Consider the following 56829-nt stretch of genomic DNA (forward strand, 5'->3'; position numbering starts at 1 on the left):
GCGGTAGCCGGGAAGTTTTGATCCCCGCAGGAACCGTCTATCGGCGTGATGAAGGCGTGGAACACAATGTAATCAACGGCGGAGACAAGTCCATGTCATTCGTCGAAACCGAATTGAAGTAGGAGGGCGAGGCATGGCAGCTCCGGGCGAAAACCTGAGGATCAACCCTGACCGTCTGTGGGACAGTCTGATGGAAATGGCCAAGATCGGTCCCGGTGTCGCAGGTGGCAACAACCGGCAGACGCTGACCGACGAGGACTCCGAAGGCCGCAAGCTCTTTCAGAAATGGTGCGAAGACGCCGGCATGACCATGGCGGTTGACACCATGGGCAATATGTTCATGACACGACCGGGCACAGACCCCGATGCCCTGCCCGTCTATGTCGGCTCACACCTAGACACCCAGCCGACCGGCGGCAAGTACGATGGTGTTCTGGGTGTGCTCGGTGGTCTGGAACTCGTGCGCACGATGAACGACCTCGGCCTCAAGACCAAACATCCGATCGTGGTCACCAACTGGACCAACGAGGAAGGCACGCGTTATGCACCGGCAATGCTGGCTTCTGGCGTGTTCGCAGGTGTTCACACCCAGGACTGGGCCTATGACCGCGAAGACCACGACGGCAAGAAATTCGGCGACGAGTTGAAGCGCATCGGTTGGGTCGGCGATGAGGAAGTCGGCGCGCGCAAGGACAAGATGCACGCCATGTTCGAACTCCACATCGAGCAAGGGCCCATTCTGGAAGCGGAAGGAAAGGACATCGGCGTTGTCACCCATGGCCAGGGTCTTTCCTGGACACAGGTCACCGTCACCGGCAAGGACAGCCATACCGGTTCCACGCCGATGCCGATGCGCAAGAATGCCGGTCTCGGCATGGCACGGATCCTGGAACTCGTCGACGAAATCGCCTGGTCCCATGCGCCCCACGCTGTCGGGGCTGCCGGTCATATCGATGTCTATCCGAATTCGCGCAATGTCATCCCTGGCAAGACGGTTTTCACGATTGATTTCCGCTCACCCGATATTGCGGTGATCCGGGACATGGAAGACCGGCTGAAACTCGGAGCGCAGAAGATCTGCGACGACATGGGGCTTGAGGTCGAGTTCGAAAAGGTCGGCGGCTTCGACCCTGTCGAGTTCGATCAGGGCTGCGTTGATGCCGTTAGAAGCGCTGCCGAGCGCCTCGGCTACAGCCACCGCAATATCATCTCAGGGGCGGGCCACGATGCCTGCTGGATCAACAAGGTCGCCCCCACCGCGATGATCATGTGTCCCTGCGTTGATGGGCTCTCTCACAACGAGGCAGAGGAAATCACGCGCGATTGGGCCAAAGCCGGCGCGGATGTGCTCTTCCACGCGGTGGTCGAAACGGCGGAAATCGTGGAGTAGTGACGATTGCATTGGTCCCGGATCAGGTCCGGGACGGCGTTGCAAAGACATTTGAATGCTGTCGAGGCAGGCACGACAGATAGAAGAATTGCCGTCCCGGCGCTGAGCCGGGACCTGGTTGGCAGACCATAGGATTGTCCCGGCCTTGAGTTGGGGGCAGAGACTTAGACGGAAAACCGGCGAACAAAGGGGAACGACGATGGCAAGCAAAGTGATCAAGGGCGGCACGGTTGTCACTGCTGACCTGTCCTACGAAGCCGATGTGAAGATCGAAGATGGCAAGATCGTCGAGATCGGGCCGAATCTTTCGGGCGACGAAACGCTGGATGCGACCGGTTGCCTGATCATGCCCGGCGGCATTGATCCGCATACGCACCTGGAGATGCCCTTCATGGGCACCTACTCCTCCGACAACTTCGACAGTGGCACCCGCGCCGCCCTTGCTGGCGGGACCACCATGGTTGTCGACTTTGCCCTGCCCTCGCCCGGCCAAGGCCTGCTTGAAGCCCTGCAGATGTGGGACAACAAGTCGACAATGGCCCATTGCGATTATTCCTTCCACATGGCGATCACCTGGTGGGGGGAAGAGGTCTTCAACGACATGCAGACGGTCGTCCAGCAAAAGGGCATCAACACTTTCAAGCATTTCATGGCCTACAAGGGTGCGCTGATGGTGAATGACGACGAGATGTTCGCCTCCTTCCAGCGCTGCGCGGAACTTGGTGCCCTGCCCCTCGTTCACGCCGAAAACGGCGACGTGGTCGCAACGCTGCAGCAGAAGCTGCTGGCCGAGGGCCACAATGGTCCGGAAGGCCATGCCCATTCCCGGCCGCCGGAAGTCGAAGGTGAAGCCACCAACCGCGCCATCATGATCGCTGACATGGCGGGTGTGCCGGTCTATATCGTGCACACCTCTTCCGAACAGGCACACGAAGCCATTCGCCGGGCGCGGCAGAACGGCATCAGGGCTTACGGCGAACCGCTTATTCAGCACCTCACACTGGATGACAGCGAGTATTACCACCATGACTGGGACCACTCGGCGCGCCGCGTGATGTCCCCGCCTTTCCGGGACAAGAAGCACCAGGACTCGCTCTGGGCCGGCCTTGCAGCAGGTTCTTTGCAGGTAGTTGCCACAGACCATTGCGCCTTCACGACCGAGCAAAAACGCACAGGCGTCGGCGATTTCACCAAGATCCCGAACGGCACCGGCGGCCTGGAAGACCGCATGCCGATGCTGTGGACCTATGGCGTCAACACCGGCCGTTTAACACCGAACGAGTTCGTGGCGGTTACTTCAACCAATATTGCAAAAATCCTCAATATCTACCCGAAAAAAGGTGCAGTTTTTGTCGGAGCCGACGCGGATCTGGTGGTCTGGGACCCGGAAAAGGAAAAGACCATCTCGGCAAACAATCAGCAGTCGGCGATCGACTACAACGTCTTTGAAGGCAAGAAGGTCAAGGGCCTTCCGCGCTATACGCTTACCCGCGGCCGGGTCGCCGTGGAAGATGGAACGGTCAACCACAAGCAGGGCCATGGCGAATTTGTTTCTCGCGAACCCTTCCACGCCGTCAACAAGGCGCTCAGCACCTGGAAAGAGTTGACCGCCCCGCGCAAGGTGGAACGCACCGGCATTCCGGCAAGCGGTGTTTGAAGGAAGAACATAAAGTTTGGTGTACACAACAATGATGCCGGGCAGAGCGTTGTTCCCTCTCCCTGTGGGAGAGGGTTAGGGTGAGGGAGCGAACGGGAATGAGGACGCACAGTTTTGTCCCCTCACCCGGACCTGCGGCCCGACCTCTCCCCCAGGGAGAGGTAGCGTTCGGATAGGTCTGTGCTTGAACACTCGGTGCGTTGCCCTGCGGCATATAGGAATAAGTTTGTGTGTTCGCTGAACCTTGGTGATGTGTGTGTGAATACAATCAACGGAAAAGAGAATGTTGACTGCCGCTGAGATCGAAGACGGACTGGACGATGCAATGAATGAACAGGGCAAGCGCGTCATCGACATCGAAAACCTGTCGTTGACCTTCCAGACCAATGACGGCCCGGTGCACGCGCTCTCGGACATCGATCTCAAGATTGATGAAGGCGACTTCGTTTCCTTCATCGGTCCGTCCGGTTGTGGCAAGACTACCCTTCTTCGCGTCATTGCTGACCTTGAGCAGCCGACGGCAGGATCGATTACCGTCAATGATGTCTCTCCGCAAGAAGCGCGACTCAACCGCGCCTATGGCTACGTCTTTCAGGCGGCTGCGCTCTATCCCTGGCGCACCATTGCGAAAAACGTCGCTCTGCCGCTTGAGATCATGGGACTTTCGAAGTCTGAACAGCAGGAGCGGATTGCCCGCAACATGGACCTGGTGAATCTCACCGGCTTCGAAAAGAAGTTTCCCTGGCAGTTGTCCGGCGGCATGCAGCAACGCGCTTCGATCGCACGCGCACTCGCGGTTGAGCCGGACCTCCTACTGATGGACGAACCCTTCGGCGCTCTCGACGAGATCGTCCGTGACCACCTGAACGAACAGCTCCTCCAGCTTTGGGCCAAGACCAACAAGACGGTGGCCTTCGTCACCCACTCCATTCCCGAAGCCGTGTTCCTGTCGACCAAGATCGTTGTGCTCTGCCCGCGCCCGGGCCGCATCTACGATGTCATCGAAAGCGATTTGCCACGCGACCGGAACCTCGACATCCGCGAAACACCCGAGTTCCTGAAGATCGCGCACCGCGTTCGGGACGGCCTTAGAGCGGGTCATTCCTATGAGGATTGAAAAGGTTGAAACAATCGAGCAGACCGGAGAACCGGAGAGCCCGGTGGACGAAAATAAGGAAACCGTGTTCACGCTACGCCCGCGGATCGGCCCCCTCTATTATTTGGGTCTGGCCGTGATTTGCTCCGGCGTTTTCGCATATTCCTATTTTGATCCGGCAAGACAGACCGGCCTGATCGTATTCCTGCTTCCACTTGTCGTTCTTTATCTGCTGGTCATGATGTTTTGGTCGGCGGTGTCTCGAACAGAAATCAGCCTGGACCAGAAATTGACGAAGAAAAGCATCGTTGTCTCCTTCGTAACGAGTATCGAGCGCTGGAACTGGTCTGAAATCAGGGACTTGCGCAAGACTCACTTTGCCAACCCGGAAAAATGCCGGGTGGTGTTCAAGTACAAAAACAGCATTCGCACACTTGCAAGCAAGATGAGAGACGCTGAAGCCACACAGCTTGTCGACGCGCTTTCCGAGCGGCTGGAGGAGCCCAGAGCAGCATGACAGACACAGCCCTCGCTCCTCCCAAAAGTTTCAGCCCCTTTACGGGTCTCATGTCCGGGACTGTCGGACCCGTCATCGTCGTCGTTTGTGTGATCATCGCCATCTGGTACGTTGCGGCCGTCGCCTTGAATGCAGCCTTTCAGCAGGACACCTATGAGCGTGCCGGGCGAGACGACGTTCCGTTCACCGAATTCGTCGCTGACACGCTCGCACAGGAACGGCCGAAACTGCCGGCGCCGCACCAGGTGGCGGTCGAACTTTGGAACACGACCGTTGAAAAGAAGATTACCTCCAAACGCTCGCTCATTCACCACTCCACGATCACGCTTTCCTCAACCCTGCTCGGCTTTTTCATCGGCACGTCGCTCGGCATTCTGCTTGCCATCGGAATTGTCCACTCAGGCGTTCTTGAAAAGTCGCTGATGCCTTGGGTGATTTCGTCCCAGACGATCCCGATCCTTGCGATTGCACCCATGATCATTGTCGTCCTTGGCAACATCGGGGTCACCGGCCTGTTGCCGAAGGCACTCATCTCCACCTATCTCTCCTTCTTTCCGGTCACCGTCGGCATGGTGAAGGGCCTTCGCTCACCGGAGGTGATCCATATGGATCTGATGCACACCTATTCGGCGACACGCATCCAGACCTTCTGGAAATTACGTCTGCCCTATGCCGTGCCTTATCTGTTCACCTCCATGAAAATCGGCATGGCGGCCTCTCTCGTCGGCGCGATCATCGGCGAACTGCCGACGGGTGCAGTGGCCGGTCTCGGAGCCAGGCTGCTGGCCGGGTCCTATTACGGCCAAACCATCCAGATCTGGTCTGCGTTGTTCATGGCCGCGTTCCTCGCCGGATCTCTCGTTGCCCTGATTGGCCTGATGGAAAAACTGACCCTGAAACGCATGGGATTGTCGAGATGACTGAAGCCGGCACCCGAAAGCGCTTCGACATGGCCACGGCCCTCGCCTGGTTCGTCGTTGCCATGGTCGTGTTCGGCCTGTTCAGCCCGATCTTCGATCCTGACTACCGGGTCATGGACCTGCCGCGTCTTGCCATCTGTCTGGTCATCCTGGCCATTGCCGGTGTGCGCTACGAACTTGGTTTCATGCGCAACAGAGTGGGAGATCTTGCACTCGGGATCGTGGCAGCCCTGGCCTCCTGGCTCCTGATCGTGACCGCCCAGCTACATGTGGGCAACGCCTCGATTGGCTTTTGGGCACTGACGGCAGCGACCTGGGCCGCAGCGTGGCTCTTCGTCGAACGTTTGGCGTCCTGGGAAATCCGCTCTCCGTTTTGGCGGCGCGTCACCAACCTCGCCATTCCGGCAGTTTTTGGCGCAACACTGCTGGTCTTGTGGGAACTGATAGTGACTGGCGGCGGAGAGCCCGGGATGGGTATTTCCAATGCGCTGTTGCCTTCGCCGTCTGAAATCTGGCTGAGACTGACGTCATCGGGCGAGATCCTCTGGAAGGACTTTCAGCAAACATTTCTGAAATCAGTGCTGATTGGCTACGCCATTGGATGCGGCAGCGCTTTTGTGGCTGCTATTCTCGTTGACCGGATCCCGTTCCTGCGCCGGGGACTGCTGCCGATCGGCAATCTGGTTTCCGCGCTGCCCATCATCGGCGTCGCGCCCATCATGGTGATGTGGTTCGGTTTCGATTGGCCGTCCAAGGCGGCCGTCGTCGTCATCATGACCTTCTTTCCGATGCTGGTGAACACCGTATCGGGGCTGGCGGCCTCCGATGCGATGCAGCGGGATCTGATGCGCACCTATGCGTCCAGCTACTGGCAAACCCTTTTCAAGCTGCGCCTGCCGATGGCAATGCCCTTCATCTTCAATGCCCTGAAGATCAACTCCACGCTTGCGCTGATTGGCGCCATCGTCGCCGAATTCTTCGGCTCCCCGATTTCTGGCATGGGATTCAGGATCTCGACGGCCGTCGGGAGCATGGATCTGGACCTTGTCTGGGCGGAAATCGCGGTCGCCGCCCTGGCCGGGATGCTGTTTTACGGTCTGATCGCACTGCTTGAGCGTGCCGTGACCTTCTGGCACCCATCTGTTCGGGGTTAAATTGCCTCTCCACTTGTCCTCCCGGATATGCCAAAAGGCATAGTCCGGGATCCAGTTTCGCTCAGCAGGTTTGAGTGGATGAGCTTTGCGAAGATTTACTGGGTTTTTGCCGGAGTTCATGCCCGCGCAAACGGGTGAGCGAATGACAAGCAAATCAGGACAAATCCTCCATGATACCAAGCCGTGACATCGCCCGCCTCGTCGAAATCATGGCCGAGTTGAGGACCCCTGTTACCGGGTGCCCCTGGGACCTGGAACAGACCTTTGCAACGATCGCGCCCTACACGTTGGAAGAGGCTTATGAAGTCGCCGACGCGATTTCAAAAAACGACATGCTTGAACTGCGTGAGGAGCTCGGTGATCTGCTGTTGCAGGTTGTCTACCACGCGCGCATGGCCGAAGAAGACGATCATTTCGACTTCGGAGATGTGGTTGAAGGCGTCACCAAAAAAATGATCCGCCGCCACCCGCATGTCTTTGGCGACGAACATGGCGATAAACCGGAACTGGTCAAAGGTATCTGGGAGCGGATCAAGGAGGAGGAGAAAGCCGAAAAACGAGCGGAAAGAGAAGCGTTGGGTCTGGCCGAAAAAGATCGCGGTTTCCTGGACGATGTTCCGACCGCCTTCCCTGCCCTTCAGGAAGCCGACAAGCTGCAACGCCGGGCATCCAAAGTCGGTTTCGACTGGAATGATGCGCGCCTCGTGCTCGACAAGATCCGCGAGGAAACAGAGGAACTCGACGAAGAACTCTCAAAAACAACGCCCGACAAGGACAGGATATCCGACGAACTCGGCGATACCCTGTTTGCGCTGGCCAATCTCGCACGACATCTCGACATCGATCCCGAAGAAGCCTTGAGGCGAACAAACCGGAAATTCCGGCGCCGCTTTGCCGCGATTGAGGACCATGCAAAGAGCGCCGACACAACTTTGCGAGATATGTCCCTGGACGAGATGGAGGCGGCATGGCAACGGGCAAAAGATCACAGTTGAGAGTTGACAGCCTGCGACAGGCTTGCGTTGAATTCGAACGGGTGAGCGAGAGAACCGACGACATCGCATGACAGAACAGCCCTCGGCGCTTGAAAGACGCAATTTTCCTGTACTGACTGGTCAAAGCACGCTGGCATCGGCTGCCTGGATGATGGCCAGCCCATCCGTTGTGCTGACTTTTCTGGCAGTTGCCCTGGACATGCCGATCTTTCTCGTTGGCGCACTTGTCTCTATCCGCCAGACCGCCAGCTCGCTCACGGACATCTTTTTCTTCGACGCAATCGCAAAGATAAAGAACCGAAAGCGTGCTTTGTCGGTGGCAGATCTCATCCTTGCTCTCTGCTTCGGTGCGACAGTCATCGCCGTTCTCTTCGGCGACAAACTGCAGATCATGATCGTCTTCATCGTCTGTGTTTTTGTGATGGGCGCGGTGGACGAGATGCAGCAACTGCTCGAAACTGACTTTATCAGCGACAACTTAACGTCTCAGTCGAGACGAACGTTCAAATATGCGCAAATGGCCCTTGGCGGCTTGGTCGCGGTCGCCCTGACCTGGATCGCGCACGAGCTGACACTCGAATTGCCGCCGATGCACAGGCATTCGATTGTTGTCGCTATCGGCATCACCTGTTTTGCTCTGTCCGCGTTCGCTATTTTGGCCGTGCGGGATCTCACCCCGGCTGACGCCAAGAAAGAACACTCAATCCGGTCTCCGCTTAAGGCGCTATCCAACTATTTTGAAAACACAGCCAGCATGATGCGCCAGGGATGGTTCCGGAAATTCATTGCCTTGCGGATGATTTTCGCCTGCGTCACGCTTGCGGTTCCGTTCTTTTCTTTGATTTCGGCGGAAGCGCACCACGACTCAAACCGGGGACTGACGGCACTGATAATCTCGTATGCGATGGGCTACATCGTCGCCGGTCCTTTATGGGGCGCTTTGAACAAGATTTCGCATCGCCTTGTCATGGTATTGAGCGCCTTGTTGGTCGTCGCTGCAGGCTCGGTGCTCGCGACAATGCACATTCTCGATCTTGACCACGATGTGAGACTTCATGCAGCAGCTCTCTTTACGGTCACGGTCGCCGTGCGCGGCATCGTCGCGGTGATAAGTCTCTACTTCATGGATATCGCGCCAAAGGATCAGCGGGTGAACGGTATCGCGGTGGCCCGGTCCTTCGTTCGGATAACCATGATCGGACTGTCTGCAACGTTAGCCGCGGTCGCACACCTGCACGAAACCGTGTGGGCGATCATTTTCATTACCTTGCTAAGCATGCTTGCAGCAGCCGTCAGTTTCCGCCTCACGCGCAAGGACCGGGAAAGTGAATTGGGCTCAGCCCAAACGTCCTAGGCGCTTTAGAAAGACCGCGGAGGTGGTTTGGAACGATGACAAGGAAGCGAGGAAATCAGTCTTCAGTTGTTGTGCGCTGATCATCGTCTTCGGCGGAAACGACAAAGCTTGAAAATGTTTCTCGGAAGGGTCCGCGCTGCTTGTCGGAAACACGCACATCGGCCGTGACGACGTCTTCCGTGTCGGAACGCTCAAGCACTTCGGACATCTGGTATAACTTTGCCAGAAGCGCGCCGTCGGTGACCGGCAAGCTCACGGTCAGAATGTCGTCGTTCTGCGCAATGAAAGCATCGATCCTCGCTGCCAGGTGATCGATGCCCGCTCCCGTCAGCGCTGAAAGTGCCACTGGTCCCTCTTCGGCAGCCTCTTCGAGCAGCTTGTTCCGGTAGGCTTCATCGAGACAGTCGATCTTGTTCCAGACTTCAATGACCGGCGCGCCTGTTTGGGCGTCGACGCCAAGGTCTGTCAGCGTTTTTTTCACGTCTTCTGCCTGGGCTTCCGTGTCCGGATGCGAAATATCGCGCACATGCAGGATAAGATCGGCTTCCAGCACCTCTTCCAGCGTCGCCCGGAAGGCGGCTACCAGATGAGTTGGCAAATCAGAGATGAATCCCACCGTGTCCGACAGGATCACCTCCTTGCCGTGCGGAAGCGTGACCTTGCGCAGCGTCGGATCAAGGGTCGCAAACAAAAGATCCTTGGCGAAAACGTCAGATTCCGTAAGCCGGTTGAAAAGCGTCGATTTGCCGGCATTGGTGTAGCCGACAAGCGCGACCACGGGCTGCGGGATTTTTTTGCGTTTTTTCCGGTGCAGGTCCCGCGTCCGGCGGACACTTTCAAGCTGCCTTTGCAGTGCGATGATACGGTCCTGGATCTGGCGCCTGTCGGCCTCGATCTGGGTTTCGCCCGGACCACCCATGAAGCCGGCGCCACCACGCTGACGCTCCAGGTGGGTCCAGGAACGCACAAGGCGGCTCTTCTGCCAGGTCAGATGGGCAAGGTCCACCTGAAGCCGGCCTTCTTTCGTCCGTGCCCTGTCGCCGAAAATCTCAAGGATAAGCCCGGTTCGGTCGATCACCTTTGTCTTCAGGCGGCGCTCAAGGTTTCTCTGCTGAACCGGGGACAAAGGATGATCAATGACCATCAGATCAAGATCTTCACTGACGACAATGCCGGCAAGCTCGGACACCTTGCCGTCGCCAAAGAGCGTTCCCGGCTTCGGATTGTTGATCCGGACGATGCCGGAATGAATGATTTGAAGATTGATGGCAGCGCTCAGGCCGATGGCTTCATCAAGGCGCGCTTCGGGACTCCGATTTCCGCGCAGCTCCTGCTGGCTGGTCTCGCCACGCAAGTTCAACACCGGCTCGATAATCATCGCGCGAAAGGGCTGGGGCAGACGATCCACCCCAGTTTCTTTTATTCTAAGCGATTTTTGCCCCGGTTCTTCGTCACCGTTTGATTTCGAAAAATCGTCCGCGCGAGACTTAGGTTTCAATCAGCCAGCCTTTTCAGCGTTTTCCTCTGCCTGATCAAACAATTGAACAGGGCCATTTGGCATAATTGTGGAAATCGCGTGCTTATAGACAAGCTGAGAATGTCCGTCGCGCCGCAATAGGACGCAAAAATTGTCGAACCAGGTCACGACGCCCTGCAATTTCACACCGTTGATGAGGAAAATTGTCAGAGGAGTTTTTTGTTTGCGAACGTGATTAAGGAATGTGTCTTGGAGATTTTGTGCGCGCTCAGCCATCAGTGTTTTTATCCTGTTTTTCCCCGGATGCGGCCGAGCATCCGGCGTATCGGCAGCTTACTGTCAAAATCTGTGCAATTTCAAACGATAAGGTTTGACGTACTGCCCGTTTTTTGCCCACCAAAAGAGCTGTCTGCCTCAACTCTTTTATGTAATCATTTTTCTGGCCAGACAAGGCCAAACGAATCATGCCGTCTGCAAATCAGTAGCAGTATGGAACAATTCGCGCAATCGGGTTGCAACTGAACCCGGATGACCGTTGCCTATTATCCTGCCGTCCACACGCGTCACCGGCATTACAAGTGTTGACGCCGCCGTGACAAATGCTTCCTTGGCTTCAAAAGCCTCGTCCAGACTAAACGGCCTTTCTTCAAAGGTCAGCCCTTCTTTTAGTACAAGATCGAGCACGACTGCGCGGGTAATCCCGCGAAGGATGCCGCTTTCAGCCGGGCGCGTGACCAGAACGCCGTCCTTGGTGACGATCCAGGCGTTCGTGGAGCCCCCTTCTGTCACGTTGCCATCCGCGTCCAGATACCAGGCTTCCTTGCCACCATTTTCCTTGGCGTGCTGTTTCGCCAGAACATTGGGTAGTAGCGCCACAGTCTTGATATCGACCCGTGGCCAGCGGTTCTCCGGATAGCTGACAACGGCAATTCCCGTTTCCGCCTGTGCTTTCGCTGCAGCCGGACTGGTGGACTTCGCAGTCACCACGATCGACGGCGCAACGTCTTCAGACGGAAAGAAATGGTCTCTTTTTGCAACGCCCCTTGTCACCTGAATATAGACAAGGCCATCGCGAACCCTGTTACGACGGATGACCTGCCTCAGCACGAACTCAACGGCGCTGCGCGCCATCGGCCAATCGATCTGCAGCTCATTCAGCGACCGGTTCAGCCTGTCCAAGTGCCGCGGCATGTCGACAATCTTGCCATGCCAGACTTCGCACACCTCATAAACGCCGTCCGCAAACTGATACCCACGGTCTTCGACATGGACCGCAGCATCGGCGTGCCGCACATATTGGCCGTTTACATAGGCAATCCGGCTCATGGAACCTCCACACAATTACAAATCCACCCTGCCAGGGCACCTCAGCAGTTTTGACTGCCCGGTCAATCGAATGCAAGGACAGAAAAGTGACAAACTGACCTAAAAGAAGTCAAGGCTGACGCGGAACATCTGCTCAACCTGCCGCACGCGATTGGCGACGGCGAAAATGACGATCCGATCCTGGGCCTGGATCTGCAGTTCACCATTCGGTGTCAGAACTTCGCCGCCGCGGAACACCGCTCCGACCCGGATTCCGGACGGAAGATCAATCACTCGGAGCGGTTTTCCGACCAGAGGCGAAGTGTCGAGCGCTTCGGCTTCGACAATCTCCGCAGCACCGTTCTGAAGCGAGTGAACGCCTCTGATCCGCCCACGACGCACATGCTGCAGGATCCTTGAGATCGTCACGGCGCGCGGGTTGATAAAGGCGTCGATCCCGAGCGCGTTTGCAAAAGCAGGGTAGCTCGGATTGTTCAGGAGCGACAATGAGCGCCGGCAACCGAGTTTCTTCGCCATCACGGACGAGAGAATATTCACCTCATCCTCGTTTGTCAGGGCAACCATTGTATCGGCATCGCCCGCATCTGCTTCGTTCAGGATGATCTGGTCAAGCGCGCTGCCGTGAAGAATGACGGAGCGCTTCAGTTCATCCGCAACGGACATTGCCCGCTCACGAGAGGCTTCAATCAGCTTGATCTTGGTTCCGCTCTGCCGCTGCTCCAGCGCCTTGGCGACGTAAAGCCCGATATTGCCGCCGCCGGCGATCACGACCTTGGCGGCTTCCGGCTCTTCGTGACCGAAAATACTCAAGGTTCTGCGGACCTGATCGCGACGCGCCACGACATAAGCAAGGTCGCCGGTCAAAATGGAATCGCTGCTCTTGGGCACAAAAAGCGTATTGTTGCGGTAAAGACCGACCACGACCGCGCCGAGATCGGGAAACAGTTCGGTCAGCTGGCGCAACGGCGTATCAACGACCGGACAATCCTCTTCGCACATGATGCCGACAACAACGACATGATCATCCGCAAAGCGGACCGTTTCCACTGCGCCCGGCAAGGCGAGCCTGCGCAAAACCATCTCGCCGACCTCTATCTCCGGAGAAATGATCACGTCGATCGGCATGTTGTCGCGGGAAAACAGGTTCCGCCAACGGCCCTGAAGGTAGGATTGTGCGCGGATACGCGCGACCTTTGTCGGTACATTGAACAGGGAATGGGCCACCTGGCACGCGACCATGTTCACTTCGTCATAGAGCGTGACAGCGACAATCATGTCGGCTTCTTCTGCGCCCGCCTGAGCCAGAATGTCCGGATGCGCGCCATGACCGACAAAGCCGCGCACGTCGAGCTGGTCGCCGATCACATCGATCAGTTTGGGCGAGGAATCGATAACAGAAACATCATTCTGCTCCGCAGCGAGGCGTTCAGCGATGCCGTATCCAACCTGACCGGCGCCGCAAATGACGATTTTCATGGGAAGACCCCTTTCCCGCTACGCAAATTCCTGACCGGGTTTCACCGCTCTCAGGTCATGCCCAGAGTTTTCAGTTTGCGGTGAAGCGCGGATCGTTCCATACCCACAAATTCGGCGGTTCGCGAGATGTTACCGTCAAATCTTTTGATTTGCGCCTGAAGATACTCCCGCTCGAATATCTCGCGCGCCTCCCTCAAGGGGACGGACATCAGATGTTCTCCGGTCCCGGACGTTGGCAGGCTCGGAAGCGTTTCGCCGATTTCAGCCGGTAGAAGATCTGCCGTTATCGTGCTGTCCGGCTCACCCCGGCTCAAGATCATCAGCCGTTCGACATTGTTGCGTAGCTGGCGCACGTTTCCCGGCCAGTCGTGGGTTTGGAGCACCGCCATGGCATCGTCACCGATCGGCCGAAGGGGAATACCGGACGCCCCGGAAATCTGCTCCATGAAATGATGGACAAGAACCGGAATGTCTTCCCGGCGCTCGGCCAGCCCGGGAACGCGGAGCGGAACCACGCTCAGCCGGTGATAGAGATCCTGCCGGAACAGACCTGATGCGATGTGTTCCTCCAGGTTCTTGGACGTGGAGGACAGGATTCTGATATCGACCTGAACCTTCTGTGTGCCACCGACACGGGCGAAACTCTGCTCCACGAGAACCCGCAAGATCTTGCCCTGGGTCTCCGCCGGCATGTCGGCGACCTCATCGAGATAGAGCGTTCCGCCATGCGCTTCTTCAAGCGCGCCGATCTTGCGCAAGTTTCCGTGCTCGTCCTCGATCCCGAACAGTTCTTCTTCCATGCGCGACGGCGTGATGGTCGCGGCATTGAGGACGACAAACGGGCTCTTGGCGCGCGGCGACTGGTCATGGATCATGCGTGCGGCACGTTCCTTCCCCGCGCCAGACGGGCCGATGATCAGGATGCGGCTGTTGGTTCCCGCGATCTTCTGGATCGTCTGGCGAAGGTTGTGAGCCGGTGACGATTCTCCGATGATGTCGCTCGTTTCACCGCTTCGCTGTTTGAGATCCCTGATTTCGCGCTTAAGGCTCGACGCTTCCAGCGCTCGTTCGACGATGTGGATCAGCCTGTCTGCCTTGAACGGCTTTTCGATATAGTCGTAAGCCCCGCGCTTGATGGCGGATACTGCGGTCTCGATATTGCCGTGACCCGATATGATCACGACTGGAAGGTCGGGATCTGTCTCCTTGATAATGTCCAGCAGCGCCAGTCCATCCAGCCGGCTGCCCTGCAGCCAGATGTCGAGGATGACAAGAGACGGTTTGCGCTCCTTGACGGCCGCAAGCGCACTGTCGGAATCGTGCGCGGTCCTTGTCCCATAACCGTCGTCATCGAGAATACCCGCGATCATCTCACGGATATCGGTTTCGTCATCTACGACCAGAATATCATGCGCCATGTGCTGCCACTGCTTGATCTTGCTCTTCGCTCTCCGGCTCGATCTCAGCATCAGCTGCCAAGGTCAGACGCACCAGAGTGCCGGTTTCATCAGGGGTTGTTTTGGGCGCGTCGAGCAATTCGACGCCACCGCCGTGGTCTTCCAGAATTTTTCGGACGATCGCGAGGCCAAGGCCGGTGCCTTTTTCGCGCGTGGTCATGTAGGGCTCGAGCAACCGGCTACGGTTTTCTTCCGGCAAGCCGATGCCGTTGTCGATGACGTCGACAACAACACGTCCGCCAGTCTCGGCGCTCGCCCCGCGTAGTTGCACCGACACTTTGCCTTTCGGCACATCGTCCCCTTCCCTGGCGCTGACGGCCTCCGTGGCATTCTTGACCACGTTGGTCAGGGCCTGCCCGATCAGGCGCGGGTCAAAGATCGCCTGAACGGGCTCATCGGGAACATCCACGTTAACGGAGATGTCGGGGTTTGCGACCGATTGCATGAAGGCAGCATCCCGAACCGCCTCACGCAGGTCGCCGGAGATCTTTTTCGGCTTTCGCATCCGCGCAAAGGACGAGAATTCATCAACCATCTGGCCGATGTCGCCCACCTGACGCACGATCGTGTCGATACACTGATCGAACACCTGACGGTCTTCCTCGATCCGCTTGCCGTACCGCCGGCGTATCCTCTCCGCAGACAACTGGATCGGTGTGAGCGGGTTCTTGATTTCATGTGCAATCCGTCGCGCGACATCTGCCCAGGCTGAATTGCGCTGCGCCGACACAAGATCGGTGATGTCGTCGAGCGTGACGACGAAACCATGTTCGCGGCGAGTCGACTGCTCACTTGTGATGCGCACGTTGACGGTCCGCAGGCGTCCGCCCCGCGTAATCTCGATCTGGGTTTCGGGCAGCTTTTCGGCATCATTGGCGAGAACGGTGTCGATGCATTTGGCCAGCTCAGGAACCACTTCAGTCAATGACTTGTTCAGGATCTGAACTTCATCAAGCTGGAGCAGTTCCAAAGCCGACCGATTGATCAGCATGATCGAAGCCTCGTCATCGACACCAATGACGCCGGTCGAGACACCGGACAGCACCGCTTCATTAAACCGGCGACGGCGATCAATTTGTTCGTTCGCGGCCAGCAGTGCATCGCGTTGTCCAAGAAGCTGTCCGGTCATCTTGTTGAAGGTCAGGCCAAGATTGGTCAGGTCACCCGCTGATTTCTCAGTCTGGACTTTGACCGCCAGGTTGCCTTTCGAGACCTCATCAGCAGCCGAAATGAGAGCCCTGATAGGAGACACCAGTCTGTTTGCAAACCCGAAACCGATCCAGATAGCGGACAGCAACAGGATGAGGGCCACACCCAGATAGACGAGTGCGAAGGCGATTTGGACACCGAAGCGGCTGTTTTCCATCTGCTGATACTGCGAAGCGCCCGTTTCAGCCAGCCGAAGGTATTCAACCACCCTCGGGTCGATCGCGCGGACCGCATAAAGATAAAAATTGTCATAGGCGGAAAGCTTCATGACACCGCCGACAAGGTTTGAACTGCCGGGCGCAATGAGGATTGGATCGCCTGACTGGGCCTTGAAGAAACTGTCTGCCGGAGGGAGCGGAATGTTGGAATTCGGATCGAGTACGACCCGCGTGACGACGTCACCCTTCTCGTCCAGGATCATGGCCGCCAGAATGCCGCGCAAGGAGACCTGGGTGGCGAAGAACTGATCAAATCGCGTGGGTTCGAAATCATAGATCGCCTTGGCACGGTCGATGTCGTTGGTCATGGCGATGAGGTCGCCACGCAAAACGCGCGCATGTTCCTGAAGATAGGCCTGCGCCACCGTCAGGGCATTGTCGATGATCTGCCGCGTCCGGTCCTCGAACCAGCGGTCAAGCCCGCGATCGAGCGTGACAGCGGCAAGAATCGCCATCATGACCGCCGGCACGGCTGCCACGAGACTGAAGAGCGCGACCACACGCACATGGAGCCTCGCCGCTGCGCGTCCGCGCCGCCGTGCTTGCCAGAGCTTCAAGATCTCGACGGAGATAACGCCAAGCAACACGGCAGCGAGTGCACCGTTGATTGTCATCGCAATCAGGATCACGTCCCGGGTGGGGTCAATCGACGTCAGCCCCATGAGGATCACGAACGTGACCGCAATGGAGATCAGGGCGACCACCATCACGGCAAGCCCGGCGCGACGCCAAAGCTTGCCCGATGAACTGGATTGCGCGACAGATTGCTGAACTGTTTCCAGTGTCATGCAGCCTCTGAAATTCCTTACGCCGCTATATACCTGCGGCTCCCATGAAAATTTGCTGCAAACTTATCACACAATGTTGCGAAATTGCGACATACTTGCCTTCTCACGAAAATTTTGCGGTGGACGCACCAACGCAAGATAGCAAATATCTGAATTAACTGAATATTTCGGCAAAACCAATAGCGCTGCTAACGCTGCAACTTCTATGTCCGTTTCAGAGTGTGGACACGCCTGTCGTGCAAGTACTTCAGCCTGCGGAACCTAAGTTCAGAAACGGAGGCTCAAATCAGGCGGCCGACCGCCGATTATTCCTACCAAACGGCCTGGTCACCTGGTTGAGCGCATCACCTGAATGTCCAGATCCCTGATTTTCTTCCGCAAGGTGTTGCGGTTGACGCCAAGCAACTCGGCCGCCTTGATCTGATTGCCGCGCGTTGCTGCGAGCGCTGCGCTGATCAGTGGATACTCCACTTCACGCAATATGCGGTGATAGAGACCAGGTGGCGGCAGAGCCTCGCCATAGGTGTCGAAATAGCCGGTCAGGTACTTTTCGACTGAACCGCCGAGATTGATGTTCTCCGCGCTTTCTTCAACAGGCGAAGAAACAGTCGGCTGACTGAGCTCCTGATCGAGAAGGCTCTCACTGATGACGTCCTGCGGATAAAGAGCCGCCAGTCGGCGGACAAGGTTTTCCAACTCCCGGACGTTGCCGGGCCACCGGTACCGACGCAGCATGTTGAGCGCGTTCTGATCAATCTGTTTCGACTGCAGGCCTTCTTTTTCAACCAGCGAAAAGAAGTGCCTGACGAGATCAGGAATGTCCTCGACCCGCTCACGCAACGGCGGCAACCGGATCGGAACCACATTCAGCCGGAAGTAAAGATCTTCCCGGAACAGGCCCTGGTTGATCAGGTGGCGCAGATCTTTGTTGGTTGCCGCGACGATGCGAACATCTGTCTTGATCGGAGTTCGACCGCCAACGGTGGTGTATTCGCCCTGCTGCAGAACCCGCAAGAGGCGCGTTTGAGCTTCCATGGGCATATCGCCGATCTCGTCGAGGAACAGCGTTCCTCCGTCGGCCTGCTCGAACCGGCCTGAACTGCGGTTCTGCGCGCCGGTAAAGGCGCCCTTTTCATGGCCGAACAATTCGGCTTCGATCAGGTCGCGCGGAATGGCGGCCATGTTGATGGCAACAAACGGTCCATTGCGGCGTTTTCCGTAGTCGTGCAGTGCGCGTGCAACCAGTTCCTTGCCGGTCCCGGATTCGCCATTGATCATGACGGTGAGATCGGTCTGCATCAGCCGGGCCAGGATCCGGTAGATTTCCTGCATGGCAGGAGAGCGTCCGACAAGCGGCATCCCCTCGCCTGCATCCTCCAAATCGAGCGCAGGACGCCTTTTCGGCTCTTCCAGCGCCCGCTGGACGATGTTTGTCAGTTCCTTGAGGTCGAATGGTTTCGGCAGGTATTCGTAGGCGCCCTTTTCAGATGCCTTGATGGCGGTCATGAACGTGTTTTGCGCACTCATGACCAGAACCGGCAATTCGGGCCGCATCTTTTTCATCCGCGGCAGGACGTCAAAGATATTCTCGTCCGGCATGACAACATCTGTAATCACCAGATCGCCGTCACCTGACGATACCCAACGCCACAGCGTCGAAGCGTTCGATGTCAGCCGGACCGTATAGCCGGCCCTGGAAAGAGCCTGATTGAGAACAGTGCGAATGGCAGCGTCATCATCTGCAACAAGGATCGTACCCGTCGGCATAACTAGTCTGTTCCCTGGTTTGTCACATCGGCCTCCGAGGTCCCGTCGCCGGAATACGCTGGCATGAGAATGCGGAAAATGGTTCTGTCGCGCTGGCTGTCGCACTCGATCACGCCGCCATGATCGCCAATGATCTTGGCAACCAAGGCCAGTCCGAGGCCGGATCCGTTTGTCTTGGTTGTGATGAAGGGTTCGAACAGATGCGGAAGCAGGTCCTCCGGCACGCCGGGGCCGTTGTCCTGCACACAAAATTCAAGCGGAAGGCTGACCCGCTCAACAGTCCCTGGAACTGACAGGCGCACACCCGGTCGGAAGGCCGTCGTGATCCGGATCTCACCATCCGGATCGTCACCAATGGCCTCGCTCGCATTCTTGACCAAATTCAGGAACACCTGAATGAGCTGGTCCTTGTTGGCATAAACCGGCGGCAGCGAGGGGTCGTAGATTTCGACAATTCTCTTGTCGCGCGCAAAACCGTTGTCGGAAAGGCTTTTCACCCGGTCCAGAACGACGTGGATGTTGACTGGTTCACGTTCAATCGGTCTTTCGTCCGAAAATACTTCCATCCGGTCGACCAGTTTAACGATACGGTCGGTTTCATCCATGATCAGCCGTGTTAAAGACCGGTCATCGTCTTCCACTGACTGTTCGAGAAGCTGTGCCGCGCCTCTGATGCCCGAGAGCGGGTTCTTGATCTCGTGTGCCAGCATGGCGGCAAGGCTCGTGACCGTTCTGGCCGCGCCACGCGATGTCAGTTGCCGGTCGATTTTTTCAGCCATCGTGCGTTCTTGAAACATCAGCACAACGGCGCCCGGCCGATCGACCACCGGAGCCGCATTGATGTCGACCATCTTGGGCGCTCCGATCCGGGGCGATCCGATATCGACCTTGTATTCGTTGACAGGTGCCGCGCGCTCGCGCACCTGGTCGATCAGTGTCAGCAGCGGACTGCCGAAAGGCACAAAATCGCTTATCGGATGACGCCGCAGCACCGACGCGCTGGACCGCATGAAAATTTCCGCAGCCATGTTTGCCGATTCAATGACACCGTCTGGAGCCACCAGCAGAACCGGATGGGGAAGTGTATCGAGGATGGTAGGACCGTCGCTGGCCAGCACCGCCTCACGGCCTGAGGCATTCATCTGATTGCTCACGCAGCCGCCTGTTCGTTGGGGGTTGAAAACCACTCGCTCACGATGCGAAGCACTTCCGAAGGCTGATTGGAGGTCATCAGGGTCTGCCGGATAGGTCCGGGGATGTGAACGACATCGCCGGTCATGGCTTCATCCAGGTACCAGCCGAGATGCTTTCGTGCGATGCGCACTCCTGGCAATTGACCGTAATGAGCGAGGATCGCTTCATAGTGCTCTGCAACCAGATCCACCAGGTCATGTCCGGACGGTGAAGCGAGGTGTTCACCGGTCGCCAGAAAATGTCCAATATGCCCCGGAAGCCAGGGCCGGCCATAGGCGCCCCGACCGATCATCACGGCGTCAGCTCCGGAAGCCGCAAGCATCCGGACAGCGTCTTCAGCGGATTTGCAGTCACCGTTTGCAATCAGCGGGACGGTAATTGCTTCTTTCACCCGCCGGATCGCGTCCCAGTCGGCTCGGCCTTTATAGAATTGGCAGCGCGTGCGGCCATGCACCGTAATCAGCTTGACCCCGGCTTCTTCAGCCCGGCGCGCAAGGTCCGGTGCATTCAGGGAGTTTTCATCCCAACCGAGCCTCATCTTGAGGGTTACGGGAACATCAACGGCTTCAACGGTCGCTTCAATGAGAGTGAGTGCATGGTCCAGATCTCGCATCAGAGCGGAACCCGAGTAACCAGACGTCACCTTCTTGGCCGGACAGCCCATGTTTATGTCAATGACATCGGCTCCGAGCCCTGCGATAACCTTCGCCGCCTCGCCCATCCAGCAAGCCTCGCGCCCGGCAAGCTGCACCACGTGCAGACCCGCCTCTTGTGCTTCGGCGCGCATTTGGGTCTCGGCATCTCCTTTGACAAAGGACTCGCTTGCCACCATTTCACTGACGACCATGCCGGCACCGTAACGGGCTGCAAGCCGTCGAAAGGGCAAGTCCGAAACGCCGGACATGGGAGCAAGGACGGCGCGGTTCGGTAAAATGTGAGGTCCAATGGAAAGGACATTCTCTTGTTCTGGCACCAGGCTCTCTTTTCTGCTCATTACCTGTGCAAATTTTGATTTGCCTATATTGTAGACAAATTCCGCAATGCAACAAGTCTAAATTTGCGAATTACGCTGGTTCTTCGTTAAAGACGATCAGTTATTTAAGCCTGATCGACCCCAAAAGGAGACCGTTCATGGAAAAAACGGCTGCCGCCCTCATAGTTGCGGCAGGGCGTGGTACACGTCTGGCAGATCCAGGCGCTGCACAACCAAAACAGTACCGGCTTGTCGCCGGACGTCCGGTTCTGTCTCATACACTGGCCGCTCTTGCGAATCATCCTCGTGTTTCAAAAATCATCACCGTGATCCATCCGGATGACACCCTGCTTTATCAAGAGGCAGTCGAGGCGACAGGTCTTGCGGCTTCGGCCAAACTCGCGCAACCGGTCTTTGGCGGCAAAACACGGCAGCAATCTGTCTATGAAGGATTGAAAGCGTTGTCTGGTTCTGGCTGTGAAGATGTTCTCATCCATGATGCAGCCCGCCCTTTTGTCAGTGAGAAAGTTCTCGATGAGCTTCTGGCAGCGCTTGATGGAGGCGCCGAGGGTGCGCTTGCCGCCGTCCCGGTGGCCGACACTCTCAAAAAGGCAGTTTCAGACGGCTCTCCGCTCGAGACGATTGACCGGACTGGCGTATGGGCAGCACAAACACCACAAGCCTTCCCACTTGATCGGATACTGTCTGCGCACGAACGCGCGGCCAAAGAGAACCGATCGGCCTTTACCGATGACACGTCGCTGGCAGAATGGGCAGGTCTGACCATCGAGCTGTGCGAAGGTGACCCGGTCAACTTCAAGATAACAACCGCAGCAGACCTAAAACGCGCTGAAATTCAGGCAGGACAAGGCGAAGCGAGCAACATGATCCCGAACTCTCACCCTTTGTCCCTGTTGCCCGACGTCAGAACGGGCATCGGTTATGATGTGCACGCTTTTGAAGACGGCGATGCCGTCATTCTGGGCGGCGTGAAAATTCCGCACTCCAGGAGCCTGAAGGGACATTCCGACGCTGACGTTGTGTTGCATGCGATCACTGATGCAACGCTTGGCGCCATCGGTGACGGTGACATCGGACATCACTTTCCGCCAAGTGATCCGGAGTGGAAAGGAGCGTCGTCTGACAGGTTCCAGCAGCACGCGGTCCTTCGCCTGTCCGAGCTTGGAGGCAAGATTGCGCATATCGACGTCTCGATCGTTTGCGAGGCACCGAAGATCGGACCGCACCGGGAGAGGATTCGCGAAAGCGTGGCCCGGATCTGCGGTCTTCCTAAATCACGTGTTTCCATCAAGGCGACGACTTCGGAAAAACTTGGGTTTACGGGACGAAAAGAAGGCATCGCCGCGATTGCAAATGTTACCGTACGCCTGCCATTCGACGAAAACGAGTAATGCCGGAATGTCCGAAAAGCCGCTTAACGACCTGAACGATCTTGCACCGCTTGCAACCTCCGTCCTCGATGCCATGAAAGCCGACGGCAAAATGATTGCCACGGCTGAATCCTGCACGGGCGGGCTGATCTGCGGCGTCCTAACAGAAATCGCCGGGTCGTCTGCAGTGGTCGATCGGGGCTTTGTCACCTATTCCAACGAGGCCAAGACTGATCTGCTCGGAGTGCCCGCCGGTCTGATTGCCAATGTTGGTGCCGTCAGCAAGGAAGTTGCGATCGCAATGGCCGAGGGAGCCTTGGCACGGTCGCGCGCTGACGTAACTGTTTCTGTCACTGGAATTGCGGGTCCTGGCGGCGGTACGGACGAAAAGCCCGTCGGGACGGTTCACATTGCAGTCGCGGCCAGGGAAAGGCCCACGCAGCACCTTCATTGTTGGTTTGCAGACAAAGGGCGACAGTCAATTCGCCTTCAGACAGTCCAAACTGCATTAATGTCTGTTTTAAATTCTCTTGAATCTGAAAGCACTTATTAACGCTCGCGCCCATTGTTGCTGGGCTTTTGGACCGGTCGAAAATATAGTTCCCGTCAGGTGACCTAAACGGAACTTTCTTTGATCGCATGAAAACGTTTGCCTCAATTTTCTGCGCCGTTATGTGTGCAGGCAGCGCCGCGCTTGCCGCTTCTCTGCCGCAGCCCGGTGACGTTTATCTGATTTCACGAGATCACAACGGGCGGTTTTTGGGCAGCCACAAACTGTTCAGGGACAGGTCGCCTGACATGAAACAGGTGACCTATTGCGCGCAAGCCTATTTCGTTCGAGGAAGCACAATCGCCTGGACGCAAATTGAGGCTGAACGAGGCAACGTGATCCATGTTGAATTCAACTTCGGACGTGGATGGCGGCCGATATGCGCAAGCCCCGAAAAGCAGGTAACGCTTGCCGATATCGGTATCACGCTAAGTCCGCGGGAATTCCTGGACAGCCTTGAGGATGGAGAACAACCCCAAAGCCGCCTCGCCTTTATCGGTTCCCTGTTTCGCTCAAGTGCGCAAGATACCGACGGTCAATGAACCGACAATTGATTGCAGGAAGCCTTCACAGACCGAGCGAAGGAGACATTGATTTGGGTGCGATTGGGAGACCATAGACTTTTAATAAAACGCCGCGACCGCTCTCAATCTGTTCTACAAGAACTGCTTTTAATTTCACGCTACAAAAATCAAAACAAGCCTAGCTGGACAATGCAAAACGCGGACAAATCCGCGGTCAGGGATACACGTTATGTGGTTTCAAAAGTTTCTTTTGACAGCCGGCTTTCTTGTCCTGTCGAGCGCAAGCGCCGTCGGGCAGCCCGAAGATCTCAAGCTTGGCGATACTTACATCATTTCAAGGGATCACAACCGCGTCTTTCGCGGGTCGCACCGGATCTATGTCAGAAAGGCGGATGGTCTTGTTGAGGTAAAATACTGCAACCGTTCCTACTGGGTGCGGTATGCCACCGTTGCGTGGACTCAACTCGAGGTCGAGCAGGATTATGCGGTGCGTGTCGAATTCAACTGGGGCAAGGGCTGGCGCCCTATTTGTGATCATCCGGAACAACAGGTAACGCTCCGCGATCTGGGCATTTCAGAAGATCCGCGGGTCGTCATACAAAATGACGGTCCGACCATTGACAAGATTAACCGGTTCGCCGCCATACGAGACTCCTTTCGCCAGAAGAAAAGGGAAGGGCCAGCAAGGTCGTTTCATGACGAGTGAAACCAAACGAATAAAGCGATCGACATAGGTTCGATTTTGGGGTCGCCAACTCATCGCAATTTGAAGCACTCGGGTAACCAAGCGGTAAGCAAAAAGACGTATCATTCAGCCAAGTTGGGGTGAAATTAAGCTCGCAGAAGGACTTCGGGCATGAAGCACTCTTTGGCACGTTTGGCAATTGTCGTCTTGGGAACCACCTGTCTGACCGGTACAGCTTTCGGTCAGGGCGACTACTATATTCGTTCGCAACACTCCAACGGCGCATTTACCGGATTTCATGAAATTCTGACCAGGCCGAAGGCAGGCTACCACCAGGCCCGCTATTGCGACCGGACCTTCTGGGTCTCATCAACGACGGTTATCTGGACAGAAGAGCAGAACGCGGCCGGACGCACGCTTATCCTGGAAGAAAATGTCGGTTCGGGGCGCAGGATTGTCTGCTCAGACAACTCGTCATTCGCAACGCTTGATGATCTCGGTCTTTCCGAGCGGGAAGTTGCCAGGATCAGAGCAGCGAACGAACCTCTCGATATGAAATCGAGCCGCCTTCGCACCATTCGTGACGCCTTCAAAAGCTTTAAGTAGCAGCGACAATTCTCGAAGGCTCAGGTGCGGTAGACCTCGTCTGCGCGTGCCTCGAACGCACTTGAGAACTTCCGGAAGGCCTTGTCGAACATCACGCCCATCAACGACCCGAGTGTTCGGCTCTTGAACTCGTAGGATATGAAAAACCCGACATCGCAGCTGCCTTCGCCTGCATCTTCGAAGGTCCACTTGTTTTCCAGGTGCTTGAATGGCCCGTCCAGATACTCCACCAGGATCGTCTGCTCTTTCGGCCGCAGTTCAACGCGGCTGGTAAACGTCTCCTTGAAGAGCTTGTAGGCAACAGTCATGTCGGCCACCAGAACCGTGCGCCCGTCATCCAGCTCCTTGCGCCCGCGTACATGCAGCCCCTGGCAAAGCGGTACGAACTGGGGATATTGCTCGACATCGGCCACAAGCTTGAACATGTCTTCAGCCTTGTGGTTGACCTTGTGCGTGGACGAAAAACTGGGCATGCAGTTTGTCTAACCCCGTCCCTGCAATCTCAATGACCAAGCTTTGCTTTTCGCGCTGCGCGCAGCTCTGCAAAATCCTCGCCCGCATGATGCGATGAACGCGTCAACGGACTTGCAGAAACCTTCAAGAAGCCCTTCGCATAAGCAATCCGTTCGTAGGCCTTGAATTCCTCCGGCGTCACGAAGGACATGACAGGATAATGCTTCTTGGACGGCTGCAAATATTGGCCGATCGTCAGGAAATCCACATCGGCGGCACGCAGGTCATCCATCAATTGCAGAACTTCGTTCCGGACCTCACCCAGCCCGACCATGATGCCGGATTTCGTGAACATTTCCGGATCAAGTTCCTTCACCTTCTGGAGAAGACGGATGGAATGAAAGTAGCGGGCGCCGGGCCGCACATTCAGATATTTCGAGGGCACCGTCTCCAGATTATGATTGAAGACGTCGGGTCGTGCTTCAACGACGATCTCCATGGCGCCGTCCTTGCGCAGGAAATCGGGTGTCAGCACTTCAATTGTCGTTTGCGGGGCCGTTGCGCGGATAGCGCCGATAACAGCGGCAAAGTGCCTGGCGCCGCCGTCGTCAAGATCGTCCCGGTCAACCGACGTGATCACGACATGTTCGAGACCCATCGTCGCGACTGCATCAGCAACACCTTGCGGCTCATTTTGATCAATAGGGCCTGGCATGCCGGTGCGAACATTGCAAAAGGCACAGGCCCGCGTGCAGGTGTCGCCGAGGATCATGAAACTGGCGTGTTTTTTCGACCAGCATTCGCCGATGTTGGGACAACCCGCTTCCTCGCACACGGTCACCAGATTGTTTTCGCGCACGACGTTTTTCGTCTCCCGGTAAACGGGCGATGTCGGCGCCTTGACCCGGATCCATTTCGGCTTGCGCTGGATCGGGTTGTCGGGACGGTGAGCCTTCTCCGGATGACGCGGGCGCGCCTCGGTGCTTTGTTGCGGGCGATTAAGCGTGTCGACGATCGTAACCATGAGCCTTAAGTGTCGTTATTCCCTTGAAAGGTCAAGCCATAATGACGGTGAGCCAGCTATGTGCTGAGTGCGGGTCTGAGCAATTCGGTCAGGCGCTGACGGGCATTTTCAGAAAGCGGCTGCGAACGGCGTGTCGCCTCGTTCATTTGAACGATGATCGTGACGGCTTCTGCGACCGGTTCTCCGTCCTGATACACCCTTTGCAGTAATTTGAAGGAGCTTCGCCCGATCTCCTTGACCGCCGTTCCTATATCAACCTCACCCGGCCAGTGAATTTCAGACAGAAAGTCGAGCTCGAGCCGCGCGATGACAAAGGCCGCACCTTCCTCCATGAGTTCATCGCCGTAAAGGAGCTCGACTCTGCCTGTTTCCAGAAACGTATTGAATACGGCATTGTTCACATGCCCCTGGCGATCCGTATCTGCATAGCGGAGCTTGTCGGTCGTCTTTAAAGGAAATGCGGCAAAGCCGCCCTCATCTGCCTTTACCACCGGTTCTCCCCGTCTTTCGGCAATGACGTAAATCGATGCGGTAACATCGCCCTCCTCGGTTCTGACAACCGTTTCCTCGCGCCGGTATCCCTCGCCTTCGAAGGCGTCAAGGCGATCCCAGTGTTCGCTGAGTTCGAAAGACTCAAATATGTGCACCTCGACATTCTGGCCTTCAGGATCAAGAACAAGCCCGGGAAACCCCAAAGCCGCGCCCCAACCAGCCTGAACCAGGCGCCCCCGAACGGTTCCGACAGTCCACTTTCCGGGGATGTCGGCAAGCTGCTGGTGATTGGCACGCCCGGGTGCAAGCGTTCCATATGTGGCAAGCCGGATAACATCTTTTGATGAGATAGAGTCCATAACCGGTTGCTCCGACCAGATTTACCGCTCGCTTGACGACCAACACCGAGACTTAAGTTCCTGTATTCACTTCGGAAACAACTTCTTCCATATGAACAGGAACAAAATGGAACCCAAGATCGCTATGATCAATCTGTCGACGAAACCGCCGGCCAGATTGAGATTGAATATCGAAGCCAGTTCACCGCCGAGCAATGCGCCAATCAGTCCGACGACGAGGCTGCCAAGAAAACCGCCCCGACTGTTCAACACCCGATGCGCGATCGCACCCGCGATGAGGCCAATGATTGCAGAGATAATCAATCCCATCGCGGGGCTCCTAACAGACTTATGCCAGCAATCGGGCGATTAGCACGACAACAACGGCACCGATCGCTGCAACAACAATTTCATTTAGATAAGCATTGCCCAGATCAATGTTGATACCGGCCAATCGGAAGATGAAACCTCCCACGAAGGCTCCGATAATGCCTGTGAGCAGGTAGCGGATTAGACCACCGCCGCCAACTATGATGCTGGCCAGCCATCCCGCAATGATACCGATGGCGATCCAGATCAGAATTGATTTTGCATCCATGATACTTTCCCCCCTTTTCTAAATCTTACAGTTCACGTCCGTGTTGGGCCCTGTCGATGACGTCAGTGTAGCTAAAGGCTGCCTGATCACAACTCACAGAGACCACTTCAACATTCATGTCAGTGAAAAATCTGCTCGGCTTGGGAAATTCCAGTCCAAAGACAAAACCTTCGTGAAGCACACATTTTGCCGTCAGCTTGCGTTGGTCTGTCTTTAGGACAACATCGATGAAATGGTCGCCTGAACGAAGGCGGCCTTGAAACCTGAGATCCGGATCCATCCGATAGTACCGGAAACAGGGAATGCGGCCATCTGACTGTCGCTCGATAAAGTGACTTCGGGCAATCTGTTGCCTGGCAAGAACCGCGGTGTCCGAGGGAAGAAAGTCGATTGCGGCAAAAAGGGTTTTGGCCTCGTGATCCAAAAGCGACCAGCTACCCTCCCGGCTCAGAAATCTCAATCCGTCGAGCAAATAGGCCAGCATTTGACAGACGGCTTAAGCGCCCGGACTGCTCGACAGTGTCATCAGAAACAGTCCGGGCAAAGGGTTACATGTTCAGGACGCGGTCATAGGCATCCAGAACCGATTCCTTCATCATTTCCGAAAGTGTCGGATGCGGGAAGACCGTGTGCATCAGGTCTTCTTCGGTTGTCTCAAGGTTCATGGCAACGACATAACCCTGAATGAGTTCAGTGACTTCAGCGCCAACCATATGTGCACCGAGCAACTGACCGGTCTTGGCATCAAATATCGTCTTGACGAGACCTTCCGGCTCACCGAGCGCAATTGCCTTGCCGTTGCCGATGAACGGGAACCGGCCAACCTTGATGTCGTAACCGGCTTCCTTTGCCTTCGGCTCGGTAAGGCCGACCGAGGCGACTTGCGGATGGCAATAGGTGCAGCCCGGGATCATGGACTTGTCCATCGCGTGGACATCCTTGCCGGCAATTTTCTCAACGCAGATGACGCCTTCATGCTCGGCTTTGTGCGCCAGCATCGGCGGGCCGGCAACATCGCCGATGGCGTAGACGCCAGGAACATTCGTGCGCCCATAGCCGTCGATCACCACGCAGCCCCGGTCGGTTTTAACGCCGAGTTCCTCAAGGCCGAGGTTCTCGATATTGCCGACCACGCCGACGGCGGAAATCAGCTTGTCTGCGGTCAAATCCTGTTTCTTGCCGTCCTTGGTCTCAACGGTCGCGGTAACGCCCTTCGGGCCTTTCTTGACCTGGGACACCTTGGCTTCAAGCAGGAACTTGAGACCCTGTTTCTCCATCTGCTTCTTGGCAAGAGCGGAGATTTCCGGATCTTCGACCGGCATGATCGTCGGCATCATTTCGATGACGGTCACATCGGCACCCATCGTCTTGTAGAAAGACGCGAACTCAATGCCGATCGCACCGGATCCCATGACAATCAGGGATTTCGGCATGGTCGGGGGCACCATGGCTTCAAAATAAGTCCAGATGTCCTTGCCATCCGGTTCGATGCCCGGGATGACGCGCGGGCGTGCACCGGTGGCGATGATGATGTGCTTGGCCTTGTAAACGCCCTCACCCTTGGTGCCTTTCGGCGCCGGGTGCTGCGGTTCCATGGCTTTTTTCGATGTCTTGGAGACAGTCACTTCTCCAACCTTGGTGACCTTGCCCTCGCCCCAGATGACATCGACCTTGTTCTTCTTCATCAGGAAGCCGATACCCGCATTGAGCTGGCCGGATACGCCGCGCGACCGCTTGACGACGGCGGCGGGATCGAAGGAGATCTTTTCAGCCGAAAGCCCGTAGTCTTTCGCATGCTGCATGTAGTGATAAATTTCGGCCGACCGCAGCAGAGCCTTGGTTGGAATACAGCCCCAGTTGAGGCAGATGCCGCCCATGTGCTCGCGCTCGACGATCGCAGTCTTGAGACCAAGCTGCGCGGAGCGGATTGCGGTTACGTAGCCACCCGGCCCGGAGCCGATGATGATTACATCGTAGTTGGTATCAGCCATGGTGTTTTCCCCGGCGAAAGAAGTCATCGTTGAAAAACGGCGCGGCGTTGCCGCCGCGCCGGAGAACATGCATCAGACCAGCATGCTCATCGGATTTTCGATGTAGCCCTTGAAGGCGGCGAGCAGCTCGGCGCCGAGCGCACCGTCCACGCAGCGGTGATCGGTTGAAAGCGTCACCGTCATGACGGTCGCAATCGCGAGCGCATCGTTTTTCACGACCGGGAGCTTTTCACCGGCTCCAACCGCAAGGATCGTCGCATGCGGCGGATTAACGACGGCCGAGAAGTCCTTCACGCCCATCATGCCCATGTTGGAGACCGCGGTGGTGCCACCCTGATACTCTTCCGGCTTGAGCTTGCGTTCCTTCGCCCGTTTGCCCAGATCCTTCATCTCGTTGGAGATGACGGACAAGGGTTTTTGTTCCGCGCTGCGGATGATCGGGGTAATCAAGCCACCGGGGATCGCAACAGCAACGCCGACGTCGGCATGCTTGTGCATGACCATGTTTTCATCGGTCCAGGACACATTCGCATCGGGCACATCGCGCAATGCAAGCGCGAGGGCCTTGATGGTCATGTCGTTGACCGACAGCTTGTAGGCCGGCTTGCCGTCCTTGTCCGTTGCAGCAGCACCGTTGAGCTGGGCTCTGAGCGCCAGCAGGGCGTCCAGTTCCACATCCACGGAAACATAGAAGTGCGGGATCGTCTGCTTCGACTCAGTCAGGCGCTTGGCAATGGTCTTGCGCATGCCGTCGTGCGGAACGAGCTCGTAGCTGTCTTCATCGAAGAGCTTGAGCACTTGATCGGCGGACGGTCCGGCAGCCGGAGCGGCAGCAGCCTTTGGAGCTTCTGCAGCGGCCGCAGGTGCAGCCTTGCCCGTGCCAGCAGCAATTGCCGCTTCAATGTCCCTTTTGACGATCCGGCCATGAGGACCGGTGCCCGTGAGCGCGTTCAAGTCGAGACTGTTGAGCTTTGCAAGGCGCCGGGCGAGCGGCGATGCAAAAATGCGCGCACCATCGGCCGCAACCGGCGCGGGGCCAGCCGGAGCTGCAGGTGCGGAAGCTGCCGGTGCCGGAGCGGCGGCAGCAGGTGCTTCTGCAGCTGCGGGCGCCGGGGCTGCCGCGCCGCCAGAAGTGTCGATGGCGCTTGCATCTTCACCGTCTTCCAAAAGGACGGCGATCAATTCGTTGACTTTGACGCCCGCGGTCCCCGCAGGCACGACGATCTTCCCGACCGTGCCTTCATCGACGGCTTCGACTTCCATCGTGGCCTTGTCGGTTTCAATTTCGGCGATCACATCGCCTGCTGAAACCTGATCGCCTTCCTTGACCAGCCACTTGGCAAGGTTGCCCTCTTCCATGGTCGGGGAAAGGGCCGGCATGGTGATATTAATTGGCATGTCCGTCTCCCTCGCCTCAGGCTGTGTAGGTCACGGCCTTGACCGCTTCGATGACTTCCGGAACGCTCGGCAAGGCGAGCTTCTCAAGATTTGCGGCATAGGGCATCGGAACATCCTTGCCGGTCACGCGCAGGATCGGTGCATCCAGATAATCGAATGCCTGTTCCTGGACCTGGAAGGCGATTTCCGAAGAAACCGAGCACATCGGGAACGCTTCCTCGATCGTTACAATCCGGCCTGTTTTGCGAACGGAGGCAAGCACCGTTTCGATGTCGAGAGGACGGATCGTGCGCAGGTTGATCACTTCGGCCGAAATTCCCATGCCGGCGAGCTCATCGGCCGCCTGCAGGGCGTAGGTCATGCCAATCCCCCAGGAAACCAGGGTGACATCGCTGCCGCCGCGTTCGATCTTCGCCTTGCCGATCGGAAGGACGAAATCGTCCATGTCCGGGATCTCGAAGGAATGCCCGTAGAGGATCTCGTTTTCCAGGAAGATCACCGGGTTCGGGTCGCGGATCGCAGCCTTCAGCAAGCCTTTGGCATCGGCAGCCGAATAAGGCTGGATCACCTTCAGACCCGGCACATGCGCATACCAGGAGGCATAGTCCTGCGAATGCTGTGCGCCGACGCGGGCAGCCGCCCCGTTGGGACCGCGGAACACGATCGGAGCCCCCATCTGGCCACCGGACATGTAGAGCGTCTTGGCAGCAGAGTTGATGATCTGATCGATCGCCTGCATGGCGAAGTTGAACGTCATGAATTCCACGATCGGCCGCAGACCGGCCATCGCAGCGCCGACGCCGAGACCGGCAAAACCATGTTCGGTGATCGGCGTGTCGATGACGCGCTTGTCGCTGAATTCATCGAGAAGGCCCTGGGTGATTTTGTAGGCACCCTGGTATTCGGCAACTTCCTCACCCATGACGAAGACGTCCGGGTCCCGGCGCATTTCTTCAGCCATGGCGTCGCGCAAAGCTTCGCGCACAGTCGAGGTTTTCATCGCCGTTCCAGCCGGGATCTCAGGATCTTCGGCTGGTTCAGAAACAACCGGGGCCGCAGGTGCGACAGGAGCGCTTGGAGCCTCGGCCTGGGCCGGCGCAGGCACCGGAGCAGCAGCAGGTGCTGCAGCAGCCGCGTCGATCGCACTGGCGTCTTCACCGTCACCGAGCAGCACGGCAATCTTTTCGTTGACCTTGACGTTGTCAGTGCCTTCCGGAACCAGGATTTTCCCCATGGTTCCTTCGTCGACAGCCTCGACTTCCATTGTCGCCTTGTCGGTCTCAATCTCAGCAATCACGTCGCCTGCGGTTACGGCATCGCCCTCGGCTTTCAGCCACTTTGCGAGCTTACCTTCTTCCATTGTCGGCGAGAGCGCCGGCATCAAAATATCTATCGGCATATTTTCCCCCGGCGTTACAGCAAGATGTCGGTGTAGAGTTCAGACGCATCCGGTTCCGGATCGCTCTGAGCAAATTCCGCTGCTTCGGCAACCCTGGCCCGTACTTCCTTGTCGATGGCCTTGAGGTCGTCCTCGCTCGCCCAGCCCTTTTCAATCAGCCGGGCACGGACTTGCTCGATCGGATCGTGCTCGGTCCGCATCTTCTGGACTTCGTCCTTGGAGCGATATTTCGCCGGGTCGGACATGGAATGGCCGCGGTAACGGTAGGTGATCATTTCCAGGATGTACGGGCCTTTGCCGTCCCGGCACCAGGCGAGCGCTTTTTCAGCAGCGGCCCTGACGGCACGCACGTCCATGCCGTCGACCTGTTCGCCGGGAATGTTAAAGGAAGCACCACGCTGGGAAAGGTCGGTCGTTGCCGACGCACGGGAAACACTTGTGCCCATGCCGTATTTGTTGTTCTCGATCACGTACACGACCGGGAGTTTCCAAAGCTCGGCCATGTTGAAGCTTTCGTAGACCTGGCCCTGATTCGAGGCACCGTCGCCGAAAAACGCCATGGAGACGTTGCCGTTGCCGCGATACTTGTTGGCAAAGGCAAGGCCGGTGCCGAGCGGCACCTGCGCGCCGACAATACCGTGACCACCGTAGAAGTGCTTTTCCTTGGAGAACATGTGCATGGAGCCGCCCTTGCCCTTGGAAAGGCCGCCTCTCCGTCCGGTGAGTTCCGCCATCACGGCGCCGGGGTCAAGATCCATAGCCAGCATGTGACCGTGGTCGCGGTAACCGGTGATCATCTGATCGCCGTCCTTCTTGGCCATCTGCATACCGACTACGACAGCTTCCTGTCCGATATACAAATGACAAAATCCGCCGATGAGGCCCATGCCGTACAATTGCCCGGCTTTTTCCTCAAATCGGCGGATCAGAAGCATTTCACGATAGGCGTGAAGTTCGTCGTCCTTTTTGAACTCGGCGATCGCAGGCTTCGCTTTCTTGGCGGTGCTGCGGGTCCGGCTGGCGCTCTTTGAGCGAGCGGAAGTGGTCTTTGATGCTGTGGCCATAACCCTCTTCTCTGCGTGACGTTTCCCCTAAGACAGGTAGCTGCAACTTATCCTGTCGCGCCTGTCAATCCAATCAATTCATGGAGGTGTTTTGAAGCGATTTAAATACTTGTTATCACGCGTGAAATTAGATTTTAACTGAAATTTTGTTAATGTACTGGTATGAACTTATTTCTAGTTCATGCTGTAGCGGTGCCCGGGACGCAGCACGACCAACTCGTCTGTGTGAACGAGGTTGAGATTGAGACGGGCTCTTTCGTCGAGCATGTCAGGGTCAAGGCTCTCAGGCCGGAGCAGACTGACGCGCGCAACAAGTTCCTGCCGTTCGTCTACCAGCACTTCCAACTCGGCTTCCAGCTCGGAAACCTGGCGCTCGATCATCGCGCGCCCGACCAATCCGAGTTCACCATTCATCGCATGGAAACCGAAATATCCAAGGGCCGCAATCGCAATGACAGGCGTGATGAGACGGCGGAGGAAGGATTGTTTACGCTGACGGGTAGCTGCTCGGGGCACTCTTTGGGACCTTAACGCTGAACTCTTGGTCTCTTTGCCCCATCACTATGCGGCGTTAGGTTTAATAGAGTCTTGAGACGATCACTCAAAAACACGCAATTGTTTCCGACGATCGGGGAACAGACATGGACCCGTTTGCATCCGAACGCGAAGACATGGTGCGGCACCAACTGGAAGGCCGCGGAATAGGCGATAAGAAAGTGCTCACCGCGATGCGCAAGGTCCCGCGGCACAAGTTTGTGCCTGAAGATCAGCGCTGGCGTGCCTACGGCGATGGTCCGCTGCCCATCGGACAATCCCAGACAATCTCCCAACCTTATGTCGTTGCCCTTATGTGTGAGCTGTTGAAACTGACCGGCTCAGAATCGGTTCTGGAAATCGGAACAGGGTCTGGCTACGCCGCGGCCGTCCTATCCGAGTTGTGTCGCCGCGTAACAACAATAGAACGCCTGCCCGGTCTCGCAGAGCGGGCGGATGAAACGCTTGACGCAACGGGCTTTGAGAACGTCAACGTCAAATGCGCCGACGGCACCCTGGGCTGTCCTGAAGATGCGCCTTTCGACGCGATTCTTGTCTCTGCCGGTGCGCCGGAAACGCCGGAAGTCCTGAAACAGCAACTGGCGATCGGCGGCCGTCTTGTTATTCCGGTCGGCAGGTTCAAGTCTCTGCAAGAGCTTTTGAGGATTCGAAGAGTATCGGAAACCGGGTTCGAAACCGAGAACCTCGGCGGCGTCGCATTTGTGCCTCTCATTGGAGAAAAGGGCTGGCAGACCGACTCCTGACAGTGGGGTCTTCTGCAGGTCCGCTGCTTCCGAGGTCGTCATTGCGAGCCTGTACTGGCCCTGCATCCTAATCCTTAGGCCGCCGCCAGCTTTGCCAGTTTCGTCAGGATGGTCGCGGTGCCCTTCAGCCGTGCATCGGTCTTGTCCCAGTCGCGGGTCAGCACCACGCGCTGGTCCGGCCGGATCTTGGCCAGTACGCCCTGCTCGGCGATATAGGAGACGAGTGCAGCCGGGTTCGCGAATTCACTGTTGCGGAAGCTGACGACCATGCCCTTCGGTCCTGCATCAACCTTCTCCACATTCGCCTTGCGGCAAAGCCCCTTGATATAGACGATCTTGAGGAGATGCTGCACCTCGTCGGGCAAAGGACCGAAACGGTCGATCAGTTCTGCTCCGAAGGCATCGATTTCTTCAGCTTCCGTGACATCGCCCAGACGCTTGTAAAGCTGCAGCCGCAATTGCAGGTCGGCGACATAGTCTTCGGGAATCAGCACCGGTGTGCCGATATTGATCTGTGGCGACCACTGTTCCTCGCCGAAATCAGCTCCACCATCCTTGAGCTGGGCCACCGCTTCTTCCAGCATCTGCTGATAGAGCTCGAAACCGACTTCCTTGATGTGGCCGGATTGCTCTTCCCCCAAAAGGTTCCCTGCCCCGCGAATATCGAGATCATGGCTGGCGAGCTGGAAACCTGCTCCAAGCGTCTCGAGTGATTGCAGCACCTTCAACCGGCGTTCCGCTGTCGGGGTCAGGGTCTTGTTTGCCGGCACTGTGAACAAGGCGTAAGCCCGCGTCTTCGAGCGGCCAACGCGGCCGCGCAACTGGTAAAGCTGCGCCAGGCCGAACATATCCGCCCGGTGAACGATCAGCGTGTTTGCGGTCGGGATATCCAGACCCGATTCAACAATCGTGGTCGACAGAAGGACGTTGTACTTGCCTTCGTAAAAGGCATTCATGACGTCTTCCAGCTCGCCGGGGGGCATCTGGCCGTGGGCAACAGCAACCTTAAGCTCCGGCACCTGCTCTTCCAGGAACGCAAGCCTGTCGGCAATATCGGCCAGTCGCGGACAGACGTAAAAGCTTTGGCCACCCCGGTAATGCTCACGCAGGAGTGCTTCACGCACCACCAGCGGATCGAACGGCGACACAAATGTTCTAACTGCGAGACGATCGACCGGCGGCGTTGCGATCAGCGACAATTCCCGAACGCCTGTCAGGGCAAGTTGCAAGGTCCGAGGGATGGGTGTTGCCGACAGGGTCATGACATGTACGTCGGATTTCAGCTCCTTTAGCCGCTCCTTGTGTTTGACGCCGAAATGCTGTTCCTCGTCGATGATCAACAACCCGAGATCCCGGAACTGGATCGACTTTCCAAGCAGCGCATGCGTGCCGATCACGATATCGACCGATCCGTCGGCGAGACCCTTCTTGGTCTGCGTGAGTTGTTTTGCTGGCACGAGCCTGGAGGCGTGAGCTACATTGATCGGAAGGCCGTGAAAGCGTTCCTGAAACGTCTTGTAATGCTGGCGCGCAAGAAGCGTTGTCGGCACGACAACGGCGACCTGCCGGCCCGACATTGCGGCGATAAACGCAGCACGTAACGCAACTTCTGTCTTGCCAAATCCAACGTCACCGCAAATCAGCCGATCCATCGGCCTACCGGAGGACAGATCCTCAAATACTGAATCGATGGCAGTCAGCTGATCGTCTGTTTCCTCATATGGGAAACGGGTCGCAAACTCGTCGTAGACCCCTTCCGGTGTCTCAACCACCGGTGCAGTCTTGAGCGCCCGCGCTGCCGCGGTCTTGATAAGACCATCAGCGATTTCGAGAATGCGCTTCTTGAGTTTCGCCTTCCGGGCCTGCCAGGCCCCGCCCCCGAGTTTGTCGAGATGGGCTTCCTGATCTTCCGAGCCGTAGCGCGAGAGAAGCTCGATGTTCTCAACGGGCAGGTAAAGCTTGTCGCCGCCGGCATATTGCAGTTCCAGGCAATCATGCGGCGCCCCGACAGCCTCAATCGTCTTCAGTCCGACAAAGCGGCCAATTCCGTGCTCGACATGAACAACGAGGTCCCCTTCCGACAGACCCGTCGCCTCGGTAATGACATTCGCGCCTTTCGCCTTGCGCCGGGACTTACGCACTAACCGGTCGCCGAGGATGTCCTGTTCGCCGATGAAGACGACGTCTTTGAGTTCGAAGCCGTGCTCGATCCCGAGCACACAGAGCGCGGAGGTCTTTGCCGGAAGTTTTTCAACTTCCACCAGGGTGTTAACGTCCTGAACGGATCCAAGACCGTGATCGCTCAGGATTTGACCCAATCGATCGCGAGAGCCGTCTGACCAACAGGCAATGACCGTGCGTTTTCCCTGCCCCTGAACATCCCGCACATGCGCTGTCAGGGCGTCGAAAATATTGACGTCACCCGCAGCACGCTCGGCAGCAAAACTGCGCCCTTGCCGGCCATTGAGCTCAATGACGGTTTTTCCGGACCCGGGCGGCGGCGTAAATGGATCGAGAGCCGCGCTCGCCCGGTCCGCAATGGCGGTTTGCCATTCACTTTCGGAAGAATAAAGGCTCTGCGGCTCGATCGGCATATAGGGAACCGTACCGGAGCCGGACCCCATTTCCCTGGCTTCCTGGCGGGCCTTGTAGTGCTCGGCCACCTGATCGAGGCGCTCTCTTATGGCGTCAGCAGCGTTCGTATCGAGTACGATGGGAGCGTCACCGATATAGTCGAAAAGCGTTTCCAGACGTTCGTGGAACAGCGGCAGCCAATGTTCCATACCTGCATAGCGCCGACCGTCGCTGATGGACTGGTAGAGCACATCTTCACGGCTGGCAGCGCCAAAATTCGCCATATAGGACCGGCGAAATCTCGAAATCGCCGCTTCAGAAAGAACAACCTCGCTCATCGGGACGAGGTCAAGCCGCTTGAGCTGCTTTGAGGTTCGTTGGGTTTCCGCGTTGAAGGAGCGGATAGATTCCAGCGTATCGCCGAAGAAATCGAGACGCACGGGTTCTTCCGAACCGGGTGCATAGAGATCGACGATACCACCGCGGACAGCATACTCGCCTGTTTCCCGGACCGTCGGCGTACGCGAGAAACCGTTCATCTCCAGCCAGTTTGAAATGGCTGCCATGTCGACCTGGTTGCCAGGCGCCATGGAGAAGGTTTGCTCCGCCATGAAATTGCGCTCCGGCATGCGCTGAACGGCGGCATTGAGGGTCGTCAGAAGGACAGTCTTTTTGCCCGACGGAACGCCGCGCGCAAGCTGGCCCAGAGCAAGAAGCCGGCGTGCACTTATGGCAGAGTTTGGCGAAACCCTGTCGTATGGCAGGCAATCCCAGGCTGGAAGCTGCAAAATATCAACGCTCGGATCAAAGAACGCGAGTGCTTCGCTGACCATGGCCATTCGCATGGCATCGCGCGCAACGAAAACAAGCGCTAGGCCGTCGGTCTGGCTTTCGGCAAGCAATCTTGCCAATGCATAACTTTCCGCACCGTCCGGCACACCAGCCAGCGTGACGTTGACCTGGTCTTTCAGCAGGCTGTCGAACACAGCAAGTTCCTATTTTTCTTTTACAAAACCGGCGGGACCGGCAGCCTCGTGATACGCAATGATCCGGCGATAGAGTGGACCGTCCCATTCCGGCGGCAGCGGCTTTCGACCGGTCATCCAGGCATACAGATCCTGGTCGTTGGCCGTCAGCAAATGCTCAAGTTCCAGAAGTTCCTCGTCGGACAGCCTGTCGATCTCGGCATTGGCAAAGCCGCCGAGCAGCAAGTCCATTTCCTTCATGCCCCGGTGCCAGCACCGGAAGAGGATTTTCTTGCGCCGCGGGTCTCGCTCTTCCTGGGTTGGTTCGCTTATGCTGCCGGTCGGGTTGGACATGGGTGGCCTATCTGGGAGTGTGCCGGCGGAACTTGGAAACTGGCTGTCTCGACAAGAACTGCCGGTCGGCTTGAAATCGTGACGGTTATATAACCCCGCAAGACAAGAATGTCAGCGCTTTCTCGCAATTAGCCTCACATATTTGTTCACATAATGTTCCGATTGTTGCACTGGCCGTTCGCTTCATGGCAAAACGGATATCACATGTCCTGAAACGAACGGCTCACAAGGTGAGGTTCTCAAAAAAAGATGCGCCCGCCGGTACTTGATCCTCTTTTTGCGCCTGTCTCAACGCTTCCCGGCATCGGACCCAAAATTGCCAAACTGGTTTCGGGACTGATCGGCGGTCAGCCGGACCGGGAAGGTACCGTAACCGACCTTCTGTTTCACGTCCCGCACAGCCTGATCGACCGGCGTCACAGACCGGGCATCGCCTATTCGGAAAATGGTGACATCGTCACCCTGGATGTGACGATTGGCAGGCATCAGGCGCCCCCAAGGCACTCAAAAGCGCCGTACAAGATTTCCGCCCATGACGACACCGGGCAGATCAGTTTCGTCTTCTTTCACCCGCGCAGGGACTGGTTGGAAAAGACGTTCCCTGAAGGTGAAAGACGCATTGTTTCGGGCAAGGTGGAATGGTTCAACGACCGTCCGCAAATGGTGCATCCGGATTATTCCCTGAAACCGGAAGAAGCGGCAGAAATGCCGACAATCGAACCGGTCTATCCCCTGACCGCCGGCCTTGCCTCCAAGACGCTGCAAAAGGCCATGCGGGCAGCCCTTGACCGGGTTCCGCGCCTTCCGGAATGGTTGAATGAAGCCTATCTCGACAAAACCGGTTGGCCTGACTTTCACGACGCGCTTATGACGCTGCACCAGCCGAAAGAACGTCAGGATATCGAACCGCAATCACCTTACGTGAGGCGCCTGGCCTATGACGAACTGCTGGCAAGCCAGCTCGCGCTCGCAATGGTTAGAGCGAATATGCGGACGCTCGGCGGTATCTCCCGCAAACCAGACGGGGCGCTGCAAAAGGCCGTGATCTCCGCCCTTCCCTTTGAACTCACCGGCAGCCAGAAAACGGCGATCGGTGAGATCAATGACGATCTTGCCGAACCAACGAGAATGCTCCGCCTTCTGCAGGGCGACGTCGGTTCCGGCAAGACGGTGGTTGCACTCGCTGCCTTGGCGCAAGTGATCGAGACCGGTGCCCAGGGCGGTTTGATGGCGCCGACAGAAATCCTGGCGCGCCAGCATTTTGCGTCAATGGAACCGCTTTGCCAAAAGACCGGCATCCGGCTTGCCTTGATGACCGGGAAAGACAGCCAGAAGGAACGGCGGCTTCTTCAGGAGAAACTGGATGCCGGCGACATCGATCTTGTGGTCGGAACGCATGCACTCTTTCAAGGATCCGTGTCCTTCAAGAACCTTGGCATGGTTGTCGTCGACGAACAGCATCGCTTCGGCGTTCACCAGCGCCTGGCTCTTTCCGGCAAGGGTCAGGGCGTAGATGTCCTGGTCATGACGGCAACACCGATCCCGCGCACACTTGTGCTGACCTGCTTCGGCGACATGGATGTTTCGCGGCTGACCGACAAACCGGCCGGCCGGAAACCGATCAAGACCGTTTCCGTGTCGCTCGACCGTCTCGATGAGATCATTTCCAGGGTCGGTGCCGCCACCGCCGAAGGGCAGAAAGTCTATTGGGTCTGCCCGCTGGTTGAAGAATCGGAAAAGATTGACCTGGCCGCCGTTGAAGATCGGCACAGGGTTCTGGAACATGCGCTTCGTCAGCGTGTCTCCCTCGTTCACGGCCGTATGAACGCAGACGAAAAGGACGCTGCCATGACGGCCTTCAAGACCGGCGAAACCAGGGTGCTTGTCGCAACCACGGTCATTGAAGTCGGCGTCGACGTTCCCGACGCGACCATTATCGTCATCGAACACGCGGAACGTTTTGGGCTCGCGCAGCTCCACCAACTCCGAGGCCGCGTCGGCCGCGGTGACAAGCCTTCGTCCTGTGTTCTCCTCTACAAGGGACCGCTGGGTGAGACGGCTGGCGCTCGTCTCAACATCATGCGCGAAACCAATGACGGGTTTTTGATAGCCGAAGAAGATCTGAAGCTGCGTGGTGGTGGTGAAATCCTCGGCACACGTCAGTCCGGCACGCCTGGTTTCCGGGTGGCCCGTGCCGACGAACACGCCGACCTGATGGAAGTCGCCAGGGACGACGCACGGCTGATCCTTGAAACCGACCCGGACCTTCAATCCAAACGAGGCGAAGCGCTGCGCTGCCTGCTCTATCTCTTTGGCAGAGACGCCGCGATCAGGTTGCTTCGGGCTGGATGATCAGGCCCGTTCCCTGTTCCGGATCTTTTCCAGCTTTTCCGGCTCGGCGATAAAGTCTTCCAGGATCTCCGGCAGATCCGGACTGACGAGGCCAGCCGAAATCACCAGCTTCGCCGCGTCCTCAACGCCCATCGACAATTCGATTACATCTTCCTTGGGCACGAAAAGCAGGAAACCGGACGTGGGGTTCGGCGTCGTGGGCAGGAAAACGGAAACTGTTTGTGCCCGGTCCTTCAGGCGTTTTGCCACCTCACCTTTGGTTTCCGTCGAGATGAAAACGATTGCCCAAAGGCCCTTGCGGGGATATTCGACAAGCGCAGCCTTTGAAAAACTGTTGCCACGTTCATCAAGTACCGTCTCAAAAATCTGCTTTAAGCCACTGTAAATATTACGAACAAGCGGCATTCGTCCGACGACACCCTCGCCGAATGATATCAGGCTTCGTCCCAGGAAATTCGCTGCCAGAAACCCGACAATGGTCAGAACGAAGATCGCGACGATCAGACCGAAACCCGGAACCGAGAACGGCAGATAGGTCTCAGGATTGTAGACCTTTGGCACAAACGGCTTTACCCAGCCATCGACCCACTTGATGAAGGTCCAGGTCAGCCAAAGGGTAATTCCGATTGGACCGGTGATCACGAGACCGGTCAGAAAGTAGTTTCGCAGGCGAGTTGCCGCGCCGGGCCGATGGCCTATCTTGTGCGTGTCTTCTGATTTATGTTTATTCCGGCTCATGGGTGAACCCAACCAAAGTCCTTTTGTGTGCTCGTCTTTCCAACTGACACGCACTAGATAAGCATCTTTATCGCAGCGCGGTATCCTTCGCTTGATTAATTTTTTAGCGATATACCGCAAAAATGCCGATTGCGGAGGCAGTATTGCGGCGAATCACATTCAAACTTCTGGGAACGGGATGTGTAGGCCTCGGAATCGTCGGCGCTTTTTTACCGCTTCTGCCGAGCACAATCTTTTTCATCATGGCGGCAGCCTGCTTTGCGCGGTCCTCTCCGGCCCTCGAAGCACGTATCCTCAATCACCCGGTCTTTGGTCCACCCGTGATCGCCTGGCGCGAGCATGGCGCCATACCGCCCAAGGCGAAAATCATCGCAGTTGCCGGTATGGCATTCGGATTTGCCATGTTTTACTGGACATCATCACCGGCGCTCTGGCTCTCTATCGTTGTCGGTCTTTTCCTGGTTGGCTGCGCAACCTACGTTCTTTCCCGCCCGTCCGGCCCAAGGCAGCAAGCGGAAGAAGACTGTCCTGACCACCTTTAAGGACGGTCCGTTCTGAGGCCGACGAGAACGGAACGCAATTTCAATCGTCAGGAATCAGACGCTTGCCCAATGGAATAGCGGCATCCTCTGAATAGCCGAGCTCATGATAGAACTGCAGCACAGCTTCGTTTCCGCTCCGCACGAACAGGTTGATCTTCGGGCATTCAAGCTTGAGAAGGAATGCCTCGCAGTGGTTCATGAGCCGCTTGCCGAGCCCTTGCGCTTGAAACTCGGGATCGATCGCCAGGTAATAGATGGACCCGCGATGACCATCATAGCTCGCCATCACGGAGCCGATGATCCTTTGCCCGGCTAAGAGAACAAAGAAGGCTCCGTTTCGGTCCGTCAGTTTGCGGTCGATATCCTTGTCAGGATTGTTCCAGGGCCGGACAAGACCGCATTTTTCCCAAAGGGAAATCACATCCTGCCTGTGTTTTTCATCAAATTCGGCAATTTCCGATTTTTCGAGTTCTGACATGTCGTAACGGTCTTGTTGCTTGTGTCCATAGACGCTCAAAATTAAGGCAGAAAGTCCTTGAAATTCTACGTTCTTGAAACTGTTTCAATCACTTGAGGTAGTTTGTGTGCGTCATGGTATCGTTCATTTCCTGAATGAGAACGATAAATCCTTTTAGCCCTTCGGAAATGTCAACGGTTTCCAGCGATTGGACGGGATGCGTGTATCTGAGCTTGTGAAAACAGCCATGCAGCAATCCCATGCTGGCAACGGTCACCGCCTGGCCTGTGTTCGAAGATGTCGTCAGGTATACGGCATTGTCGACAAAACCGATATCGGCATAGAGCTTTTCCGGAACCAGATAGGGATCGGAAAGAACCGTTTCCGGCGTCAGCTTCTCGGCTATGTAATAGACCTCGTGGACCGCTTGCTTCAGTTGCTCTTCGGCATCTGCGGCCTCGGGATTGCTGACCCCGTAATCATAGATGAAGAAAGTTCCCTTTGCGTGCCTGCCATGAAAGGCAATCGAAAAGCCGTATTTGCTGTCATCATAGCGAACCGGTTGATCGACGGCCCAATCGGGGTGCTGAAACGCGTCAAATGCTGGAACCCTGCATTCGGCAAGGGCTGTGCCCGACAACAGGCAAGCTGTCAGAACTGACAGGCAATACCACTTTGCTGCAGACATACTGGCCTCTCCTCACAGCGAAACTGGATCTGTCCCGGCCTAAGCGCCTGGCGCTTTTCTCAAGCCTATTCGACAGTTACCGATTTTGCCAGATTGCGCGGCTGATCGACATCCGTCCCCATGAAGACAGCGGTGTGATAGGCAATCAGTTGAACCGGCAACGCGTAAATGATCGGAGCCACGATGTCGGACATGTCCGGCAGGATCAGGGTGTTTTCCGCAGCTCCGCCACTCTCCTCCGCTCCCTTGGCATCAGTAATAAGAACAATCCGCCCGCCACGCGCGGCAACTTCCTGCATGTTGGAAACGGTTTTCTCGTAGATCGCGTCATAAGGGGCGATAACAAAGACCGGCATGTTCTCATCAATCAGCGCGATCGGGCCGTGTTTCAACTCGCCAGCGGCGTAGCCTTCCGCATGGATGTAGGAGAGTTCCTTCAGCTTCAAGGCGCCTTCCAGGGCCAATGGAAAGTTGGTTGAGCGCCCAAGATAGAGCGCATTGTTCGCTTTTGAGAGTGGCTGAGAGAGCTTCTCGATCTCAACTTCCGCTGCAAGGGCTTTCAACGCCAGGCTTGGAACCTCCGTGAGCTCCGAGACCAGTTCTTGCTCGCGCTCGGGCGACAGGACACCCCGCTCCCGCCCTGCCTGAAGGGCAAGGGCTGCCAGAACAGCAAGCTGGCATGTGAACGCCTTCGTCGACGCAACGCCTATCTCAGGCCCTGCAATGGTCGGAAAAACCATGTCCGCTTCACGCGCAATCGTGCTTTCCGGCACATTCACGACGGCTCCGATCGCCGCGCCGTTCACCTTGCAGTATCGCAGCGAGGCAAGCGTGTCCGCCGTCTCTCCCGATTGAGAGATGAACAGAGCCGCGTCCTTGTCACTGACGGGCGTTTCCCGATAGCGGAATTCGCTGGCAATATCGATTTCGACCGGCAGGCGGGCGTATTTTTCGAACCAGTATTTGGAAACAAGACCGGCCAGGTAAGCTGTGCCGCATGCTGAAACGATAAGCCGAGACAGATCACCAAACTTGAGCTTGTCCGCTCCGTCGACCTTCGCGGTCTTGCTGGCATAGTCGAAATATCGCGAAAGCGTATGGCCAAGCACTTCGGGCTGTTCATGGATTTCCTTCGCCATGAAGTGCTTGTAGTTGCCCTTGTCCATCAAACTGGACGTAACCGAGGACCTTGCTTCGGGACGCTCGACCGGCCGGTTCTCCTGGTCGAAGACTTTCACGCCAGAACGCGTCAGGACGGCCCAGTCACCTTCTTCCAGATAAGTGATCCGGTCCGTAAACGGCGACAGGGCGATGGCGTCGGAGCCGAAGAACATCTCACCCTCACCGTGACCGATGGCAAGCGGCGAGCCCTTGCGGGCGCCGATCATCAGGTCGTCTTCCCCGGCAAACAACATGGCAAGGGCAAAGGCCCCTTTCAGACGCGGCAACGTGGCAGCGACGGCCTCTTCAGGCGACATGCCTTTGTCCCGCGCAAGGTTGATCAGATGGGCCACCACTTCCGTGTCTGTATCGGTACTGAGAACGGATCCCTCTGAGACGACCTCGTCCCTGAGTTCGAGATAGTTCTCGATAATGCCGTTGTGAACGATGGCGACCGGTCCGGCCTGATGCGGATGGGCGTTGGAAACGGTCGGAGCCCCATGGGTCGCCCACCGCGTATGTCCGATGCCCGACGTTCCAGCAAGAGGAGCGCGATCGAGCGCAGCTTCCAGATTGCGCAGCTTGCCTTCTGCACGCCGGCGCACGAGTTCTGAACCAACGAGCGTCGCGACACCGGCGGAATCGTAACCCCGGTACTCGAGCCGCTTCAAAGAATCAACGATACGTGGAGCGGCTTCAGTCTTTCCCAAAATGCCAACAATTCCACACATGAAGATATCCTTCTTTGATCATCGAAAGGCCTCCTGCTTAGACGAGGCAGCCCTTCAAACTGAAATCAATACGTGTTTCAGAAAGTGTCAGAACAAGGTTTCTATGATGTTGACTAGGACTTGGCGTTCTTTTCGGCCTGCAACCTGTCCCGCAAGCGTGCAGCACGGCCTTCCTTGACCACCTGCCTGCTTCGGCCAAACGCCAGAGCATCCGTTTTCACGTCATCGGTAATCACGCTGCCGGCCGAAATGAAAACGCCATTCCCCAACCGAAGCGGCGCAACCAGAGTGGAATTTGACCCTATGAAACTGCCCGCGCCGATTTCGGTCCTGTGCTTGAGATATCCGTCGTAGTTGCAGGTGATCGTCCCGGCGCCGATATTGGACTTGGAGCCAACGCTGGCATCGCCGATATAGCTCAGATGGTTCGCCTTTGCGCCAGCTCCGAACGTCGCATTCTTCACTTCAACGAAGTTGCCGACCTTGGCATCGCTTCCCAGGACGGCACCGGGGCGCAATCGCGCATAGGGTCCGACCACGCAGCCTTTGCCAACCTGGGCGCCCTCAAGGTGACTGAATGAGCGGATCGTCGCTCCCGAAGACACTTTGACACCCTTTGCGAACACAACATTCTGCTCAACCGTGACACCGGGTTCCAGCACCGTGTCATGAGAGAAAAACACCGTGTGCGGTGCCAGCAAGGTGCAGCCATCCTCAAGCGCGGCAATGCGCATGCGCTCTTGAAAGTCTTCTTCGCAGGACGCGAGCTGAACACGCGTATTGATGCCTTGCGTTTCAACTTCAGACCCTTCGACCGCAACAACCTTCAGACCACGCTGGTTCGCGATTTCAACCGCATCGGTCAGGTAGAACTCACTCTTTGCATTGTCGTTGCCGATCGCTTCCATCAAAGACAGGGCCTGTTTGCCGGAAAATCCCATGATACCGGAATTGCAGAACGTCACGTTTCGTTCTTCATCCGTGGCATCCTTTTCCTCCCGGATCGCATTCAACCGGCCATTTTCGGTCAACAATCGTCCGTAGCCGAAGGGATTGTCTGTCTGAAAACCCAAGACGGCCAGATCGGCCCCCTGCTCCAGTTGTTGCCGAACCTTCAGGATCGTGTCCGGAGTGACCAGCGGTGTGTCGCCGAAAATCACGAGCACATCATCAGCTTCGATTTCCAGTGCCGGTCTGGCGGCAAGTGCGGCGTGTGCCGTCCCCAGCCTGTCTGCCTGAACATAGCATCTGGCCGTCGGGACAAGATCGTAGACCAGGGACTCAAGTGCCGGCATGTCCGGTCCGGTAACGACTGAAATTCGGTCAGAGCCCGCGTTTTGCAGGGCTTTCAGCACGTGTCCGACGAGAGGCAGACCTCCGATTTCGTGCAAAACCTTCGGCAGATCCGATTTCATGCGGGTTCCGAGGCCTGCAGCCAGGACAATTGAGAGGCAAGTACGAGCGGTCATGAAAAACCCATCTAGAGAATCGCGAGAGTGCATCCAAGGATCGGGACTTTATATGCCCCGATCCACAGAACATTGAAAGATCTGACCGGCAGAGCATTTCCGTTTTGGTTTCGTTAACCATAATGAGCGCCAGATGCGGTATCGTTGTTCAGATTCGCGGTCAGGATCCGGAAAAACGCCTTGCTTGAACCCCAGGCCAAAAAAACAAGTCGGGATATCGTCCGCGACACGTTCACACCACCGCGGGTCGGCCTGGTGTCCTGGGCGCTTGCCGCTATCTTCATGGGCACGATTGGGGTCGCGTCCTACCAATTCGGCACAAGCTCGCTTGGTTCAACTGATGCCGTGCAGCGCGATCCAACAGGTGTTGCTCTTCCGCTCGCAAGCGACGTTGAGACAACAGCTTCCGTCAATCAGCGGCAACCTGTTGCTGTTTTCAATGGCGCGCAACCGAACCTTCAGGCTTCCGGCGCACCACTTGAGAAAAGTCAGATTGAAGTTCTCCAACTCGAAGTCGTTGGTCTTCGACGCAGGTTGACCGCGCTGGCGGAGCAAAATCTTGCCTATTCCCGGCGCATAGCTGCGCTGGAAAAAGAAGTGGCCACGGCAAAACTGTCTGAAGCCAGCACACCCACCGACGTAGAAGATTTGGCGGCAAGACCTGCTGCGGAGCCCAGGCCAGGTGTGGTCATTACCACTCAAGCGCCTGAAACCATGGTTCGTCGACCCAAGGCGGATGTCGCCTCTCCGGAAAGCCCAAAGGAACCGGCTCCTGTAGCGGCCGTCGAGACCAGGCAAGCCCCCGAAAAAGACCCGCCCCGCAAGATCGCACTCACTCAGCCGACACTTACGCAGGACACACAGCCTGTGCAGGACATCGAAGAGCAGGGGCCGGTCCGGATCGTCACTCTGCCTCAACCTGACAGTGCACCAGTGACAACCGGTTCGATCCCCTCCGCCAGCGGACAATCCCTGCCGGACTTTGACGACACACCGACACGGTCGACCCTGACACCAACGGTCATTACTCCGTCGGTACCTGCCGGACAAATCCAAAACGGTGAAGACAGCCAGATCAAGCGCAGCGATTTCGGCGCCGTGATCGGACACTACCGGTCCCGCGCGGCAGCGGCAAAGGCCTGGGCGGATTTCAAGGAACAGAACGAGGAACGGATGCGCGATCTGCGCCCGCTTCTCATGGAGAGGCAGGTCCCTGATGGCGGGATTGCGCTTTTGGTCGGGCCGTTTGCCAATGCCGCGGATGCGGCCGTGGCGTGCCTTCATCTCCTCGATGTCACCGAGCTTTGCCGCCCGGCCCTGTTCGCTGGAGATCCGCTCGTCACAGCCGCCAGGTTCAGGGACACGGCGTTTTAGCGTTCGACGTGTTTGCCTTGCCGCCGGTCAACCGATCGTCTGAAATGCCGGGAAAGTCTCAAGGAGCCAGTAGGAAAACACGGCCATCTGTCCGGTCAGAAACAGGACGCCAGTCACGACAAGCATCCCGCCCATCGTCTTCTCAACGGTTCCCATGTGCTTGCGGAACCTTTTCATGAAGTTGAGGAAAGGGCCGGCAAACAGGGATGCGATGAGGAATGGAAGCCCCAGCCCAACAGCATAGGCGCTCAGCAACAACACTCCCTGCCCGACGGTATCCTTTGCTGCCGCGAAGCTCAGGATACCGGCCAGAACAGGACCGATACACGGTGTCCAGCCGAAGCCGAACGCAAGTCCCATCACGTAGGCTCCAAGTGGCCCTGCGGGCTTCCGTGTGACCTGGAAACGTGCTTCCCGGTAGAGCAGACCGATCCGGAACACACCCAGAAAATGCAGTCCCATGATAATGATGACCGCACCCGCGATATAGCCAAGAAAATCGAGGTATTGTCGGATTATCTGTCCCAGCAGACTGGCAGTTGCACCGAGCATGACGAATACGGTCGAAAACCCCAGCACGAACACGAGTGATGTGAGAAAGACCCGTCGGGCAGCCGCGCGGTTGTCGTCCCCGTCGTCCGCCAATTCCTCAAGCGAAACACCGGCCATGTAACCCAGATAAGGCGGCACGAGTGGCAGCACGCACGGAGAAAGAAAGGAAACGACTCCGGCCAGAACGGCAATAAGTATCGACGTCTCTTCGAGGATCATGTGTATTTCCGGTCTGCTTCAATATTAAGTCCGGTATAGACCGGTGAGCGTTCAGTGCATTGATTTAGCCCCAACATGGCCTTTCACAAAGACAAATGCCGCTCACCTTTTGGAGAGCGACACACCACGTCAGTTCGCGTCCGCGGGCAATAGACCTTTTGAACGGAAATACTGCAATGCGCCAGGATGTAGCGGGGCTGATGTGTCGGACGCAACGAGATCTTCAAGGTTCAGACGGCTGAGCGCCGGGTGCAGGGATTTGAAACTGTCGAAATTGTCGTGAACGGCGGCAACCAGAATGGCAACGATTTCGTCTGGCATTTTCACCGAAGTGACCACGGTTGCGACAACACCGAAAGAGTCCAACGGTTCCGAAAGCCCATAAAGGCCCTCAGGGATCGACGTTGCCATGTAATAAGGCGCGTCTTCGATGAAGCGCGTCACGTCCGAATTCTTTACACCGATCAGGCGAACGTCGCATTGGTCCTGGGTTTCCTCAATCAGTGCGGCAGGATGGCCAATCAATGCGAAATAGGCATCTATCTCACCAGAGCACAGCGCCTCGGCAAGCTCTGAGCTGCTTCTGTTGGAAAAGTTGGCGCGGTCGGCATCCGTCCAATCCAGGCTGCCGACAAGTGCATCCCAGGAGGCTGCGGAGCCGGAGCCTTCGCTCCCAGTGTTGATCCTGGCACCTTTCAGGTCATCGAAAGACTGAAAGTCGGATCCAGCTTTCACCACGATGGTCGCGACTTCCGAATGCAGCGAAAAAACAGACCTCAGGTCTTCAAACGGCCCCGTATCTTCAAAAACGGACGTGCCAAGATAAGCGTGATGCTGCCAATCGGATTGGGTAAAACCAAAATCGAGCTCACCGGAACGGATCTGCCCGATGTTCGAAATCGATCCGAGTGTTGATTCAACCGAACACCGCACACCGTGGTCGGCACGCTCTGTGTTCAAGATCTTGCAGGTTGCTCCACCGGATGGGTAGTAAACGCCCGTTACACCCGCCGTCCCGATCGTTATGAAGTGCTGGTCTTCTGCAAGCGCCGGCGCGCTGACGACAAGGCAAGCCACCGCAAGCAGCTTTGCTGACTTTCCGGCGCAGTTATGAGACATACGCGGTGTTGGCCATAAACGTCCGAAAAGCGCTTTTGTCCGATCGATCAAATGCATGGAAGGCACCTATTTTTGGTCCTTTGGACCGGCATTCAGCTGACGCAAGGCATAACAAAGCCGCCGGGGATTGACCAGTTAGCCACACCATTCGCACGTTGATAAGTAGCCTACATGGTCCAGGAATCAAAAAAGGCGCCGATGCGCCCTGTTCAACTAGTCTGATTTTTTGAAAATGCGCCGGCCTCCACCCCAGGCCGATTGCATTTTTGTTTCTAGTTTGACCGCCCTCCCCGGATCACTTCGAACAGCATTCCTTTCAGCTCTTCCTCCGGCTCGCCGTCCCTGAGGCCCTGGCGCCATTGGTCGATGATCAAACGCAGACCAAGTGTTTCGCGTGTATGCGGCAAGTCACCGACAAACGCAGCAAAAAATGCATCAAGCTGTTCGCGATCGATTACGCCCTGTTCGATAAGTCCGTGAATCAGCGTCATCGTCGCAGCGATGTGGCCTTTCACGAAGTCGAACTCAACGGAGTTCGTATGAGTATCTATTGTTGTTGTATGCATGTAACCTCTCTATAGGCCTATAAAGGTACATCACAAAACTATATTGCGCTACCTGACAGTTTTTGCAGGAGAATGATCATTATCTTCTTAATAGCGAATATTCTAAACAAAAGATTAGAGAAAAACCCGATGACCCTGTAGTTTATACTACCAATCGGTATTCATATTTCATTATTTTTACTCTCAATCGTATTCGCTGGCCCTGTCTTAAGGTTTTCCAAACGACTGAATTGCCGATATCTGTCATATTTCCGAGGCACTGTTGAAAAAATGAAATTTGCCTCTTGCAATGTCCTCTATGTCGGCATAAACACACGCCACCAACGCGATGGCACAAGGTTTTGACCGCCACGCTGCTCCGGAAATTGGTGAGAGCCGATAGCTCAGCTGGTAGAGCAACTGACTTTTAATCAGTAGGTCCAGGGTTCGAACCCCTGTCGGCTCACCATTACGGAAGCTTCCCCACAAAAATCGTGACGGTGTCCTGCGTTCCAGGATTCCAGCACCCGTTTTTGGCATGGACCAATCCGCGCACCCCCTCAGACGGCAAGCAGATTCCTCGCGACCTGCCAGAAGCAGGCACGTGGATTTGTTCGCTTGCGAATTTACGCCGTTCCAACGTGCGGGTAGGTTGCCGTGACAGGTGTCCGGGTCGCTCTTCGGAACTACGCGAACGAGCGCCCTTTTTTTTCAGTAAGGAACGGCAATGCAGAAAATCGACATACCGGAAGACCCGACACATATGGTGACGGCCATCGTTGCCTATGCAGGGATTGCAAAACGGCTTTATGTCGAACTTACCGAACGTGCTGAGGTATCCGGCACTGATCTTGAAGCCATCAAGTCTGATCTCGTCCGGGAAGCCAAGAAAGCCGTGCTCGACGGTGATTTCATGCGCGACGAAATCGGTGTTTATGAGACCATGTTCCACGCGATTGAAACCGTCTTCGAGCCCGTCGACTAAGCGGCTGCGTCGCTGGAAGATGATGATTTACGGGAATGATCGCGCTTTTGTGAACCAGAGAGCCCCTGTTCCGCGTATCAGCCATAACCGGTCAGAGGTGAGAAAATGTCCAGAATTGGTTCCGTACTTGGCATGTTTGTCGGCGCCGCAGCGCTGGTATCCACCGGCGCGAGCGATGGCGCGGCCAGCAACAACCTTCAAACCAATGCCCACGCGTTTGTCTTCGATCTTCCGGACGGAAGCGAACTTCCGCTCAAGCAGTTTGCCGGCAAGCCTGTCCTTGTCGTCAACACGGCAACTGAATGCGGTTTCAGCGGACAGTTCGCGGAGTTGCAGGAACTGCACGAAAGATATGCGGCACGGGGCTTGGTTGTTCTGGCGGTACCGTCAAACGATTTCGGCGGCCAGGAGCCGCGCAAGGACGGTGAAATTGCCGGCTATTGCGAAGCCAAATACGGAGCCCAGTTTCTGATGACCGCAAAAACCGGCGTGAAAGGAAAGAACGCCCATCCCTTTTATCGCTGGGCAAAAGACAGTCTCGGGCCGGTGGCGCGTCCCTACTGGAATTTTCACAAGTATATTGTCGGACCGGACGGTTCTATCGTTGCCTGGTTTTCAACGCCGACAAGCCCGACTTCGAACCGCATCATCAACGAGATTGAGAAGCAACTGGCAGGCATAAACTGAGGTTTAACCTTCAGAAATGCTTGTCACGAGGTTTCAAGGCTTGCCTGGCAATGGGCATGTCTTGCGAACCTGCGGCGCGCGAACTGTCCGTAGGCCCAAGACGTAACGCTGTAAATACCTGGTACACTCAACAGCCTGCCGAGTAGTGACCAGCCACGAAACTGCCTCCAGATAACCAGAAATGCATCGAGGCCGCTGTGTAGCGTCCCGTGTTCATCCCTGGTGCGAAGAAACAGCAGTGCATCTGCCTGCGTTAGCCCTGTGCCGTCAAGCAGCTGCGGCTCGTGCGCAATGTCATTCCAGAGAATGCTGCGCCTCGGCTTCAGCTTCTTGTAGTAGCCGATCTCCCGTGAGCAGAGCCCGCATTTGCCGTCGTAGAAAACTGTGATCAAGAGACACACCGCTTGTTGGCTGACCTGCGCTTGATACGAGTGTTGCGCCTGTGCGGATTGCTGCAAACACCGGACAAAAAACGGCCCGGCGAAAAAGACCGGGCCGTTTTGTGATCTTAAAGGCAGTAACTTCGGTCAGCCAGCGGGCGCGCTGCGGCTTACATTCCCTTCCCCGCCGAACATGCTTTTCACCTTTTCCCGAATGTACTGCAGGCAGACATAGAGGATCGGGATCATCAGGACACCGATAACGGTGGCGAACAGCATCCCGCCGAACACCGCGAAGCCGATTGCCTTCTGGCTGGCCGCGCCTGCACTCGAAGCTGTCATCAGCGGCACCACGCCTAGCAGGAAGGACAATGCCGTCATCATAACGGCCCGGAAACGCAGATGCGCGGCTTCCGTCGCGGCCTCCATGATGGGTTTGCCCGAATCGCGTTGCTCCATCGCAAATTCAACGATCAGGATGGCGTTTTTCGCCCCCATGCCGACAAGCATGATCATCCCGATCTGCGTATAGAGGTTCACGTCTCCCCCGGTCACGAACACCGCGACAAGCGCACCCATGATCGCGAAGGACACCGACATCAGGATGGCAACCGGCATGGTCCAGCTTTCGTACTGGGCCACCAGGAAGAGGTAAGTGAACAGGATCGACAACATCAGGATGAACATGACGATGCCGCCCGCGCCTTGCTGCTGTTGCGCCGTTCCGGTCCATTCGTAGGTGTATCCGGGCGGCAAGGCCTCCTGCGCGGCCGCCTCGACCTCATTGATGACGACGCCCGTGGACGCGCCAGGAGCCGGGTCCGCCATGACCGCAGCGGCCCGGAACATGTTGTAGCGTGTCAGGATCTGCGGTCCGAGGACGTTTTCGGTCGTCAGCACACTGCGCATGGGCACCATCGTGCCGTCCGTAGAGCGGACGTAAAGCCGGCCGATATCCTCGATCCTGTCACGATACTGACCCTCGGCCTGGACCATAACCTTGTAGACCCTGCCGAAGATGTTGAAGTCGTTGATATAGTAGGAGCCGAGATAGGCCTGAAGCGTTGTGAAAACGTCGGCCACGTTGATGCCAAGAGTTTTCGCCTTCTGGCGGTCGAGATCGACGAAGACCTGCGGAACATTCGCCCGGAACGTTGAATAAGCGCGCGCGATATCGGAACTCTGGTTGGCGGAATAGACCATCGAACCGACCGCGGACGCCAGATCCTGCGGCGTCCCGCCTCCGGTTTGCTGAAGCATCATCTGCACCCCGCCCGTCGTGCCGAGGCCCGGGATCGGTGGAGGGTTGAAGGCAATGATGTTGGCACCGGGTATCGTTGAGAAGTCCGCCCAGAACTTCGCGAGGATCGCATTGATACGCAAATTCGGTTCCTGACGGTCCTCCCAGTTACTCATGGTCGCGATCACCAGGGCCGCGTTTGAGGATGTTGCGCCATTCAGGATCGAGAAGCCGTTCACGATGACCACGTTCTCAACACCCGGCGTATTCTGGGTGAGTTCCACGACCCGGTCGGTTACGCTTTCGGTTCGCTCCAGAGCCGCTCCGTCGGGCAGCTGGACGTCGACCATAAGATAGCCCTGGTCCTCGGATGGCAGGAAGCCCTGCGGCAACGAACCGCCAAGCGTTATGATGACGGCAATCGCGCCGCCGACAACGATCAGCGCGACAAAGGCAACGCGCACAAGGCGCCGGATGATCGCGGTGTAACCGTCACGAACACCCGTAATGCCGCGGTCGAACAGTCCCATAATTCCCTTGGGTGGCCCGGACCTGGCTTTCAGGATGAGACCGCAAAGCGCAGGCGAGAGGGTCAGTGCGTTGATCGACGAGATCACAACGGATACGGAAATCGTGACCGCGAATTGCGAGTAAAGCCGTCCGGTAATGCCGGGCATGAAGATTGTCGGCACAAACACGGCCAGAAGCACAAGCGTTGTCGCGATAACCGGGCTTGTGATTTGCTCCATTGCCTTGGCGGTCGCCTCTTTGGGCGGAAGGCCCTCCTCCGCAATGATGCGCTCAACGTTTTCCACGACGACAATCGCATCATCAACGACGATGCCGATAGCAAGCACCAGCGCGAACAGCGAGATCGTATTGAGCGACATTCCAAGGGCAAGAAGAACTGCGAAGGTACCGATCAGCGAAACCGGGATGGCCACCGTTGGAATAATCGTCGCACGCCAATTGCCGAGGAAAATGAACACCACGGAAACGACGAGGAGGAAGGTCAGGAACAGGGTCGCAATTACGTCATCCAGCGATGCCTGAACAAAGTCGGTTGTGTTGAACGGAACGGCGTATTCCATGTCGTCCGGAAATGCCTGCGACAGGCTCTCAAGCCGGGCAAGAACATCAGCAGATACCTGCAGAGCATTCGCGCCGGGTGCCTGATAGATCGCCAGAACGGTTGATGGCTGGCCGTTAAATTCACCCGATGCGTTGTAGAACTGCGCACCCAGTTCCACGCGCGCCACGTCACCGATTGTGACGACGGCACCGTCATCTCCGGTTCTAAGGACGATTTCCTCAAACTCTTCCGGTGTTGCAAGGCGGCCCTTGGCCTTGATCGTATACTGGAACTGCTGACCGTCCGGCACCGGCGGCGCACCGATCTGCCCGGCCGCAACCTGAATATTCTGATCGCGAACGGCGGCGATGAAATCGCTCGGTGTCATGCCAAGGCTTGTCAGCCTGTCTGGATCCAGCCAGATACGCATGCCATAGGCGAAATCCGTCATAACGTCAGCGCGGCCGACCCCCTGGACGCGGGCCAGCGCGTCTTTCAGGTTGATCGAGGCGTAGTTGGACAGAAACACCTCATCATAGGTGCCGTTTGGAGAGAAAAGCGTAATCACCAGCAACATATTCGTGCTGGCCTTTTGAACGGTCACACCATTCGCCGTCACTTCGCTCGGAAGCTGACTTGTCGCCTGGGACACACGGTTCTGGGTGTTCACCGTCGCAATATCAGGGTCTGTTCCAACCGCAAATGTCACGTTCAGGGAATAGTTGCCGCTGTCGTTGCTGGTCGACTGCATGTAGATCATGTCGTCGACGCCGTTGACCTGCCCCTCGATCGGGGCAGCAACCGTTTCTTCCAGAACCTCGGCGTTTGCGCCCGTATAGGTCGCCGAAACATTTACGACCGGAGGCGTGATGTCCGGAAACTGCTCAACCGGCAGCGAAACATATCCGAGAATACCGGCGATTGTAATAACAATGGAAATCACCAGCGCAAATTTGGGCCGGTAGATAAAAAAGCGAGAAAACATTTAGCTCTGCTCCGCCGGCTGAGAAGCTAGAACGGGGTCGACCTCAACGCCGGGCCGCACCTTCTGCAGACCTTCGGTGATCACTTCGTCGCCCTCGGCCAAGCCATTTGTCACGACGAAATTCGTGCCCACCTGCTGTCCGAGCTCAACGTATTTCTGTTCAACCTTCTTGTCCGACGTTATTGCCAGAGCAAAGGCCCCCTGCTGATCCCGCTGGATCGCGGCCTGAGGAACAACAAGTGCTGTTTCTGTTTCAGGGGCTTCCAGCAGCACGGTGACATAAGTCCCGGCCAGGAGGCGCACGTCTTTGTTCTCAAACTGGCCCCGGAACGAAATCGTGCCGGTCGTCGCATCGATCTCGTTGTCGATGTAGACGATTTTGCCCTTCTCGCCGTAGGAATCGCCGTTCGGCAATATCAGCGAAATCGAAGGCGCCTCTTCGGGCGAAAGATCAGCCGGGCTGATGTTATGGGTCTGAACGGCGTTCAGATACTGCGCTTCACTGACGGAAAAGTTCACATAAACCGGCGCCAGACGGATCAGCTTGGCCAGCGCGTTCGTGTTCGGCCCGACAAGCTCACCTACGCTATAGGCGCTTTTGCCGATCTGCCCGGGAAACGGCGCTGAAATATCGGTATAGCTGAGATTGAGTTCTGCCTGCTGCAATGCCGATTGTGCAGCCTCGACCGATGCGTCCGCCTGCTGCATTTGCGCAAGAGTTGCCTCATAGGCGGCTTCTGACACGTGACCTTTTTCGAGAAGGTCCTTGTCGCGTTTCTCGTCGGCTGCCTTGAGGGCGGCATCGGCTTTTGCACTGGCAAGGTCGGCTTTCGCCTTGGTCAGCTGCGCCTCGTATTCCGC

At 56.8% G+C, this 56829-nt stretch carries 54 protein-coding genes and 1 tRNA gene (2 of these 55 running past the window's edge); 21 read left to right on the forward strand and 34 right to left on the reverse strand.

From position 1 onward, the window contains the following. From RBB47_RS22370 to RBB47_RS22395, 6 genes are all read left to right on the forward strand, one after another. Window positions 1-122, forward strand: partial view of a cupin domain-containing protein gene (locus tag RBB47_RS22370; protein WP_305988114.1) — the 3' end only. Its footprint begins 166 nt before the window's first position; 122 of the gene's 288 nt are visible here — the last part of the coding sequence; its start codon lies off the left edge, out of view; the stop codon is at window positions 120-122. An 11-nt stretch (window positions 123-133) separates the two neighbouring features. Beyond that, window positions 134-1390, forward strand: coding sequence for a Zn-dependent hydrolase (locus tag RBB47_RS22375; protein ID WP_305988115.1), 1257 nt, complete (start codon window positions 134-136; stop codon window positions 1388-1390). Window positions 1391-1589: 199 nt separating this feature from the next. After that, entirely contained in the window at window positions 1590-3047 is a 1458-nt protein-coding gene (gene hydA / locus RBB47_RS22380; RefSeq protein WP_305988116.1) for a dihydropyrimidinase, read from the forward strand. 325 nt (window positions 3048-3372) lie between these two features. Further along, window positions 3373-4164, forward strand: coding sequence for an ABC transporter ATP-binding protein (locus RBB47_RS22385; protein WP_305988172.1), 792 nt, complete (start codon window positions 3373-3375; stop codon window positions 4162-4164). Continuing rightward, window positions 4154-4660, forward strand: a complete 507-nt coding sequence (locus RBB47_RS22390) for a hypothetical protein (protein WP_305988117.1) — start codon at window positions 4154-4156, stop codon at window positions 4658-4660. The genes RBB47_RS22385 and RBB47_RS22390 overlap by 11 nt, the downstream gene beginning before the upstream one ends. Further along, window positions 4657-5580, forward strand: a complete 924-nt coding sequence (locus RBB47_RS22395) for an ABC transporter permease (protein ID WP_305988118.1) — start codon at window positions 4657-4659, stop codon at window positions 5578-5580. Before RBB47_RS22390 ends, RBB47_RS22395 begins: the two co-directional genes overlap by 4 nt. A 384-nt stretch (window positions 5581-5964) precedes the next feature. Here RBB47_RS22395 and cas5 read toward each other — a convergent pair whose 3' ends face one another. Next, on the reverse strand, window positions 5965-6111 hold the full coding sequence (gene cas5, locus RBB47_RS31030; protein WP_371932833.1) for a CRISPR-associated protein Cas5: 147 nt from the start codon (window positions 6109-6111) through the stop codon (window positions 5965-5967). On the opposite strand from cas5, the gene RBB47_RS31035 reads away from it, so the two are divergent. The 3 genes from RBB47_RS31035 (at window position 6051) to RBB47_RS22410 (ending at window position 9083) form a co-directional block, all read left to right on the forward strand. Further along, entirely contained in the window at window positions 6051-6734 is a 684-nt protein-coding gene (locus RBB47_RS31035) for an ABC transporter permease (RefSeq protein WP_371932834.1), read from the forward strand. The genes cas5 and RBB47_RS31035 overlap by 61 nt on opposite strands. 170 nt (window positions 6735-6904) lie before the next feature. After that, on the forward strand, window positions 6905-7729 hold the full coding sequence (gene mazG, locus RBB47_RS22405; protein ID WP_305988120.1) for a nucleoside triphosphate pyrophosphohydrolase: 825 nt from the start codon (window positions 6905-6907) through the stop codon (window positions 7727-7729). Between the two features lie 67 nt (window positions 7730-7796). After that, entirely contained in the window at window positions 7797-9083 is a 1287-nt protein-coding gene (locus RBB47_RS22410) for an MFS transporter (RefSeq protein ID WP_305988121.1), read from the forward strand. 55 nt (window positions 9084-9138) lie between these two features. Here RBB47_RS22410 and hflX read toward each other — a convergent pair whose 3' ends face one another. From hflX to dusB, 9 genes are all read right to left on the reverse strand, one after another. Further along, a complete protein-coding gene (gene hflX, locus RBB47_RS22415; RefSeq protein WP_305988173.1) occupies window positions 9139-10461 on the reverse strand; it encodes a GTPase HflX in 1323 nt (440 codons plus the stop codon). A 120-nt stretch (window positions 10462-10581) separates the two neighbouring features. Further along, window positions 10582-10839, reverse strand: coding sequence for an RNA chaperone Hfq (gene hfq / locus RBB47_RS22420; protein WP_172670818.1), 258 nt, complete (start codon window positions 10837-10839; stop codon window positions 10582-10584). 183 nt (window positions 10840-11022) lie between these two features. Continuing rightward, on the reverse strand, window positions 11023-11886 hold the full coding sequence (locus RBB47_RS22425) for a D-amino-acid transaminase (RefSeq protein WP_305988122.1): 864 nt from the start codon (window positions 11884-11886) through the stop codon (window positions 11023-11025). A gap of 99 nt (window positions 11887-11985) precedes the next feature. Continuing rightward, window positions 11986-13362 carry a Trk system potassium transporter TrkA gene (gene trkA, locus RBB47_RS22430; protein WP_305988123.1) on the reverse strand — a complete coding sequence of 459 codons (1377 nt, stop codon included), beginning with the start codon at window positions 13360-13362 and terminating at the stop codon, window positions 11986-11988. 50 nt (window positions 13363-13412) lie between these two features. Further along, window positions 13413-14780 (reverse strand): sigma-54 dependent transcriptional regulator, encoded by a 1368-nt coding sequence (locus RBB47_RS22435; RefSeq protein ID WP_305988124.1) that lies wholly within the window; start codon window positions 14778-14780, stop codon window positions 13413-13415. After that, the gene (locus RBB47_RS22440) at window positions 14770-17034 is read right to left on the reverse strand and encodes a PAS domain-containing sensor histidine kinase (protein WP_305988125.1); all 2265 of its coding nucleotides are present in this window, start codon (window positions 17032-17034) and stop codon (window positions 14770-14772) included. Before RBB47_RS22440 ends, RBB47_RS22435 begins: the two co-directional genes overlap by 11 nt. 327 nt (window positions 17035-17361) lie before the next feature. Beyond that, a complete protein-coding gene (gene ntrC / locus RBB47_RS22445; RefSeq protein ID WP_305988126.1) occupies window positions 17362-18801 on the reverse strand; it encodes a nitrogen regulation protein NR(I) in 1440 nt (479 codons plus the stop codon). Between the two features lie 2 nt (window positions 18802-18803). Next, window positions 18804-19943 (reverse strand): nitrogen regulation protein NR(II), encoded by a 1140-nt coding sequence (locus RBB47_RS22450; RefSeq protein ID WP_305988174.1) that lies wholly within the window; start codon window positions 19941-19943, stop codon window positions 18804-18806. 8 nt (window positions 19944-19951) lie between these two features. Then, window positions 19952-20989: a tRNA dihydrouridine synthase DusB gene (dusB, locus tag RBB47_RS22455; RefSeq protein WP_371932835.1), complete on the reverse strand. Its 1038-nt coding sequence runs from the start codon at window positions 20987-20989 to the stop codon at window positions 19952-19954. Window positions 20990-21126: 137 nt separating this feature from the next. Between dusB and RBB47_RS22460 the strand changes: the two genes are divergently transcribed. From RBB47_RS22460 to RBB47_RS22480, 5 genes are all read left to right on the forward strand, one after another. Further along, window positions 21127-22380 (forward strand): bifunctional 2-C-methyl-D-erythritol 4-phosphate cytidylyltransferase/2-C-methyl-D-erythritol 2,4-cyclodiphosphate synthase, encoded by a 1254-nt coding sequence (locus tag RBB47_RS22460; RefSeq protein ID WP_305988127.1) that lies wholly within the window; start codon window positions 21127-21129, stop codon window positions 22378-22380. A gap of 7 nt (window positions 22381-22387) precedes the next feature. Further along, entirely contained in the window at window positions 22388-22912 is a 525-nt protein-coding gene (locus RBB47_RS22465; RefSeq protein WP_305988128.1) for a CinA family protein, read from the forward strand. A gap of 86 nt (window positions 22913-22998) precedes the next feature. Then, entirely contained in the window at window positions 22999-23451 is a 453-nt protein-coding gene (locus RBB47_RS22470) for a hypothetical protein (protein ID WP_305988129.1), read from the forward strand. 211 nt (window positions 23452-23662) lie between these two features. Next, the gene (locus RBB47_RS22475; RefSeq protein ID WP_305988130.1) at window positions 23663-24139 is read left to right on the forward strand and encodes a hypothetical protein; all 477 of its coding nucleotides are present in this window, start codon (window positions 23663-23665) and stop codon (window positions 24137-24139) included. 150 nt (window positions 24140-24289) lie between these two features. Continuing rightward, window positions 24290-24724, forward strand: a complete 435-nt coding sequence (locus RBB47_RS22480) for a hypothetical protein (RefSeq protein ID WP_305988131.1) — start codon at window positions 24290-24292, stop codon at window positions 24722-24724. Between the two features lie 20 nt (window positions 24725-24744). Here RBB47_RS22480 and RBB47_RS22485 read toward each other — a convergent pair whose 3' ends face one another. From RBB47_RS22485 to RBB47_RS22540, 11 genes are all read right to left on the reverse strand, one after another. Beyond that, entirely contained in the window at window positions 24745-25197 is a 453-nt protein-coding gene (locus RBB47_RS22485) for a type II toxin-antitoxin system RatA family toxin (RefSeq protein ID WP_305988132.1), read from the reverse strand. A gap of 29 nt (window positions 25198-25226) precedes the next feature. Then, window positions 25227-26201, reverse strand: a complete 975-nt coding sequence (gene lipA / locus RBB47_RS22490; protein ID WP_305988133.1) for a lipoyl synthase — start codon at window positions 26199-26201, stop codon at window positions 25227-25229. Between the two features lie 56 nt (window positions 26202-26257). Beyond that, window positions 26258-27052 (reverse strand): thioesterase family protein, encoded by a 795-nt coding sequence (locus tag RBB47_RS31040; protein ID WP_371932836.1) that lies wholly within the window; start codon window positions 27050-27052, stop codon window positions 26258-26260. A gap of 66 nt (window positions 27053-27118) precedes the next feature. After that, window positions 27119-27361, reverse strand: coding sequence for a GlsB/YeaQ/YmgE family stress response membrane protein (locus tag RBB47_RS22505; RefSeq protein ID WP_305988134.1), 243 nt, complete (start codon window positions 27359-27361; stop codon window positions 27119-27121). A gap of 19 nt (window positions 27362-27380) precedes the next feature. Next, window positions 27381-27629, reverse strand: coding sequence for a GlsB/YeaQ/YmgE family stress response membrane protein (locus tag RBB47_RS22510; RefSeq protein WP_305988135.1), 249 nt, complete (start codon window positions 27627-27629; stop codon window positions 27381-27383). Window positions 27630-27654: 25 nt separating this feature from the next. After that, window positions 27655-28113, reverse strand: a complete 459-nt coding sequence (locus tag RBB47_RS22515) for a hypothetical protein (protein ID WP_305988136.1) — start codon at window positions 28111-28113, stop codon at window positions 27655-27657. 64 nt (window positions 28114-28177) lie between these two features. Further along, a complete protein-coding gene (gene lpdA / locus RBB47_RS22520) occupies window positions 28178-29620 on the reverse strand; it encodes a dihydrolipoyl dehydrogenase (RefSeq protein ID WP_305988137.1) in 1443 nt (480 codons plus the stop codon). 72 nt (window positions 29621-29692) lie between these two features. Further along, window positions 29693-31018, reverse strand: a complete 1326-nt coding sequence (locus RBB47_RS22525; protein WP_305988138.1) for a pyruvate dehydrogenase complex dihydrolipoamide acetyltransferase — start codon at window positions 31016-31018, stop codon at window positions 29693-29695. A gap of 16 nt (window positions 31019-31034) precedes the next feature. Next, a complete protein-coding gene (locus RBB47_RS22530) occupies window positions 31035-32417 on the reverse strand; it encodes a pyruvate dehydrogenase complex E1 component subunit beta (RefSeq protein ID WP_305988139.1) in 1383 nt (460 codons plus the stop codon). Between the two features lie 14 nt (window positions 32418-32431). Next, entirely contained in the window at window positions 32432-33481 is a 1050-nt protein-coding gene (pdhA, locus tag RBB47_RS22535; RefSeq protein WP_305988140.1) for a pyruvate dehydrogenase (acetyl-transferring) E1 component subunit alpha, read from the reverse strand. A 174-nt stretch (window positions 33482-33655) separates the two neighbouring features. After that, window positions 33656-33997, reverse strand: coding sequence for a septum formation initiator family protein (locus RBB47_RS22540; RefSeq protein WP_305988141.1), 342 nt, complete (start codon window positions 33995-33997; stop codon window positions 33656-33658). Window positions 33998-34122: 125 nt separating this feature from the next. Between RBB47_RS22540 and RBB47_RS22545 the strand changes: the two genes are divergently transcribed. Further along, on the forward strand, window positions 34123-34779 hold the full coding sequence (locus RBB47_RS22545; RefSeq protein ID WP_305988142.1) for a protein-L-isoaspartate(D-aspartate) O-methyltransferase: 657 nt from the start codon (window positions 34123-34125) through the stop codon (window positions 34777-34779). A 74-nt stretch (window positions 34780-34853) separates the two neighbouring features. Here RBB47_RS22545 and mfd read toward each other — a convergent pair whose 3' ends face one another. Both mfd and RBB47_RS22555 read right to left on the reverse strand, forming a co-directional pair. After that, window positions 34854-38339, reverse strand: coding sequence for a transcription-repair coupling factor (gene mfd / locus RBB47_RS22550; protein WP_305988143.1), 3486 nt, complete (start codon window positions 38337-38339; stop codon window positions 34854-34856). A gap of 9 nt (window positions 38340-38348) precedes the next feature. Then, window positions 38349-38672 (reverse strand): succinate dehydrogenase assembly factor 2, encoded by a 324-nt coding sequence (locus RBB47_RS22555; protein ID WP_305988144.1) that lies wholly within the window; start codon window positions 38670-38672, stop codon window positions 38349-38351. Between the two features lie 249 nt (window positions 38673-38921). Between RBB47_RS22555 and recG the strand changes: the two genes are divergently transcribed. Continuing rightward, window positions 38922-41024 carry an ATP-dependent DNA helicase RecG gene (recG, locus tag RBB47_RS22560; RefSeq protein WP_305988145.1) on the forward strand — a complete coding sequence of 701 codons (2103 nt, stop codon included), beginning with the start codon at window positions 38922-38924 and terminating at the stop codon, window positions 41022-41024. On the opposite strand, the gene RBB47_RS22565 is transcribed toward recG, so the two are convergent. Then, a complete protein-coding gene (locus tag RBB47_RS22565; RefSeq protein ID WP_305988146.1) occupies window positions 41025-41762 on the reverse strand; it encodes a DUF502 domain-containing protein in 738 nt (245 codons plus the stop codon). It lies immediately after the preceding gene. A 122-nt stretch (window positions 41763-41884) separates the two neighbouring features. Between RBB47_RS22565 and RBB47_RS22570 the strand changes: the two genes are divergently transcribed. After that, the gene (locus tag RBB47_RS22570; RefSeq protein ID WP_305988147.1) at window positions 41885-42304 is read left to right on the forward strand and encodes a YbaN family protein; all 420 of its coding nucleotides are present in this window, start codon (window positions 41885-41887) and stop codon (window positions 42302-42304) included. Between the two features lie 40 nt (window positions 42305-42344). Here the strand turns inward: RBB47_RS22570 and RBB47_RS22575 are convergent, their stop codons facing one another. The 4 genes from RBB47_RS22575 to glmU form a co-directional block, all read right to left on the reverse strand. Beyond that, the gene (locus tag RBB47_RS22575) at window positions 42345-42782 is read right to left on the reverse strand and encodes a GNAT family acetyltransferase (protein ID WP_305988148.1); all 438 of its coding nucleotides are present in this window, start codon (window positions 42780-42782) and stop codon (window positions 42345-42347) included. Between the two features lie 88 nt (window positions 42783-42870). Continuing rightward, window positions 42871-43449 carry a hypothetical protein gene (locus RBB47_RS22580; protein WP_305988149.1) on the reverse strand — a complete coding sequence of 193 codons (579 nt, stop codon included), beginning with the start codon at window positions 43447-43449 and terminating at the stop codon, window positions 42871-42873. Window positions 43450-43514: 65 nt separating this feature from the next. Continuing rightward, on the reverse strand, window positions 43515-45341 hold the full coding sequence (gene glmS, locus RBB47_RS22585) for a glutamine--fructose-6-phosphate transaminase (isomerizing) (protein WP_305988150.1): 1827 nt from the start codon (window positions 45339-45341) through the stop codon (window positions 43515-43517). 113 nt (window positions 45342-45454) lie between these two features. Continuing rightward, window positions 45455-46810, reverse strand: a complete 1356-nt coding sequence (gene glmU, locus RBB47_RS22590; protein ID WP_305988151.1) for a bifunctional UDP-N-acetylglucosamine diphosphorylase/glucosamine-1-phosphate N-acetyltransferase GlmU — start codon at window positions 46808-46810, stop codon at window positions 45455-45457. A gap of 180 nt (window positions 46811-46990) precedes the next feature. On the opposite strand from glmU, the gene RBB47_RS22595 reads away from it, so the two are divergent. Beyond that, window positions 46991-48184, forward strand: coding sequence for a hypothetical protein (locus RBB47_RS22595; RefSeq protein ID WP_305988152.1), 1194 nt, complete (start codon window positions 46991-46993; stop codon window positions 48182-48184). A 27-nt stretch (window positions 48185-48211) separates the two neighbouring features. On the opposite strand, the gene RBB47_RS22600 is transcribed toward RBB47_RS22595, so the two are convergent. The 3 genes from RBB47_RS22600 to RBB47_RS22610 all read right to left on the reverse strand — a co-directional run bounded on the left by RBB47_RS22600 (window position 48212) and on the right by RBB47_RS22610 (window position 50640). Then, window positions 48212-48955, reverse strand: a complete 744-nt coding sequence (locus RBB47_RS22600; protein ID WP_371932837.1) for a cytochrome c biogenesis CcdA family protein — start codon at window positions 48953-48955, stop codon at window positions 48212-48214. Window positions 48956-49084: 129 nt separating this feature from the next. Next, window positions 49085-50131, reverse strand: coding sequence for a TAXI family TRAP transporter solute-binding subunit (locus tag RBB47_RS22605; protein WP_305988153.1), 1047 nt, complete (start codon window positions 50129-50131; stop codon window positions 49085-49087). A 215-nt stretch (window positions 50132-50346) separates the two neighbouring features. Next, window positions 50347-50640 carry a hypothetical protein gene (locus RBB47_RS22610; protein WP_305988154.1) on the reverse strand — a complete coding sequence of 98 codons (294 nt, stop codon included), beginning with the start codon at window positions 50638-50640 and terminating at the stop codon, window positions 50347-50349. Window positions 50641-51012: 372 nt separating this feature from the next. On the opposite strand from RBB47_RS22610, the gene RBB47_RS22615 reads away from it, so the two are divergent. The 3 genes from RBB47_RS22615 (at window position 51013) to RBB47_RS22625 (ending at window position 52291) form a co-directional block, all read left to right on the forward strand. Then, window positions 51013-51088, forward strand: a tRNA-Lys gene (locus tag RBB47_RS22615). A 258-nt stretch (window positions 51089-51346) separates the two neighbouring features. Continuing rightward, the gene (locus RBB47_RS22620) at window positions 51347-51604 is read left to right on the forward strand and encodes a hypothetical protein (RefSeq protein WP_305988155.1); all 258 of its coding nucleotides are present in this window, start codon (window positions 51347-51349) and stop codon (window positions 51602-51604) included. A gap of 105 nt (window positions 51605-51709) precedes the next feature. Further along, window positions 51710-52291 (forward strand): glutathione peroxidase, encoded by a 582-nt coding sequence (locus RBB47_RS22625; protein WP_305988156.1) that lies wholly within the window; start codon window positions 51710-51712, stop codon window positions 52289-52291. A 23-nt stretch (window positions 52292-52314) separates the two neighbouring features. Here the strand turns inward: RBB47_RS22625 and RBB47_RS22630 are convergent, their stop codons facing one another. From RBB47_RS22630 to RBB47_RS22640, 3 genes are all read right to left on the reverse strand, one after another. Next, entirely contained in the window at window positions 52315-52692 is a 378-nt protein-coding gene (locus tag RBB47_RS22630) for a thiol-disulfide oxidoreductase DCC family protein (protein ID WP_305988157.1), read from the reverse strand. 126 nt (window positions 52693-52818) lie between these two features. Beyond that, on the reverse strand, window positions 52819-55968 hold the full coding sequence (locus tag RBB47_RS22635) for an efflux RND transporter permease subunit (protein ID WP_305988158.1): 3150 nt from the start codon (window positions 55966-55968) through the stop codon (window positions 52819-52821). Then, window positions 55969-56829, reverse strand: the 3' portion of a protein-coding gene (locus RBB47_RS22640) for an efflux RND transporter periplasmic adaptor subunit (RefSeq protein ID WP_305988159.1). 303 nt of this gene lie beyond the right edge of the window; the window shows 861 of its 1164 coding nt (coding positions 304-1164); its start codon lies beyond the right edge, outside the window — the gene reads right to left on this strand; the stop codon is at window positions 55969-55971.

The organism is Roseibium sp. MMSF_3544 (genome assembly GCF_030732845.1).
Taxonomy (GTDB): Bacteria; Pseudomonadota; Alphaproteobacteria; order Rhizobiales; family Stappiaceae; genus Roseibium.

Excerpts from the sequence above, each read along its gene's own strand:
- RBB47_RS22375 (WP_305988115.1), top strand. The coding sequence starts at position 134 with ATGGCAGCTCCGGGCGAAAACCTGAGGATCAACCCTGACCGTCTGTGG.
- hydA (WP_305988116.1), top strand. The coding sequence starts at position 1,590 with ATGGCAAGCAAAGTGATCAAGGGCGGCACGGTTGTCACTGCTGACCTG.
- RBB47_RS22385 (WP_305988172.1), top strand. The coding sequence starts at position 3,373 with ATGAATGAACAGGGCAAGCGCGTCATCGACATCGAAAACCTGTCGTTG.
- RBB47_RS22390 (WP_305988117.1), top strand. The coding sequence starts at position 4,154 with ATGAGGATTGAAAAGGTTGAAACAATCGAGCAGACCGGAGAACCGGAG.
- RBB47_RS22395 (WP_305988118.1), top strand. The coding sequence starts at position 4,657 with ATGACAGACACAGCCCTCGCTCCTCCCAAAAGTTTCAGCCCCTTTACG.
- RBB47_RS31035 (WP_371932834.1), top strand. The coding sequence starts at position 6,051 with ATGGGTATTTCCAATGCGCTGTTGCCTTCGCCGTCTGAAATCTGGCTG.
- cas5 (WP_371932833.1), bottom strand. The coding sequence starts at position 6,111 with ATGACGTCAGTCTCAGCCAGATTTCAGACGGCGAAGGCAACAGCGCAT.
- mazG (WP_305988120.1), top strand. The coding sequence starts at position 6,905 with ATGATACCAAGCCGTGACATCGCCCGCCTCGTCGAAATCATGGCCGAG.
- RBB47_RS22410 (WP_305988121.1), top strand. The coding sequence starts at position 7,797 with ATGACAGAACAGCCCTCGGCGCTTGAAAGACGCAATTTTCCTGTACTG.
- hflX (WP_305988173.1), bottom strand. The coding sequence starts at position 10,461 with ATGATTATCGAGCCGGTGTTGAACTTGCGTGGCGAGACCAGCCAGCAG.
- RBB47_RS22425 (WP_305988122.1), bottom strand. The coding sequence starts at position 11,886 with ATGAGCCGGATTGCCTATGTAAACGGCCAATATGTGCGGCACGCCGAT.
- trkA (WP_305988123.1), bottom strand. The coding sequence starts at position 13,362 with ATGAAAATCGTCATTTGCGGCGCCGGTCAGGTTGGATACGGCATCGCT.
- RBB47_RS22435 (WP_305988124.1), bottom strand. The coding sequence starts at position 14,780 with ATGGCGCATGATATTCTGGTCGTAGATGACGAAACCGATATCCGTGAG.
- RBB47_RS22440 (WP_305988125.1), bottom strand. The coding sequence starts at position 17,034 with ATGACACTGGAAACAGTTCAGCAATCTGTCGCGCAATCCAGTTCATCG.
- ntrC (WP_305988126.1), bottom strand. The coding sequence starts at position 18,801 with ATGCCGACGGGTACGATCCTTGTTGCAGATGATGACGCTGCCATTCGC.
- RBB47_RS22450 (WP_305988174.1), bottom strand. The coding sequence starts at position 19,943 with ATGAATGCCTCAGGCCGTGAGGCGGTGCTGGCCAGCGACGGTCCTACC.
- dusB (WP_371932835.1), bottom strand. The coding sequence starts at position 20,989 with ATGAGCAGAAAAGAGAGCCTGGTGCCAGAACAAGAGAATGTCCTTTCC.
- RBB47_RS22460 (WP_305988127.1), top strand. The coding sequence starts at position 21,127 with ATGGAAAAAACGGCTGCCGCCCTCATAGTTGCGGCAGGGCGTGGTACA.
- RBB47_RS22465 (WP_305988128.1), top strand. The coding sequence starts at position 22,388 with ATGTCCGAAAAGCCGCTTAACGACCTGAACGATCTTGCACCGCTTGCA.
- RBB47_RS22470 (WP_305988129.1), top strand. The coding sequence starts at position 22,999 with ATGAAAACGTTTGCCTCAATTTTCTGCGCCGTTATGTGTGCAGGCAGC.
- RBB47_RS22475 (WP_305988130.1), top strand. The coding sequence starts at position 23,663 with ATGTGGTTTCAAAAGTTTCTTTTGACAGCCGGCTTTCTTGTCCTGTCG.
- RBB47_RS22480 (WP_305988131.1), top strand. The coding sequence starts at position 24,290 with ATGAAGCACTCTTTGGCACGTTTGGCAATTGTCGTCTTGGGAACCACC.
- RBB47_RS22485 (WP_305988132.1), bottom strand. The coding sequence starts at position 25,197 with ATGCCCAGTTTTTCGTCCACGCACAAGGTCAACCACAAGGCTGAAGAC.
- lipA (WP_305988133.1), bottom strand. The coding sequence starts at position 26,201 with ATGGTTACGATCGTCGACACGCTTAATCGCCCGCAACAAAGCACCGAG.
- RBB47_RS31040 (WP_371932836.1), bottom strand. The coding sequence starts at position 27,052 with ATGGACTCTATCTCATCAAAAGATGTTATCCGGCTTGCCACATATGGA.
- RBB47_RS22505 (WP_305988134.1), bottom strand. The coding sequence starts at position 27,361 with ATGGGATTGATTATCTCTGCAATCATTGGCCTCATCGCGGGTGCGATC.
- RBB47_RS22510 (WP_305988135.1), bottom strand. The coding sequence starts at position 27,629 with ATGGATGCAAAATCAATTCTGATCTGGATCGCCATCGGTATCATTGCG.
- RBB47_RS22515 (WP_305988136.1), bottom strand. The coding sequence starts at position 28,113 with ATGCTGGCCTATTTGCTCGACGGATTGAGATTTCTGAGCCGGGAGGGT.
- lpdA (WP_305988137.1), bottom strand. The coding sequence starts at position 29,620 with ATGGCTGATACCAACTACGATGTAATCATCATCGGCTCCGGGCCGGGT.
- RBB47_RS22525 (WP_305988138.1), bottom strand. The coding sequence starts at position 31,018 with ATGCCAATTAATATCACCATGCCGGCCCTTTCCCCGACCATGGAAGAG.
- RBB47_RS22530 (WP_305988139.1), bottom strand. The coding sequence starts at position 32,417 with ATGCCGATAGATATTTTGATGCCGGCGCTCTCGCCGACAATGGAAGAA.
- pdhA (WP_305988140.1), bottom strand. The coding sequence starts at position 33,481 with ATGGCCACAGCATCAAAGACCACTTCCGCTCGCTCAAAGAGCGCCAGC.
- RBB47_RS22545 (WP_305988142.1), top strand. The coding sequence starts at position 34,123 with ATGGACCCGTTTGCATCCGAACGCGAAGACATGGTGCGGCACCAACTG.
- RBB47_RS22555 (WP_305988144.1), bottom strand. The coding sequence starts at position 38,672 with ATGTCCAACCCGACCGGCAGCATAAGCGAACCAACCCAGGAAGAGCGA.
- recG (WP_305988145.1), top strand. The coding sequence starts at position 38,922 with ATGCGCCCGCCGGTACTTGATCCTCTTTTTGCGCCTGTCTCAACGCTT.
- RBB47_RS22565 (WP_305988146.1), bottom strand. The coding sequence starts at position 41,762 with ATGAGCCGGAATAAACATAAATCAGAAGACACGCACAAGATAGGCCAT.
- RBB47_RS22570 (WP_305988147.1), top strand. The coding sequence starts at position 41,885 with ATGCCGATTGCGGAGGCAGTATTGCGGCGAATCACATTCAAACTTCTG.
- RBB47_RS22575 (WP_305988148.1), bottom strand. The coding sequence starts at position 42,782 with ATGTCAGAACTCGAAAAATCGGAAATTGCCGAATTTGATGAAAAACAC.
- RBB47_RS22580 (WP_305988149.1), bottom strand. The coding sequence starts at position 43,449 with ATGTCTGCAGCAAAGTGGTATTGCCTGTCAGTTCTGACAGCTTGCCTG.
- glmS (WP_305988150.1), bottom strand. The coding sequence starts at position 45,341 with ATGTGTGGAATTGTTGGCATTTTGGGAAAGACTGAAGCCGCTCCACGT.
- glmU (WP_305988151.1), bottom strand. The coding sequence starts at position 46,810 with ATGACCGCTCGTACTTGCCTCTCAATTGTCCTGGCTGCAGGCCTCGGA.
- RBB47_RS22600 (WP_371932837.1), bottom strand. The coding sequence starts at position 48,955 with ATGATCCTCGAAGAGACGTCGATACTTATTGCCGTTCTGGCCGGAGTC.
- RBB47_RS22605 (WP_305988153.1), bottom strand. The coding sequence starts at position 50,131 with ATGCATTTGATCGATCGGACAAAAGCGCTTTTCGGACGTTTATGGCCA.
- RBB47_RS22610 (WP_305988154.1), bottom strand. The coding sequence starts at position 50,640 with ATGCATACAACAACAATAGATACTCATACGAACTCCGTTGAGTTCGAC.
- RBB47_RS22620 (WP_305988155.1), top strand. The coding sequence starts at position 51,347 with ATGCAGAAAATCGACATACCGGAAGACCCGACACATATGGTGACGGCC.
- RBB47_RS22625 (WP_305988156.1), top strand. The coding sequence starts at position 51,710 with ATGTCCAGAATTGGTTCCGTACTTGGCATGTTTGTCGGCGCCGCAGCG.
- RBB47_RS22635 (WP_305988158.1), bottom strand. The coding sequence starts at position 55,968 with ATGTTTTCTCGCTTTTTTATCTACCGGCCCAAATTTGCGCTGGTGATT.